52 protein-coding genes (1 of these 52 only partly in view) are annotated in these 55563 nt (G+C 68.6%); 27 read left to right on the top strand and 25 right to left on the bottom strand.

Going from position 1 to position 55563, the window contains the following annotated elements:
* Window positions 1-535: 535 nt before the first annotated feature.
* A complete protein-coding gene (locus ABIE04_RS08405; RefSeq protein ID WP_354548595.1) occupies window positions 536-1036 on the top strand; it encodes a nuclear transport factor 2 family protein in 501 nt (166 codons plus the stop codon).
* Here ABIE04_RS08405 and ABIE04_RS08400 read toward each other — a convergent pair whose 3' ends face one another.
* The 5 genes from ABIE04_RS08400 to ABIE04_RS08380 form a co-directional block, all read right to left on the bottom strand.
* On the bottom strand, window positions 1037-1525 hold the full coding sequence (locus tag ABIE04_RS08400) for a nuclear transport factor 2 family protein (RefSeq protein WP_354548593.1): 489 nt from the start codon (window positions 1523-1525) through the stop codon (window positions 1037-1039). It lies immediately after the preceding gene.
* 25 nt (window positions 1526-1550) lie between these two features.
* On the bottom strand, window positions 1551-2282 hold the full coding sequence (locus ABIE04_RS08395) for an SDR family oxidoreductase (protein WP_354548590.1): 732 nt from the start codon (window positions 2280-2282) through the stop codon (window positions 1551-1553).
* On the bottom strand, window positions 2279-3721 hold the full coding sequence (locus ABIE04_RS08390) for a TolC family protein (protein ID WP_354548587.1): 1443 nt from the start codon (window positions 3719-3721) through the stop codon (window positions 2279-2281). Before ABIE04_RS08390 ends, ABIE04_RS08395 begins: the two co-directional genes overlap by 4 nt.
* The gene (locus tag ABIE04_RS08385) at window positions 3721-6912 is read right to left on the bottom strand and encodes an efflux RND transporter permease subunit (protein ID WP_354548585.1); all 3192 of its coding nucleotides are present in this window, start codon (window positions 6910-6912) and stop codon (window positions 3721-3723) included. The genes ABIE04_RS08390 and ABIE04_RS08385 overlap by 1 nt, the downstream gene beginning before the upstream one ends.
* Before the next feature lie 177 nt (window positions 6913-7089).
* A complete protein-coding gene (locus ABIE04_RS08380) occupies window positions 7090-8337 on the bottom strand; it encodes an efflux RND transporter periplasmic adaptor subunit (protein WP_354548582.1) in 1248 nt (415 codons plus the stop codon).
* Window positions 8338-8480: 143 nt separating this feature from the next.
* On the opposite strand from ABIE04_RS08380, the gene ABIE04_RS08375 reads away from it, so the two are divergent.
* The gene (locus ABIE04_RS08375; protein WP_354548580.1) at window positions 8481-9464 is read left to right on the top strand and encodes a LysR family transcriptional regulator; all 984 of its coding nucleotides are present in this window, start codon (window positions 8481-8483) and stop codon (window positions 9462-9464) included.
* Here the strand turns inward: ABIE04_RS08375 and ABIE04_RS08370 are convergent, their stop codons facing one another.
* Entirely contained in the window at window positions 9465-10262 is a 798-nt protein-coding gene (locus tag ABIE04_RS08370) for an undecaprenyl-diphosphate phosphatase (RefSeq protein WP_354548578.1), read from the bottom strand.
* A gap of 382 nt (window positions 10263-10644) precedes the next feature.
* On the opposite strand from ABIE04_RS08370, the gene ABIE04_RS08365 reads away from it, so the two are divergent.
* The 4 genes from ABIE04_RS08365 (at window position 10645) to glnA (ending at window position 14683) form a co-directional block, all read left to right on the top strand.
* Window positions 10645-11367: a TorF family putative porin gene (locus tag ABIE04_RS08365; RefSeq protein WP_354548575.1), complete on the top strand. Its 723-nt coding sequence runs from the start codon at window positions 10645-10647 to the stop codon at window positions 11365-11367.
* Between the two features lie 25 nt (window positions 11368-11392).
* Window positions 11393-11731: a P-II family nitrogen regulator gene (locus ABIE04_RS08360; protein ID WP_214556217.1), complete on the top strand. Its 339-nt coding sequence runs from the start codon at window positions 11393-11395 to the stop codon at window positions 11729-11731.
* Window positions 11732-11752: 21 nt separating this feature from the next.
* Window positions 11753-13084: an ammonium transporter gene (locus ABIE04_RS08355; protein WP_354548573.1), complete on the top strand. Its 1332-nt coding sequence runs from the start codon at window positions 11753-11755 to the stop codon at window positions 13082-13084.
* Between the two features lie 189 nt (window positions 13085-13273).
* Window positions 13274-14683 carry a type I glutamate--ammonia ligase gene (gene glnA, locus ABIE04_RS08350; RefSeq protein WP_354548570.1) on the top strand — a complete coding sequence of 470 codons (1410 nt, stop codon included), beginning with the start codon at window positions 13274-13276 and terminating at the stop codon, window positions 14681-14683.
* Window positions 14684-14756: 73 nt separating this feature from the next.
* Here the strand turns inward: glnA and ABIE04_RS08345 are convergent, their stop codons facing one another.
* From ABIE04_RS08345 to ABIE04_RS08320, 6 genes are all read right to left on the bottom strand, one after another.
* The gene (locus ABIE04_RS08345; protein ID WP_354548568.1) at window positions 14757-16076 is read right to left on the bottom strand and encodes a carbohydrate porin; all 1320 of its coding nucleotides are present in this window, start codon (window positions 16074-16076) and stop codon (window positions 14757-14759) included.
* A gap of 3 nt (window positions 16077-16079) precedes the next feature.
* The gene (locus tag ABIE04_RS08340; protein ID WP_354548566.1) at window positions 16080-17471 is read right to left on the bottom strand and encodes a c-type cytochrome; all 1392 of its coding nucleotides are present in this window, start codon (window positions 17469-17471) and stop codon (window positions 16080-16082) included.
* On the bottom strand, window positions 17468-19111 hold the full coding sequence (locus tag ABIE04_RS08335; RefSeq protein ID WP_354548564.1) for a GMC family oxidoreductase: 1644 nt from the start codon (window positions 19109-19111) through the stop codon (window positions 17468-17470). The genes ABIE04_RS08340 and ABIE04_RS08335 overlap by 4 nt, the downstream gene beginning before the upstream one ends.
* A gap of 13 nt (window positions 19112-19124) precedes the next feature.
* The gene (locus ABIE04_RS08330; protein WP_354548562.1) at window positions 19125-19652 is read right to left on the bottom strand and encodes a sugar dehydrogenase complex small subunit; all 528 of its coding nucleotides are present in this window, start codon (window positions 19650-19652) and stop codon (window positions 19125-19127) included.
* 355 nt (window positions 19653-20007) lie between these two features.
* On the bottom strand, window positions 20008-21327 hold the full coding sequence (locus tag ABIE04_RS08325; protein WP_354548559.1) for a PQQ-dependent sugar dehydrogenase: 1320 nt from the start codon (window positions 21325-21327) through the stop codon (window positions 20008-20010).
* Window positions 21320-21763: a DUF2231 domain-containing protein gene (locus ABIE04_RS08320; RefSeq protein WP_354548557.1), complete on the bottom strand. Its 444-nt coding sequence runs from the start codon at window positions 21761-21763 to the stop codon at window positions 21320-21322. The genes ABIE04_RS08325 and ABIE04_RS08320 overlap by 8 nt, the downstream gene beginning before the upstream one ends.
* Before the next feature lie 145 nt (window positions 21764-21908).
* On the opposite strand from ABIE04_RS08320, the gene ABIE04_RS08315 reads away from it, so the two are divergent.
* Window positions 21909-24125: a TonB-dependent receptor gene (locus ABIE04_RS08315; protein WP_354548555.1), complete on the top strand. Its 2217-nt coding sequence runs from the start codon at window positions 21909-21911 to the stop codon at window positions 24123-24125.
* An 88-nt stretch (window positions 24126-24213) separates the two neighbouring features.
* On the opposite strand, the gene ABIE04_RS08310 is transcribed toward ABIE04_RS08315, so the two are convergent.
* Window positions 24214-24786, bottom strand: coding sequence for an NADPH-dependent FMN reductase (locus tag ABIE04_RS08310; RefSeq protein ID WP_354548553.1), 573 nt, complete (start codon window positions 24784-24786; stop codon window positions 24214-24216).
* Window positions 24787-24830: 44 nt separating this feature from the next.
* Complete coding sequence (locus tag ABIE04_RS08305; RefSeq protein WP_354548551.1) at window positions 24831-25442, bottom strand: NAD(P)-dependent oxidoreductase; 612 nt, start codon at window positions 25440-25442, stop codon at window positions 24831-24833.
* 140 nt (window positions 25443-25582) lie between these two features.
* Here ABIE04_RS08305 and ygiD point away from each other — a divergent pair, with 140 nt between their 5' ends.
* Window positions 25583-26362 carry a 4,5-DOPA dioxygenase extradiol gene (ygiD, locus tag ABIE04_RS08300; RefSeq protein ID WP_354548548.1) on the top strand — a complete coding sequence of 260 codons (780 nt, stop codon included), beginning with the start codon at window positions 25583-25585 and terminating at the stop codon, window positions 26360-26362.
* 13 nt (window positions 26363-26375) lie between these two features.
* Here the strand turns inward: ygiD and ABIE04_RS08295 are convergent, their stop codons facing one another.
* The 7 genes from ABIE04_RS08295 to ABIE04_RS08265 all read right to left on the bottom strand — a co-directional run bounded on the left by ABIE04_RS08295 (window position 26376) and on the right by ABIE04_RS08265 (window position 31684).
* Complete coding sequence (locus ABIE04_RS08295; protein WP_354548546.1) at window positions 26376-26924, bottom strand: DsbA family protein; 549 nt, start codon at window positions 26922-26924, stop codon at window positions 26376-26378.
* Window positions 26924-27436 carry a redoxin domain-containing protein gene (locus ABIE04_RS08290; RefSeq protein WP_354548544.1) on the bottom strand — a complete coding sequence of 171 codons (513 nt, stop codon included), beginning with the start codon at window positions 27434-27436 and terminating at the stop codon, window positions 26924-26926. The genes ABIE04_RS08295 and ABIE04_RS08290 overlap by 1 nt, the downstream gene beginning before the upstream one ends.
* A 34-nt stretch (window positions 27437-27470) precedes the next feature.
* Window positions 27471-27854, bottom strand: a complete 384-nt coding sequence (locus ABIE04_RS08285) for a TraR/DksA family transcriptional regulator (RefSeq protein WP_354548541.1) — start codon at window positions 27852-27854, stop codon at window positions 27471-27473.
* A 110-nt stretch (window positions 27855-27964) separates the two neighbouring features.
* Window positions 27965-29275, bottom strand: coding sequence for a S8 family serine peptidase (locus ABIE04_RS08280; protein ID WP_354548539.1), 1311 nt, complete (start codon window positions 29273-29275; stop codon window positions 27965-27967).
* Window positions 29272-29907, bottom strand: a complete 636-nt coding sequence (locus ABIE04_RS08275; RefSeq protein ID WP_354548536.1) for a zf-HC2 domain-containing protein — start codon at window positions 29905-29907, stop codon at window positions 29272-29274. The genes ABIE04_RS08280 and ABIE04_RS08275 overlap by 4 nt, the downstream gene beginning before the upstream one ends.
* Window positions 29904-30488: an RNA polymerase sigma factor gene (locus tag ABIE04_RS08270; protein WP_354548534.1), complete on the bottom strand. Its 585-nt coding sequence runs from the start codon at window positions 30486-30488 to the stop codon at window positions 29904-29906. Before ABIE04_RS08270 ends, ABIE04_RS08275 begins: the two co-directional genes overlap by 4 nt.
* Before the next feature lie 77 nt (window positions 30489-30565).
* Window positions 30566-31684 carry a hypothetical protein gene (locus ABIE04_RS08265; protein WP_354548532.1) on the bottom strand — a complete coding sequence of 373 codons (1119 nt, stop codon included), beginning with the start codon at window positions 31682-31684 and terminating at the stop codon, window positions 30566-30568.
* 212 nt (window positions 31685-31896) lie between these two features.
* Here ABIE04_RS08265 and ABIE04_RS08260 point away from each other — a divergent pair, with 212 nt between their 5' ends.
* The 16 genes from ABIE04_RS08260 (at window position 31897) to ABIE04_RS08185 (ending at window position 48421) form a co-directional block, all read left to right on the top strand.
* Window positions 31897-32334 (top strand): sugar 3,4-ketoisomerase, encoded by a 438-nt coding sequence (locus tag ABIE04_RS08260; RefSeq protein ID WP_354548530.1) that lies wholly within the window; start codon window positions 31897-31899, stop codon window positions 32332-32334.
* Window positions 32319-32984 (top strand): acetyltransferase, encoded by a 666-nt coding sequence (locus ABIE04_RS08255; protein ID WP_354548527.1) that lies wholly within the window; start codon window positions 32319-32321, stop codon window positions 32982-32984. Before ABIE04_RS08260 ends, ABIE04_RS08255 begins: the two co-directional genes overlap by 16 nt.
* A gap of 7 nt (window positions 32985-32991) precedes the next feature.
* Window positions 32992-33939 (top strand): hypothetical protein, encoded by a 948-nt coding sequence (locus ABIE04_RS08250; protein ID WP_354548525.1) that lies wholly within the window; start codon window positions 32992-32994, stop codon window positions 33937-33939.
* Window positions 33926-34858: a GNAT family N-acetyltransferase gene (locus tag ABIE04_RS08245; RefSeq protein ID WP_354549836.1), complete on the top strand. Its 933-nt coding sequence runs from the start codon at window positions 33926-33928 to the stop codon at window positions 34856-34858. Before ABIE04_RS08250 ends, ABIE04_RS08245 begins: the two co-directional genes overlap by 14 nt.
* A 44-nt stretch (window positions 34859-34902) precedes the next feature.
* On the top strand, window positions 34903-36015 hold the full coding sequence (locus tag ABIE04_RS08240; RefSeq protein WP_354549833.1) for a DegT/DnrJ/EryC1/StrS family aminotransferase: 1113 nt from the start codon (window positions 34903-34905) through the stop codon (window positions 36013-36015).
* The gene (locus ABIE04_RS08235; protein WP_354548523.1) at window positions 36012-37262 is read left to right on the top strand and encodes an O-antigen translocase; all 1251 of its coding nucleotides are present in this window, start codon (window positions 36012-36014) and stop codon (window positions 37260-37262) included. The genes ABIE04_RS08240 and ABIE04_RS08235 overlap by 4 nt, the downstream gene beginning before the upstream one ends.
* 2 nt (window positions 37263-37264) lie before the next feature.
* Window positions 37265-38209 carry a glycosyltransferase family 2 protein gene (locus tag ABIE04_RS08230; RefSeq protein WP_354548520.1) on the top strand — a complete coding sequence of 315 codons (945 nt, stop codon included), beginning with the start codon at window positions 37265-37267 and terminating at the stop codon, window positions 38207-38209.
* Window positions 38206-39384 carry a hypothetical protein gene (locus tag ABIE04_RS08225; protein ID WP_354548518.1) on the top strand — a complete coding sequence of 393 codons (1179 nt, stop codon included), beginning with the start codon at window positions 38206-38208 and terminating at the stop codon, window positions 39382-39384. Before ABIE04_RS08230 ends, ABIE04_RS08225 begins: the two co-directional genes overlap by 4 nt.
* Entirely contained in the window at window positions 39371-40213 is an 843-nt protein-coding gene (locus ABIE04_RS08220; protein WP_354548515.1) for a Wzz/FepE/Etk N-terminal domain-containing protein, read from the top strand. The genes ABIE04_RS08225 and ABIE04_RS08220 overlap by 14 nt, the downstream gene beginning before the upstream one ends.
* A gap of 190 nt (window positions 40214-40403) precedes the next feature.
* The gene (locus ABIE04_RS08215) at window positions 40404-41237 is read left to right on the top strand and encodes a class I SAM-dependent methyltransferase (protein ID WP_354549831.1); all 834 of its coding nucleotides are present in this window, start codon (window positions 40404-40406) and stop codon (window positions 41235-41237) included.
* Window positions 41238-41241: 4 nt separating this feature from the next.
* Complete coding sequence (locus tag ABIE04_RS08210) at window positions 41242-42474, top strand: amidohydrolase family protein (RefSeq protein WP_354548513.1); 1233 nt, start codon at window positions 41242-41244, stop codon at window positions 42472-42474.
* Complete coding sequence (locus ABIE04_RS08205) at window positions 42474-43172, top strand: class I SAM-dependent methyltransferase (protein ID WP_354548511.1); 699 nt, start codon at window positions 42474-42476, stop codon at window positions 43170-43172. Before ABIE04_RS08210 ends, ABIE04_RS08205 begins: the two co-directional genes overlap by 1 nt.
* A gap of 24 nt (window positions 43173-43196) precedes the next feature.
* Window positions 43197-44711 (top strand): B12-binding domain-containing radical SAM protein, encoded by a 1515-nt coding sequence (locus ABIE04_RS08200; protein WP_354548508.1) that lies wholly within the window; start codon window positions 43197-43199, stop codon window positions 44709-44711.
* A 4-nt stretch (window positions 44712-44715) separates the two neighbouring features.
* Window positions 44716-45840, top strand: a complete 1125-nt coding sequence (locus ABIE04_RS08195; RefSeq protein WP_354548505.1) for a glycosyltransferase family 4 protein — start codon at window positions 44716-44718, stop codon at window positions 45838-45840.
* Complete coding sequence (locus ABIE04_RS08190; RefSeq protein WP_354548503.1) at window positions 45837-46943, top strand: glycosyltransferase family 4 protein; 1107 nt, start codon at window positions 45837-45839, stop codon at window positions 46941-46943. Before ABIE04_RS08195 ends, ABIE04_RS08190 begins: the two co-directional genes overlap by 4 nt.
* 560 nt (window positions 46944-47503) lie before the next feature.
* Window positions 47504-48421 (top strand): NADP-dependent oxidoreductase, encoded by a 918-nt coding sequence (locus tag ABIE04_RS08185; protein WP_354548501.1) that lies wholly within the window; start codon window positions 47504-47506, stop codon window positions 48419-48421.
* 249 nt (window positions 48422-48670) lie between these two features.
* On the opposite strand, the gene ABIE04_RS08180 is transcribed toward ABIE04_RS08185, so the two are convergent.
* From ABIE04_RS08180 to ABIE04_RS08165, 4 genes are read right to left on the bottom strand one after another with little or no spacing between them, the layout of a single operon-like run.
* Entirely contained in the window at window positions 48671-49594 is a 924-nt protein-coding gene (locus ABIE04_RS08180; RefSeq protein ID WP_354548498.1) for a flavin reductase, read from the bottom strand.
* 1 nt (window position 49595) lies between these two features.
* Window positions 49596-50225: a class I SAM-dependent methyltransferase gene (locus ABIE04_RS08175; RefSeq protein ID WP_354548496.1), complete on the bottom strand. Its 630-nt coding sequence runs from the start codon at window positions 50223-50225 to the stop codon at window positions 49596-49598.
* 13 nt (window positions 50226-50238) lie between these two features.
* Window positions 50239-51483: a nucleotidyltransferase family protein gene (locus ABIE04_RS08170; RefSeq protein WP_354548494.1), complete on the bottom strand. Its 1245-nt coding sequence runs from the start codon at window positions 51481-51483 to the stop codon at window positions 50239-50241.
* Window positions 51484-51490: 7 nt separating this feature from the next.
* The gene (locus tag ABIE04_RS08165; RefSeq protein WP_436410360.1) at window positions 51491-53029 is read right to left on the bottom strand and encodes a B12-binding domain-containing radical SAM protein; all 1539 of its coding nucleotides are present in this window, start codon (window positions 53027-53029) and stop codon (window positions 51491-51493) included.
* A 197-nt stretch (window positions 53030-53226) separates the two neighbouring features.
* Here ABIE04_RS08165 and ABIE04_RS08160 point away from each other — a divergent pair, with 197 nt between their 5' ends.
* The 3 genes from ABIE04_RS08160 to ABIE04_RS08150 form a co-directional block, all read left to right on the top strand.
* Window positions 53227-54249: a serine kinase gene (locus ABIE04_RS08160; protein WP_354548489.1), complete on the top strand. Its 1023-nt coding sequence runs from the start codon at window positions 53227-53229 to the stop codon at window positions 54247-54249.
* Window positions 54250-54428: 179 nt separating this feature from the next.
* Window positions 54429-55040: a peroxiredoxin gene (locus ABIE04_RS08155; RefSeq protein ID WP_354548487.1), complete on the top strand. Its 612-nt coding sequence runs from the start codon at window positions 54429-54431 to the stop codon at window positions 55038-55040.
* Window positions 55041-55232: 192 nt separating this feature from the next.
* Window positions 55233-55563, top strand: partial view of an ABC transporter ATP-binding protein gene (locus ABIE04_RS08150; RefSeq protein ID WP_354548485.1) — the 5' portion only. The gene runs 1418 nt beyond the window's last position; the window shows 331 of its 1749 coding nt (coding positions 1-331); its start codon is at window positions 55233-55235; its stop codon lies off the right edge, out of view.

Below are 55563 nucleotides of genomic sequence, written 5' to 3'. Positions count from 1 at the left end.
GAGAGTTGGCGGCGGTGCCTGACGCCACAGTGTGCGGCGATAACGCCGTGTGCAACAGTGCTGGAGGCCATGCTTCGGCCATCGCGTGGCGCTCAGCGAGCCGGCCGCGGGAGCAGCCAGGGCGCGAGGGAAATGCGGTGGACGCGCCGGTCGGCGGCGCTGAAGTAAAGCGTGCGGTGATCCGGTCCCAGCCGCGCCTCGTTTCCGCTCACCAGCAGGGTGCAGAGTGCTGTCGATGCTTTCATTGCGTGTTTCCCGGGGCGGCGCTGGTGGTGGCGATCCAGCACAGACTCGCTTGTGCCGCCGACGGGAGTCGCCGAGCTTGTGATTACCGGAGTGGCGGCGGTGACGAACGGCCTGACGGTTGCGGCGAGCGGTCGTGGGGCGATGCGCGCGAGCGGGGCTGTGCCGCTGGACGGCGCAGTCCCGCCGCTTGTCCCGCCACGACGCGCGTCCGTCACCGAAGCGCTGCACCCCGGCGACGGGTGACGCACGCTGGAACGGCGGCAATCCCGCCGTTGACGAGGACAGCAGCATGCGCAAGCAAGGTCTCTTTCAGGTGGGCATGGCGTGCCTCGCCGTGCTGGTGCTGGGTGCCGAAATGACGATCGCGGCGACCGCCGCCGCCAGCGCGGCCGACGTCGACGAAACCGGCAGGAACGAGGCGGCGGTGATCGCGGTCGACCAGCACTGGCTGGAAGCGGAACTCGATGGCGACACCGCCTGGCTCGACGAGCTGCTGCTGCCCGAGTATCGCTCGGTCGGCGCCGACGGTGCGGTGCATCCGAAGGCCGCGATCGTGGCGCACGCGGCGAAGAACCGCGGCAACGATGCGGAACGGCGCAAGGTAGAGGCGTGGCTGAAGGCGCACCCATCGGGCCAGTCGGTGGTGATCCGCGGCGATACCGCGATCCTCTCGTTCTACGACCCGGCGAAGGGCGCGGCGAGCGACGTGCGCTCGTCCGACGTTTTCGTTTACGTGGGCGGCCGCTGGCACGCGCTGTACTCGCAGCACAGCGCGGCCACCAAGGGCTGATCAGCCTGGCTTGGGGAACAGCACGGCGGGATCGCCGCTGAACCACACCATGTCGATCTGCATGCGTTCGATCTGCCACTGTGCTGCCTGGCGCGACATTTCCGTGGTGTAGATGTGCTTGAGCAGCAAGTGGCGCGAGTGGTCATGGCGCGGCAGATGCTGTGCCTCGACCAGCGCGAACAAGGTGGCGTGCGCGCCGTCGAACGCGGTCACCCGCGGATTGGTCACGGTGTGGGTGGTGTCGAGCCCGTCGATCGCGGCGAAGATGGTGTCGGCGATCGCCTGGCGGCCCTCGAACACCGGGATGGCGGCGCCAAGGCGCCACGCCGGTCCGGTGAAATCGAGCGTGGCGTGTTCGGCGAAGGCCGACTCGAACAGCGCGCGATCGCGCAGGTCCTGGCCGGCGCCGAAGCGATACAGCGCATCGACGATGGCGAGTTGTTCGTCTGCACTGGCTGACGGGTGAAGTGGATGGTCGGGTGTGTTCACACGTGTTGCTCCGAGTCGGGCGCGATCACCAGGCGATGCGCTGGCCATCGCGGTAGAAGCCGCCGGTGACGTGCTCTGGCATGCAGGCGGCCCAGACAATGCCGGCGGCGCCGGCGGCTACCGGGCGGCCGCCGGGTCCGCCCATGTCGGTGGCGACCCAGCCGGGACAGACCGCGTTGACCAGGATGCCGCTGCCGTCCAGCTCGGCGGCCAGTGCGCGCGTGTAGCTGTTCAACGCCGCTTTGGATACCCGGTAGGCCGGACAGCCGGCGCCGCCGGTGGCGGTTGCGCCGCAGCCGCTGGAGACGTTGACGATGCGGCCGTAGCCATGCCGGCGCATCAGCGGCAGCATCGCACTGCACAGCCGCCAGGTGCCGAACAGGTGGGTGTCCATCGCGTCGCGCGCGGGGGCGAGGTCGGCGTTGGCCGGATTGGCGCGGGGGTCGTAGTGGCCGCCGGCGTTGTTGACCAGCACGTCGAGCCGGCCGTAGGTGATCTCGATCCAGCGCGCCAGCGTGTCGACCTGGTCCTGGCGGGTCACGTCCAGCTGCACCGCGATCACCTCGCCCGGCGCGCCGGCCAGCTGGCGCGCGGCGTGCAGCCCCTTGTCCAGGTCGCGTGCGCCGAGCAGCACGGTCATGCCGCGTTCGCTGAGCTGGCGCGCCACCTCGAAGCCGAGACCGCGGTTGGCGCCGCTGACCAGGGCCACGCGATAGACCGGCGTCGCCGCCGGCAGGCGCCGAGCCGGGTGGCTCATGGCGCGGTGCTGGTTGCGGCCACCGCGCTGCAGCGCTCGTCGCCGCAGGCCTGCCAGCCGCCGCCGAGCGATTTGTACAAGGCGACGGCGCGGGTGTTGATGGCCGCCTCGGCCTGGGCCAAGTCGTCCTCGGCGGCAAGCTGGGTGCGTTCGGCGTCGAGCAGTTCGAGGAAGCCGGTAGCGCCTTCCTGGTAGCGGATGCGCGCGAGGTCGGCGGCGCGTTTGCTCTGCGTGCCCTGCTCGATCAGGTGATCGACGCGGATGCGCTGCTGGTTGAAACCGGTGACGGCGTTGTCGATGTCCTCAATCGCTTCCAGCACGGTGCGCTGGTAGTTCGCCTGCGCCGCATCGCTGCGCGCCTCGCTGGCGTGCAGGTTCGCCCGCACGCGCTGCACGTTGAGCCCGGCCCAGCTGATGCTGGGCGCCAGCGACCACGCGCGCGTCGACGGGCTGCCGAAGTCGTTGCTGCGCCCGGACAGGAAACCGAGGAAGCCGCCCAGCGAGATGTGCGGGAAGAAGTCCGCCTTGGCCACGCCGATGCGCGCGGTGGCGGCGGCGTAGGCGCGTTCGGCCATCCGGACGTCCGGACGGCGCGCCAGCACGTCGCCGGCGTCGCCGATCGGCAGGCTCGCCGCGATCGGGGTGAAGCTTTTCGGCGACACGTCGATGTCCAGCTCGCCGGGGCGCTCGCCGAGCAGCACGGCGAGACGGTATTCGCTGGCGCTGGCCTGGGTCTGCAGCAGCGGCAGCTGCGCCTGCACCGCGGCGAGGCGCGCCTTCGCGCTGGCCACGTCCTGCTCCGCGCCGGAGCCGAGCTGCTGGCGTACCTCGGTGAGGTGCACGGTCTGCTGCTGGTTGTCGATGTCGCGGCGCGCGATGTCCAGCCGCAACTGGCTGCCGCGCAATTCGAAGTAGTTGCGCGCCACCTCGGCCAGCAGGCTGACCTGGGCGTCGTGCAGCGCCGCCTCGCTGGCGCCGAGATCGGCGCCGGCCGCTTCCACCGAACGGCGCACGCCGCCGAACAGGTCCAGCTCCCATGACGCGTCGAAGCCGGCCTGGTAGGTCGTCGTGGTGCTGCGCTGATCGCTGAAGCCGGGTTGCTGGCCGCGGCTGCGCGTGTAGTTCACGTCCGTGTCGATGGTCGGCAGCTGCGCGGACTTCGCGCCGCTGAGCAGCGCGCGTGCTTCATGCAGCCGCGCCACGGCGATGCGCAGGTCCAGGTTGTTCGCCGCGGCGCGCTGGATCAGCGCATCCAGCGTGGGGTCGTTGAACTGCTTCCACCACGCGGCCTGGAATTGCGCGTTGTTCTCCTGCGCGGCGTCGAGGCCTTGCAGTTGCGGCGCGGCGATTTTCTCGGCGTGATAGTTCGGGCCCACGCTGGCACAGCCGGCGAGGATCAGGGCCGCGCTGAGCGCGGCGATCTTGAGCAAGGTTTTCATCAGTGGTTCTCCAGCGCCGGCTGGGCGTGCGCGGCGGCGCGTTCGGCCGCGCGCGCCTCGCGGCGCTCGACCAGGGCGCGAATGACGACGTAGAACAGCGGCGTGTAGATCAGCCCGAAGATGGTTACGCCGAGCATGCCGGCGAACACCGCCACACCCATCGCGTGGCGCATCTCGGCGCCGGCGCCGTGTGAGGTGACCAGCGGCACCACGCCCATGATGAAGGCGAACGAGGTCATCAGGATCGGGCGCAGCCGCAGGTGGGCCGCTTCCAGCACCGCTTCGTGGCGGCTCATGCCTTCATGCTGGCGTTCGCGGGCGAATTCCACGATCAGGATCGCGTTCTTGCACGCCAGTCCGACCAGCACGATCAATCCGATCTGGGTGAAGATGTTGTTGTCGCCACCCGACAGCCACACGCCGGCGATCGCGGACAAGAGCACCATCGGCACGATCAGGATCACCGCCAGCGGCAGCGACCAGCTTTCGTACAGCGACGACAGCACCAGGAACACCAGCAGCACGCACAGCGGGAACACCAGGATCGCGGTATTGCCGGCGAGGATCTGCTGGTAGGTGAGCTCGGTCCACTCGAAGCTGACGCCGTTCGGCAGGTTGTCCTTCGCCAGCTTTTCCATCGCCGCCTGCGCCTGGCCCGAGCTGAAGCCCGGCGCCGGGCCGCCGTTGATCTCGGCGGTGGGATAGCCGTTGTAGTGCTGCACGCGATCCGGGCCGGCACCCTGTTTCACGGTGACGAACGAACCCAGCGGCACCATCTGGCCCTGCGCGTTGCGCGTCTTCAGCTGCATGATGTCTTCGGGCGTGTGGCGGAACGCGGGGTCGGCCGAGACGTTCACCTGGTAGGTGCGGCCGAAGCGGTTGAAGTCGTTCACGTAGAGCGAGCCCATGTAGGCCTGCATGGTCTGGTACACGTCGCCCAGGTTCACGCCGACGGTCTTGGCCTTCTCGCGGTCCACGTCGGCGTCCACCTGCGGCACGCTGATCTGGAAGCTGGAGAACAGCCCGGCGAGTGCCGGATCCTTGCGGCTGGCGGCGATCAGGTTCTGCGTCTGCTGGTACAGCTCGTCGAAGCCGCGGTCGCCGCGGTCCTCGATCTGCATGCGGAAGCCGCCGATCGTGCCCAGGCCCATCACCGGCGGCGGCGGGAACACCGCGATGTACGCGTCCTGGATCGAGGCGAACTTCTGGTTCAGCGCACCGGCGATCGCGCCGGCCGACAGATCCGCGCTGCGGCGTTCCTCGAACGGCTTCAGCGTGACGAACACGATGCCGGAGTTGGTCGAGTTGGTGAAGCCGTTGATCGACAGGCCGGGGAAGGCCACGGCATGTTCGACACCTGGCTGCTTCAAGGCGATCGCGCCCATGCGCTGGATCACGTCTTCGGAACGGTCGAGCGAGGCCGCATCGGGCAGCTGCGCGAACGCCACCAGGTACTGCTTGTCCTGGCCCGGCACGAAGCCGGTCGGCACGTGCGAGAAGCCGAACCAGGTCAGCGCGATCAGGCCGGCGTACACCACCAGCGCCAGCTTGCCCTTGCCGACGATGCGCCTGACGCCGCCCACGTAGCGCTCGGAACCGCGATGGAATACGCGGTTGAACGGGCGGAACAGCCAGCCGAACGCGCGGTCGATGCCGCGCGTGAGGCGGTCCTTCGGCGCGTCGTGGCCCTTCAGCAGCACGGCGGCCAGCGCCGGGCTCAGGGTCAGCGAGTTGAACGCGGAGATCACCGTGGAGATCGCGATGGTCAGCGCGAACTGGCGGTAGAACTGGCCGGTGAGGCCGCTGACGAAGGCGGTCGGAATGAACACCGCGCACAGCACCAGCGCGGTGGCCACGATCGGGCCGGTGACTTCGTGCATCGCCTTGCGCGTGGCTTCGCGCGGCGTCTGCCCGAGTTCGATATGCCGCTCGACGTTTTCCACCACCACGATCGCGTCATCGACCACGATGCCGATCGCCAGCACCAGGCCGAACAGGCTCAAGGCGTTGAGCGAGAAGCCGGCCAGGTACATCACGGCGAAAGTGCCGATCAGCGACACCGGCACCGCCACCAGCGGGATGATCGAAGCGCGCCAGGTCTGCAGGAACAGGATCACCACCAGCACCACCAGCAGGATCGCCTCCAGCAGCGTGTGCGCCACGGCCTCGATTGAGCCGCGCACGAAGACGGTCGGGTCGTACACGATCTGGTAGTCGACGCCCTGCGGGAACTCCTGCTTCAGCTGCGCCATGGTGGCGCGCACCTCGTCGGAGATCTGGATCGCGTTGGAGCCGGGCCGCGCGAAGATCGGCAGCGCCACCGCCGGCTTGTTGTCGAGCAGGCTGCGCAGCGCGTAGTTGTTCGAGCCCAGGTCGACCTTGGCCACGTCGCCCAGATGGGTGACGCCGCCGCGCGCGTCGGTGCGCACGATGATGTTGCGGAAATCGTCCTCGCTGACCAGCCGGCCGCGCGTGTTGATGTTGAGCTGGAACGCGGAGTTGCTGGGGCCGGGCGGCGCATTCAGCGCGCCGGCGGCGACCTGCACGTTCTGCTCGCGGATCGCGTTGATCACGTCGCCGGTGGTGAGCGAGCGCTGCGCCAGTTTCTGCGGGTCCAGCCACACGCGCATCGAGTATTCGCCGGCCCCGAAGATCTGCACGTCGCCCACGCCGTCGAGCCGCCCCAGCACGTCCTTCACGTGCAGCCGCGCGTAGTTCGACAGGTACAGCATGTCGTAGCGCTGGTCGGGCGAGGTGAGGTGCACCACCATGGTCAGGTCGGGCGAACTCTTCTGCGTGGTCACGCCGAGCCGCTGCACTTCCTCGGGCAGTTTCGGCAGCGCCTGCGCCACGCGGTTCTGCACGTCGACCTGGGCGGTGTTGAGGTCGGTGCCGAGCGCGAACGTCACGGTCAGCGTCATCGCGCCGTCGCTGGTCGCCTGCGAGGAGCTGTACAGCATGCCTTCCACGCCGTTGATCTGTTCCTCCAGCGGCGTGGCGACGGTTTCGGCGATCACCTTCGGGTTGGCGCCGGGATAGGCGGCGCGCACCACCACGGTGGGCGGCACCACTTCGGGGTATTCGCTGATCGGCAGCTTGAACACCGCGATGGAGCCGGTGATCACGAACAGCAGCGACAGCACGGCGGCCATGATCGGCCGGTCGACGAAAAATTGAGCGATGTTTTTCATGCAAAGAGTCCTCGACGAAGTCGTTTCACGGCTTCGGTCTTTCTTTTGCTCCTCCCCCTGCAGCGCAGGGGGAGGTGGGGAGGGGGTAACGCTCTTGCTCTCAGGCTTTGCAATTCGCTGGAGGGCTTCACCCCTCCCCAACCCTCCCCTGCTGCACGCAGGAGAGGGAGCCTGTGCTCAACCTTGCGGAGTCTTGGGGGGCGCCGTATTGATTTGCGCAGTGCGCGAATCGACGGCATCCGGAACATCGTCCCGCTCGACCAGCGCCTTGTCGGCGTTGCCGAGGCGGTAGCTCATCGCCACCTTTTGCGGATTCACCTCGACCCCGGGGCGCACGCGCTGCAGGCCGTTCACCACCACCACGTCGTTGGCGCCCAGGCCACTGTCGATCACGCGCAGGCCATGGAACAGCGCGCCGGTGTCGACCTTGCGGTACTGCACCTTGTGCTCCTTGTCGACCACGTAGACGAACTGGTTGCCGAGGTCGGTGCCGATCGCGCGGTCGTCCACCAGCACGCGCGGCCTGGCCTGGCCGCTCTGCAGCTGCACGCGGGCGTACAGGCCGGGCGTGTACAGGCCGTCGGCGTTGTCGAACACCGCGCGCAGGCGCATCGTGCCGGAGCCGGTGTGCAGCTGGTTGTCGACGAAGTCGAGGCGGCCTTCATGCGGGTAGCCTGCCTCGTCGGCCAGGCCCATCGCGGCCTCGATCCGTGCGTTGCGGCCGGCCTGCTTCGCGCTGGCGCGCAGGTGGTCGAGCTTGAGCCAGGTCTGCTCGTCCACGTCGAAGTAGACGTAGACCGGGTTCACCGAGACCACGCTGGTCAGCACGTCGCTGCTGGTGACCAGGTTGCCGGGGGTGACGCGGGCATTGCTGACGCGGCCGTCGATCGGCGAGCGCACCTGGGTGAAGTCCAGGTTCAGCCGTGCCGCGGCCAGTGCGGCGGTGGCGGCGCCCAGTTGGGCGCGCGCACTCTGCGCGCTGGTGGCCTGGCGATCGGCTTCCTGCTGCGCGATCGCATGCTGGGCCAGCAGCATCTCGGCGCGGCGCTGGTTGGTCTCGGCCAGGCTCAGTTCGGCCCGCGCCTGCGCCTGGTTCGCGGCGAGCCGGTCGACCTCGGCCTGGTACGGGCGGGCGTCGAGCTGGAACAGCACGTCGCCCTTGTGCACCAGCGCGCCTTCCTGGAAATGCACCGACTCCACGAAACCGCCGACCCGCGGCTGCACCTGCACCGTGTTCACCGCTTCCAGCCGGCCGGTGAACTCGGCGCTGTCGCTGACCTTGCGGGTCAGCGCCTGCGCCACCGTCACTTCCGGTGGCGGCCCGCCGGCAGGGCTTTGTGCATGGCTGTCGTTGCCGTGCAGGAGAACCCAGCTGCCCAGCACGCCGACAGCGATCAGGGGGACCAGCATCCATTGTTTTTTCATCTTGCGCTCCCAGAACCTTGTAGGCCGGGCACGGATGCCCGGCGAAGGGTCGAGAGAATAGGTGTACTTTCCGGTATAGAAAATCCGTTTCTTGCGCACTACACTCGTGCGCCACAGTCACGAATCGACGAGGAATTGAAACAATGGAAGACTTTTCCGCCATTTCGACCTTCGTCCGCGTGGTCGAGGCCAAGAGTTTCGCCGCCGCCGCCAGCCAACTGGGCATGACCCCGTCCGGGGTCAGCCGTGCCGTCTCGCGGCTGGAGGGCCAGCTCGGCGCGCGGCTGCTGTTCCGCTCCACCCGGTCGCTGCGCCTGACCGACGACGGGGCCGCGTTCCATGCGCGCTGCAAGGAGATCCTCGCCGACCTGAGCGAGGCGACCGAGGCACTGGGGCATGCGCGCAGCCATCCGGTGGGCAAGTTGCGGGTCGCCGCGCATTCGGCCATCGGCCGTTCCGCGCTGATCCCGAACCTGGCCGCGTTCGAGCAGCGCTATCCGGACATCCGCCTCGAACTGGCCATGTGCGACTACCACTTCGACCTCAACGAGGAAGGCTACGACTGCGCGATCCGCATGGGCGAACTGGCCGATTCCAACCTGATCGCGCGCAAGCTCGGCTACTTCAGCAACGTGCTGTGCGCCTCGCCCGAGTACCTGCGCAAGTACGGCGCGCCGCAGAACATCGAGGAACTTAAGCAGCACCGCTGCATCAACTACGTCTACCCCAGCAGCGGCAAGCCGTACCAGTGGCAGTTCGACACGCCGGGCGGGCGCATCGCGCTGGACATCGATGCGCACATGCTGATCAACGACGGCGAGTCGGTGATCCAGGCCGCGGTGGCCGGCCTGGGCATCATCCAGATCCCGCATTGCCTGGCCGCCAGCGCACTGGCCAAGGGCCAGCTGGAAATCGTCATGAGCGACACGATTTCCACCGGCTCGCCGGTATGGATCGTCTACCCGCAGAAGCGCCACCTGTCGGCGCGCGTGCAGGCGTTCATCGGCTGGATCAGCGAGCTGTTCGAGCGCACCAGCAAACCGCAATGCCAAATTGCCGCCGCCGCTGCCGCCGCCGGCAAGACCGCACGCGGCGAGAGGCTGGTCAGCGACGCCCAGGCGGCGTGATCAGCCGCCGGTGGGCACCAGCAACAGCAGCGCCATGCCGAACGCGATGCGGTAGATCGCGAACGGGGTGAAGGTGTGGCTGCGGATGTAGCCGAGCAGCCACTTCACCGCGGCGAACGCCATGATCGCCGAAACCACGAAGCCCACCACCAGGGCGGTCCAGTCCTCGTGCGCGGCGCCGCCGCCCTTCACCACCTTCAGCAACTCGTAGCCGGTGGCCGCGTACATCGTGGGGATGCCGACCAGGAAGGCGAACTCGGTGGCCGCCGCGCGGTTGCTGGTGCCGAACAGCATGGCCGCGAAGATCGTCGCGGCCGAACGCGAGGTGCCGGGGAAGATGCCCGCGATCATCTGCGCGATGCCGACCAGGATCGCTACGCGCCATGTCACTTCGCTGCGCTCCGGCTGGCGCGCCGCCAGCCGTTCGGCGGCGATCATCCACAGGCCGCCGATCACCAGCGCCCAGGCCACCGGCGTCACCGTCTCGGGCAGCTTGAAGCCCAGCTTCACCGCGACGAAGCCGAGCACGGCGGTGATCGCGAACGCCACGACCAGCTTCAGCAGGTAGTCACGGTTTACCGGCTCACGCCATTGTGTCAGTAGCTGCCAGATGCGCTTCCAGTAGATCAGCGTGACCGCCAGGATCGCGCCGGCCTGGATGCCGATGTTGAACAGGTCCGAGCGCGCGCCCAGCCCGAACTTCTCGGCGATCAGCAGGTGGCCGGTCGAGGAGATCGGCAGGAATTCGGTGATGCCTTCGATGATGCCTAGCAGGATGACGTTGAGCAGATCGATCACGGGCGGATCCGTTGCGGGATGGGGCGGGCCAGCGAACGGACTGCCGGCGTGAAGCGCCATAGCTTACGGGGTTTTGCCGCCGCGAGGGATGGCCGCGGGCCGAGCGGACGGTCGATCCGGCACGCACTGGAACAGTGCAAACGGTCCATGGCGGCGGGTGCTGCTGGTGCTAACGCAGCCGCGGCCGACGCGCTCCCGTTCGGCGGATGCCGCCGCATCAACGTTTTCCCACCGTGGCACGGGGCTTGCTGAGATGGCTTGAGCGCCATGCAACCGCATGGTTCGTGAATGGACGTCTGGACGTCTGTTTACTAACCGCTGCTTCTCCAGGGGAGACGAACTCATGAAGCGATGTTGGATATCCATGGTTGCCGCTGTCCCCATGGTCATGGCATCCGCCCTGGCGCCGGCACTGGCCGGCGAGGCCCCGGCCAGCAAGTGGGTCGGCAGCGCGGGCGTGGTCAACGACTACCTGTTCCGCGGCATGTCGCAGACCAATCGCAAGCCCGCCGTGCAGGCCGGTGTCGAGTTCGACCACGCCAGCGGCTGGTACCTCGGCGGCTGGGGCAGCAATGTCAGCTGGCTGTCCGATGCCTCGACCTCCGTCGCGCCGATCTCGAGCAGCGTGGAGCTCGACCTCTACGGCGGCTACCGCGGCAGCTTCGGCGGCGACTGGAGCTACGACATCGGCGTGTACCGCTACCAGTATCCGGGCAGTTATCCGGCGGGGTTCGTCTTGCCGAATACCACCGAGGCTTATGCCGCGCTGGCCTGGAAGAGCGTGTCGCTGAAGTACTCGTATGCGCTCACCGACCTGTTCGGCTATGCCGACAGCGAGCACAGCGGCTACGTCGACCTGTCGTGGAACCAGGAGTTCGCGCCGGGCTGGCTGCTCAACGCGCATGTCGGCCATCAGCAGGTGGAGAACGTCGCCGGCGCCTCGTACAGCGACTGGAAGCTGGGCGTGACCCGGAATTTCGGCAGCGGATGGTCGGCGGCACTGGGCTACTACGACACCAACGCGAACGCGTCGGTCTACACCAATGCGCGCGGCCACTACCTGGGCCGCGCCACGGCAGTGCTGAGCCTGGCCAGGTCGTTCTGAAGACATTCCATCGGTGGAGCCATCCATGAAAATGATCACCAGCATCATCCGTCCGTACAAGCTCGACGAGGTCCGCGATGCACTCGCGCGTGCCGGGGTGTCGGGCATCACGGTGACGGAGGTCCGCGGCTTCGGCCGCCAGAAGGGCCATACCGAGCTGTACCGCGGCGCCGAGTACGTCGTCGATTTCCTGCCCAAGCTCAAGGTCGAGGTGGTGGTGCCCGACGACCTGCTCGATGCCGTGCTGGAGGAAATCCAGCAGGCCGCCCGCACCGGCAACGTCGGCGACGGCAAGGTCTTCGTCACCGGCGTGGACCAGGTGATCCGCATCCGCACCGGCGAGCTCGACGCCGACGCCCTCTGACCGAACCACGCGAGGTATGCCATGAAAGATCTGAAGCTGTTCCGCGGCACCCGCACGTGGTTGCCCCTGCTGGTGCTGGGCCTAGCCGCGCCGCTGCTGCATGCCGAGGCCGCCGTGCCGGTGGTCGACAAGGGCGACGTGGCGTGGATGCTCACCTCGACCCTGCTGGTGTTGCTGATGACGGTGCCGGGGCTGGCGCTGTTCTACGGTGGCCTGGTGCGCTCGAAGAACGTGCTGTCGGTGCTGATGCAGGTGATGACGGTGTTCTCGCTGCTGCTGCTGCTGTGGGTGGCGTACGGCTACAGCCTCGCGTTCAGCGGCGGCGGCGCGCTGATAGGCAATTTCCACAAGCTGTTCCTGCACGGCGTGACGAAGGACACGCTGGCGGCCACGTTCAGCGCCGGCGTGTCGTTGCCGGAATACGTGTTCGTTTCCTTCCAGGCCACCTTCGCCGGGATCACCGGGGCGCTGATCGTGGGCGCGCTCGCCGAGCGGATGCGCTTCCGCGCGGTGTTGCTGTTCGCGGCGCTGTGGTTCACCTTCGCCTACCTGCCGATCGCGCACATGGTGTGGGCCGGGCCGGACGGATTCCTGTTTGCGCGAGGCGCGCTGGATTTTGCCGGCGGCACCGTGGTGCACATCAACGCCGGTGTCGCCGGCCTGGTCGGCGCCTACCTGGTCGGGCCGCGGCTGGGCTTCGGGCGCGAGCCGATGAAACCGCACAACGTCACTTTCACCATGGTCGGCGCGGGGCTGCTGTGGGTAGGCTGGTTCGGCTTCAACGCCGGTTCCAACCTGGAGGCAAACGCGGGTGCGGCGCTGGCCTTCATCAACACCTTGCTGGCCACCGCGGCCGCGGTGTTGGCCTGGCTGGCGGTGGAGGCGCTGTTGCGCGGGCATGCCTCGATGGTCGGTGGCGCCTCCGGCGCAGTGGCCGGCCTGGTCGGGATCACCCCGGCCTGCGGCACGGTGGGGCCGTTGGGCGCGATCGTGATCGGCGCGCTGGCCAGCCTCTGCTGCGTGTGGGGCGTGACCGGGCTGAAGAAGCTGCTGCGCGCGGACGATGCGCTCGACGTGTTCGGCGTGCACGGCATCGGCGGCATCGTGGGCGCGCTGCTGACCGGCGTGTTCACCGCGCCGGCGCTGGGCGGCACGGGCGCGGCGGGTTTCTCGATCGGCCACCAGCTCGGCGTGCAGGCGCTGGGCGTGGGCATCACCGTGCTCTGGAGCGGACTGGTTTCGGTGCTGGCCTACCTGGTGGTGAAAGCGGTGTTCGGGCTGCGCGTACCCTACGAGGCCGAGCGCGAGGGGCTGGACATTACCTCGCACGGCGAAAGCGCCTACGATGTGTGAGCAAGGCATCGCGTAGCGCGGCCGACGACCCACAATGGTGCAATACATCAACCGTATTGCACCATTGTGCTTCTTTCCGGTCCGTTCCGATGCCTCGGAAACATCCGTCAGCCGTTGCCGTGCAACGCATGCTCCCGCTGGCACGAGGCTTGCTCTGACCAGCTCACCATTCATCGCCGAGGTTGCTCCATGTCCGCCAACAAAGTGCTCGACCTGATCCAGGAACATGAGGTCGAGTTCGTCGACTTCCGTTTCGCCGACATGCTCGGCGTGCATCACCACGTCACCTTCCCGGCCCACGCGATCGACGAGTCGACGTTCGAGGACGGCAAGATGTTCGACGGCTCCTCGATCACCGGCTGGAAGGGCATCAACGAGTCGGACATGATCCTGCTGCCCGACCCGGACACCGCCCACCTCGACCCGTTCAGCTCGCACGTGCAGCTGATCCTGCATTGCGACGTGCTGGAACCGAGCACCATGCAGGCCTACGGCCGCGACCCGCGCTCGATCGCCAAACGCGGCGAGGCGTACCTGAAATCCACCGGCATCGCCGACACCGCGTTCTTCGGCCCGGAGCCTGAGTTTTTCATCTTCGACTCGGTGCGCTGGCAGAACGACCCGGGCCGCGTGTTCTACGAGATCGGTTCCGAGGAAGCGGCGTGGTCGTCGCGCTACAAGTACGAGGGCAGCAACAGCGGCCACCGTCCGGGCGTGAAGGGCGGCTACTTCCCGGTCAGCCCGGTCGACTCGCTGGGCGACCTGCGCGCCGACATGTGCAAGGTGCTGGAATCGCTGGGCCAGACCGTCGAGGTGCATCACCACGAAGTGGCGAACGCCGGCCAGTGCGAGATCGGCGTGAAGTTCAACACGCTGGTGAAGAAGGCCGATGAGCTGCTGACGATGAAGTACGTCATCAAGAACGTGGCGCACCAGAACGGCAAGACCGCCACCTTCATGCCGAAGCCGCTGGTCGGCGACAACGGCAGCGGCATGCACGTGCACCAGTCGCTGGCCAAGAACGGCGAGAACCTGTTCGCCGGTGATCTGTACGGTGGCCTGTCGCAGACCGCGCTGTGGTACATCGGCGGCATCTTCAAGCACGCCCGCGCGATCAACGCGTTCGCCAACTCCACCACCAACAGCTACAAGCGGCTGGTGCCGGGCTTCGAGGCGCCGGTGATGCTGGCGTATTCCGCGCGGAACCGTTCCGCGAGCTGCCGCATCCCGTACGTGGCCAGCCCCAAGGGCCGCCGTATCGAGGTGCGTTTCCCCGACCCGATGAACTCCGGCTACCTGGTGTTCACCGCGTTGATGATGGCCGGCCTGGACGGCATCCTCAACAAGATCGACCCGGGTGCGCCGGCCGACAAGGATCTGTACGACCTGCCGCCGGAAGAGGAGAAGAACATTCCGCAAGTCTGCTCCAGCCTCGACGCCGCACTGGAAGCGCTGGACAAGGATCGCGAGTTCCTGAAGGCCGGCGGCGTGTTCACCGACGACTTCATCGATGCCTACATCGAGGTGAAGATGAAGGAAGTCACAAAGTACCGCGCCAGCACGCATCCGCTGGAGTTCCAGATGTACTACTCGCTGTAAGCGAGCTCTCCATGCGGTGGGAGCAACGGGCGCCTCGGCGCCCGTTGTCGTTTCGGCAGCGGTGGAGTCGCGTTCAGAACGTTATCTGCGTATACAGGCCGATCACGAAGGCGTCGGGGATCTTGCCGGTGCCGTTGGGGCGGATGATGTACTGCAGGTTGGGGCGCACGGTGAGCCACGGTGCGATCCTCGCGCCGTAGTCCACTTCCAGCACGGTTTCGCTGGTCTGGATCGGCACGGCACCGGGCGTCACGCGGTCGCGGTCGCGCTGGTAGCGGGTCAGCCGCGGATTGATTCGCGCCGAGGCCGCCATGAACGAGATCACGTCGTTGTCGCGGCCGGGGAAGGTGCCCTGGTAGTGGCCGCCGATGACCCAGAAGTAGCGGAAGCGTGCGGTGGCTTCGTCGCCCACGCCGGCCATCGCGCCGAAGGTGAGCCCGCGGTTGGTGTCGGGGCCTTCGCGATAGACCATGCGGTCGGCGATGACGTAACCGCCGGAGCGGCCGTTGTGCTGCAGGAAGTCGGCGCCGGTGAGGCCGGCGGGCTGGCCGTTGACGTCGGTGTACACGTCCGGCGTGCCGGCGGTGTTGTAGTACGCGCCGAGCTTGAGATCGCCGGGCAGCTGTCCATTGCCGCGGCCGGTCGTCCAGCCCAGTTCGACCGGCACGAACACGCCGCGGTGCTTGAGGCTGAGGTTGAAGCCCTGGTCCTTGTTGCCAGCGTTGGGGTTGTCCAGGTAGGCGCCGACGGTGGCGTAGAAGTTCGGTGTGGCGTGCCACTTCACGTGGCCACCCCATTGCGCGGTGGGAAAGTTGTGCGCGCCGCTGTTGGTGGTCATCGCGTTGGCATGGCCGCAGATGATGCCGTTCTGGAAATTGCAGAACGCGGGCAGCCGCGCGAAGTCATCGCCCACCGGCGACCAACCCGACTGCAGGAAGATCCGGTGGTCGAGGAAATCCTGCTGCCAGTTCAGCTCGGCCAGGCGGAAGTTCTGCCCCGCGCCATAGAGCTCCTGCACCGAGAACTGGTTGCCCAGCGCGTCGTTGCTGAGGCTGCGGCCGTCGCGCTCGGTGACGGTGAACTGGATCTTCGCGTCGGGCACGCCCCACAGCTTGTCGAGGTCGAAGTCCGCGCCGAGGTCGAGTTGCTGGGTGTAGCGCGCGGTCTGGTAGTGGCCGCCGGAGACGTTGCCCGCGCTCTCGGTGGTCCAGTGCGCGCGCAGGGTGATGCCGTCGTCCTGCAGTTGCGTGCGCGTGCCGCCCCAGTCGCCGGTCATCGTGGGCTGGCTGAGCCAGCCGCCGACACTGGCCTGCTGCGCCACGGCGGGCAGTGTGCACAGTAACAGCGCACCACCGAGCGCCAGACGATGGGTCGTGCCGGAAGGGTTGCGCATGAGTCAGGCCTGGCCGGAGGAAGTCCGGCGCCGCCGGCGCCGGCGCCACAGAACGATGATGGCGAGGATCAGCACTACCACCACCACGACCATCGCCAGCCGCGCCAGCGCGACCAGGTGCGATGGCGCGCCGCCGCTGCGCAGGTTGGCGACCTGCGTCGCCGTGATCCGTGCGGCGGGGTTGCCGTAACGCAGCGTCAGGTAATTGCCCAGGTTGGCGACCTGGTGGTCGCTCAGCGCGTGCGCGAAGCCCGGCATGTGCACGCCGGTAGCGTCCGTCCAGCGGATGCCTTCGAGGATCACCATCACCAGGTTGCCGGTGTCGGTGCGGCCGGTGGCGGTGTTGTGGAACAGCGGCGGCAGGCCGCCGTCGAAGCTGCCTTCGCCGCTGACCTGGTGGCAGCTGGCGCAGTGCGCGTCGTACAACTGCGCGCCGCTCCACTGCTCCGCGTCGTCGGGCAGGGCGGTACCGCGCTGGTCGGCGATCCCGTCGAACGCGGCGCCCCAGCTGTCGACGGCGCGGGTGTCGGCCGGGTCGTGTTGCGCGGGCACCGTCTTCAGGTAAGTGGCGATCGCCTGCAGGTCGGCGGGTTCGAGATGCTGCAGGCTGTGCTCGACCGCCTCGGCCATCGGCCCGGCCGTCTGCGCCTTGCCGGTGGCGTGACCCAGCCGCAGGTAGTCGACGAGTTGTTGTTCGCTCCAGCCGCCGACGCCGCTGTTCGCGTCGGAGGTGATGTTCGGTGCCAGCCAGGTGCCGACGGCACCACCGGCCAGTTCGCGCGACGACTGTTCGGCCATCAGCAGGTTGCGTGGCGTGTGACAGGTGCTGCAATGGGCCAGCCCGCGCGCCAGGTAGGCGCCGCGATTCCATGCCGCGCCTTTGGCCGGGTCGGGCGTGAACGGCTTGCTGTCGAGGAACAGCAGGTTCCACGTCGCCATCGACAGGCGGATGTTGAACGGGAACGGCAGCCGGGTCGGCGTCGGCTTGCTGTCCACTGGCGCCACGCCGTGCATGAAGTACGCGTACAGCGCATGCACGTCGTCGTCGGTGACCTGCGCGTACGACGTATACGGCATCGCCGGATACAGCCGCTGGCCATCCGCGCGGATGCCCTGGCGCAAGGCATCGCTGAATTGCTTCTCGGTGTAGTGGCCAATGCCGGCGGTGGTCGACGGCGTGATGTTGGTGGCGATGATGTTGCCGATCGGCGTGGGTACCGTCAGGCCGCCAGCGTACGGTTTGCCGCCCGGTGCGGTATGGCAGGCCACGCAGTCGCCCGCGGTGGCCAGGTACCGGCCGCGTTGCAGCAGTGCGGCGTCGGTGCTGTCGGCGGCATGGACCGACGCCGTGACGATCAAGCCGAGCAGCAGGAGGCAGCGGGCCGATGCGTTCATGCGAGGCTCGCTTCGTGGCCGCTATGCATGGCGCCTGCGTGTGTGTTCTTCGCCGGCAGGATGTGCTCGGCGGTGCGCAGCGCCAACGCCACGCCGGTGAGCGTGGAGTTCATCGTGGCCGCGGTGGGCATCACGCCGGTGCCGCAGACGAACAGGTTCTCGTGGTCGTGCGTGCGGCCGAACCCATCGACGACCGAGGTCTTCGGATCGTTGCCCATGCTCATCGTGCCGGTGATGTGCTGGTTGTTGGCGAACTGGCCGTCTGCGCTGTAACGCAAGCCGGTACCGCCCATCAGTTCGGCGATGCGGGCGAAGTCGGCTTTCGACACTTCCGCGGCGCGGCGCGTGTAATCGTCGATCGCGTAGTGCGCCTCGGGTTTCGGAATGCCCATGGCGTCCTTTTCCGCGCTGAGCGTGATGCGGTTGTCGGGGTTGGGAAGCACCTCCAGCACGTTCTTCACGTTGACCTGGTGCGCGGCGCGCCAGCGCAGCTGCTTCTCGAATTCCGCGCCGTACACGCCCTCCTTGATCAGGTCGTTGGTGACGTTGAGCACCTGCGAGATGTTGGTGAAGTCCAGCCGGTACGGCGCGTGCTGCGAACGGAACGCGCCGTCGCGCAGGGTGTTGATCGAGCTGGGGCTCTGCGGGCCACGGCCCAGCCACAGTTCCTCGTCGGCGTAGAACGTGAGCGAGGTGCTGGGGTGGTCCATCAGGTGGCGGCCGACCATGCCGGAGCTGTTGGCCAGCCCGTTCGGGTACGTGTCGCTGGCCGACAGCAGCAACAGCTTCGGGCTCTCGATGCCATTCGCGGCGAGGATGAAGGTGGTGCCGGTGACACGGTGTTCGCTCTTGTCCGGCGCGTAGTAGCGCACCGCCGCGATGCGCCCCTTGGCGTCATGCTCGATGCGGTAGACCACCGCGTTGGGCATCACCTTCGCGCCGGCGGCCTCGGCCGCCTCCACCGCGTTGATCCCCAGGTACTGCGCGTTGACGGGGCAGATCGGCTGGCAGCTGTTGTTGCCCACGCAGGCCGGTCGTCCGTCGTAGCCGCGGCTGTTGCGCGCCACGGTGTTGGCGACCACCGGATACGCCGGAGCCAGTCGCTCGCGGAAGCGGCGCATCGACCACGGCTCGGCCACCGGCTCCATCGGGAACGGATGCTGGCGCGGCGAGCCGGTGTTGTCGGCACCGGCCACGCCGAGGAGTTCCTCTGCTTCCTGGTACCAGGGATCGAGTTCCTCGTAGCTGAGCGGCCAGTCTACGCCGACGCCATACAGGCTCTTGATGCGCACGTCGTTCGGCACCAGCCGCCACGCCTGCGCGGCCCAGTGCCAGGTAGTGCCACCGACTGCGCGGATGTACTCGGCCGGGTACGGATACGGCCCGGCCTGCTTCAGGTAGCCGTTGTCCTGCGGTACGTAGATCGGATGTGGCGCCCACGGCGAGGCCGGATACGGCGCCATCCAGTTGCCCTTGATCGGCGAATTGCGAAACGCGGCGACGACGCGGGCGCGTTCCAGCCGCGGCCCCGCCTCCAGGATCAGCACCGAGGCACCTTGCTGCGCCAGCCGGCGCGCCGCCAGCGCGCCGATGATGCCCGAGCCGATCACCACGACGTCAGCCGATAGCTGTCCGGACATCGGATTGCACTCCTCAGATGGGTTTGCGGGTCCAGCTTCCGTACGCGCCGTAGGCATAGGTGGGCGGCTTCAGCACGTCGGCCACGATCATTGCGTTGAGTGCGGTTTCGTAGGCGACGCAACGTGCGCCTTCGCCGCTGCCCACCACTCCGAGGCCCCAGGCCGTGACGATCGATCGTGGCAACGGCGCCAGCGGCGAGTGCTCGCCGTCCAGTACGCCCTGCAGTTGCAGCGGGTCGACGTGGCGTTCGTTGATCAGCATCAGCAGCGCCTGCACATCGGCCGGAAAGTTCGGATGGGCGGCGGCGAGGGCGTCGTAAAGGCGGGTCGCCTGCGCGGCGTCCAGCGTCTGCCGGCCGACCAGGATGGCGGAGAGCGCGGTGAATGCGCCGCGGTCGGCGTGCGGCGCGGGTTGCGCCAGTGCCCAGGGAATCAGCGAGGCGGTGTACGCGGTGAGCAGGCCCGCCAGCAGGCGGCGCCGCGAGGGATCGCCGGGATCGCCGCGGTTCGCGGCGACACGGTCGAGTTCGTCCAGTGCCATCACCCTTCCCCTTGTTTCTCGTGCGCCCGGTGGCCGGGACGACCGCCAAGGCGAGACGACGCTACTCCGCCCGCGGTGCAAGGGAACGTGAAGATTTGAAGGGACCGGGGGAGGGCGCACTTTGCTGCAAGAAATAACGAGGCAAGGCCCGTGGTGATGGCACGTGGCAAAGCTGCGGACGAGTCGATTCCCATCCTCCTGCCCGGGCCGACAGATGGATTGCGCACTGTCGGCAGCCGGATGATGATCACCGCCGGATGGACATGCGTGATCGCAGGTCATCCGACGGGATCAGCCGCGCGAGATCAGCGGTGTTGAACCGGTCGCCACCGGCTGGCTCAATGCGCCCCGCGGCTCAGGGTGAGGCAGCGGTGACCCGCCACACGGCGTCGCCGACATCGTCTGCGATCAGCAGCGCGCCGTCCTTGTCCTGCGCCAGTCCGACCGGTGCACCGTACAGTTCCGACTCGTCGTCCGAGTGGAAGCCGCTGACGACCGTCTGGGGCACGCCGACCGGCTTGCCGTCCACGAACGCGACGTGGACGACGGCGTAGCCGCTCAACGGCGAGCGGTCCCAGCTGCCGTGCTCGCCGACGAAGGCGCCATGCTGATACTGCTCCGGCAGCGCGTTGCTGTCGGAGAACAGCAGCCCGAGCGCGGCGACGTGCGAGCCCAGCGCATAGTCGGGCACGATCGCCTTCGCCACCAGGTCAGGCCGCTGCGGCATGACGCGGCTGTCCACATGGTGGCCAAAATAACTGTACGGCCAGCCGTAGAAACCGCCCGGCTGGACCGAAGTCATGTAGTCGGGTACCAGGTCCGCGCCGATCTCGTCGCGTTCGTTGACGATCGCCCAGAGCTTGCCCGTGTGCGGCTCGAACTGCAGCCCGGTCGGATTGCGCAGGCCCGAGGCATAGATCCGGCTGCCGGCGCTGGCCACGTCCACCTCGAGCACGGCGGCACGCCGGTATTCCTGGTCGAGGCCGTTCTCAACGATATTGCTGTTGGAGCCGACTCCGACATACAGCTTGCTGCCGTCCGGGCTGGTCACCAGCGCCTTGGTCCAGTGGTGGTTGATGGTGGCCGGCAGGTCGGTGAACTCCACGCCGGGTGCGGTGATCTGCGTTTCGCCGGTGGCGTACGGGAACTTCACGATCGCGTCGGTATTGGCCACGTAAAGCGTGTCGCCGACCAACTGCACGCCGAACGGCGAATGCAGGTGTTCGATGAAGACGTGCTTCTCCCATTCGCCGCCGGCATCGCCGCTCCGGCGCAGCAAGGTGATCCGGTTGCCGCCTTTCGCGCCCTTGCCCGAGAGGTTCTTGATCTTGCCGGCGATCAGCTGCTTCGGCGTGGTCACCGGCTCGGCGCCGGGGCCGTTGGATTCCACCACCAGGATGTCGCCGTTGGGGAGGGTGTAGAGCTGGCGTGGGTGCAGCAGGCCGCTGGCGATCTTCTCGATCTTGAGCCCGGCGGCCACCTTGGGCATCTGTCCCTGCTTCCACCCGGCATAGCGGGGCACCTGCATCGGCGGAACCAGAAAATTGCGCGCGGTAGGTAGCGGCGGAGCGTCGCCCGACTGCTGTGCCGGCTGGTACGACGCCTTGCCGCTGCAGCTGCCCAGGAGCAGCCCGACGGTCAGCATCAGCATGCTGCGAAGGATGAGCTTATTCATGGGAGAACTCCTTCGCGGCGGAGCTGTGCACAGCCATCATGATGTGGCCGATGGAAAGCAGGATGACCGTGCATGCCGAGAGCCACACGCCGGTCGGCACCACCGCGTACGCATCGCGGCTGTGCACGAAGGCGTTGAAGATCGCCGCGACGACGGCGAGCAGGTTGAGCCAGAAGTCGAGCTTGTCGGCGCGTCGGGCGAGGTGCCGGGAAGTGATCCAGACCTGGGCGAGGTTGACGAAGCGCGGGATGATCGCGATCAACAGGCCGAACACGATCAACCAGGCGGCGCCCTTGTTCCACAGCACGCCGGCGGTGCGGACATAGATGATGTCGAAGATCAGTGCGGCGACGAAGAAGCCGAACGGGAGGGGGTTGAGCAGGCCATAGACGGCGTTGGCCGTGACGGAACGACGTGGTGCGCGGGAATGGTTCACGGGCAGCTACCTCTGCAGGAGGGACGCGATGGATGGCCAGGAACGCTTTGCATCGGAGCAGACGGGGTGGGCAAGGTCAAGCGTGCCTGCGGATGACACATTCGTGACATGCCGTGGCCGCCGGAGCTTCATGACACACTGAGGCATGGGAAAGCGATGGACGGGCCTGGTGCTGCAAAGTTCGCGATGGCGCAAGGCGGGCCAGGTGGCCGGGTTTCGATCCAGCTGGCCGATCATCGTGGTGCTGCTCGGCCTGCTGTCTGTCCCGCAACGAGCGGCTGCCCAACAGCCGGCAACAGCCGATCCGGACGCGGTACGCGTGATCCTGCCGATGGTGCAGGTCAACGCGATCCGTCTGGACATTCCCCCGTTCGATCTTCCTGCCGCACTCAGCGTGGTGCAGGTCGCGCCCGCCGCGGCTGGCCAACCGGGCGTGAATCTTTCCGAATCGCTGGTCGGCGTGCCGGGCATCCTGGCGCGCGACCGGCAGAACTATGCGCAGGATGTGCAGATCTCGATACGCGGCTTCGGCTCGCGCGCGACCTTCGGCGTGCGCAGCATCCGCCTGTATGTCGACGGCATTCCGGCCACGCTGCCGGATGGACAGGGCCAGGTCTCGCACTTCAATTTCGACTCGGCCGAGCGGGTGGAGATACTGCGCGGTCCGTTCTCGGTGCTCTACGGCAATGCAGCCGGCGGCGTGGTGCAGCTGTGGAGCGCCGAGGGCACGCCGACGCCGCTGACCACCGTGGGCATGAATGCCGGCAGCCACGACACCTTCCGCTACAGCATCGACACGCGCGGCACGTGGGGGCCGGTCGACTACAACGTCGCCGGCTCGGCCTTTCTTTCCGGCGGCTATCGGCCGCACAGCCGGGTGCGCCGCGAATCGGACAACGCCAGGTTCGGCGTGGACCTGGGCGGCGGCAGGAAGCTCACCCTCGTGGCGAATCGCCTGAACCAGCCGACCTCCCAGGATGCGCTCGGGCTCACCCGCGCCCAGGTCGACGTCGATCCTCGACAGGTCGCCGCGGCCGCGCTGCAGTACGACACCCGCAAGAGCATCCTGCAGAACCAGCTGGGCGCCATCTACGAGCAGCCGCTGGGCGGCGACGACCGCTTGCGCGTGATGGGCTACTTCGGCCGGCGCGGCATCCTGCAGTACCAGTCGATTCCGGCAAGTGTCCAGCAAAGCCCGCTGTCGCCGGGTGGCGTGGTGGCGCTGGATACCGATTACGGCGGCCTCGACGCGCGCTGGACGCATGCCGGCCAGCTGGCCGGCCGCGCCTACGAGTTCGTGCTGGGCGTGAGTGCCGATGGGCAGCGGCAGCATCGCCGCGGCTACAACAACTTCATCGGCGACACGCTGGGCATCAGCGGTGCCCTGCGGCGCAACGAGGACGACAACGTCGACAGCCTCGACGAGTACGCGCAGTGGTACTGGCAGCTTGCCGAACGATGGTCGCTGCTGCTCGGCGTGCGGCACGACGAGGTGCGCTTCCGCGCGCGCGACCACTACGTCACGGCGTTCAATCCGGACGACAGCGGCGGCGTCGACTACACGGCCACCACGCCGGTGGCCGGGCTGGGTTTCCGGCCGAGTGAAAACCTGCGGCTGTACGCCAGCTACGGCAAGGGTTTCGAAACGCCGAGCTTCAACGAACTGGGCTACCGCAGCGATGGCTTGCCGGGCTTGGCCTTCGACCTGCGCCCGGCGCGCAGCCGCAACCTGGAGCTGGGCGCGAAGTGGCGGGTCACGCGCGAACTGTCCTTCGACGCGGCGGCGTTTCGTGCGGATACGCGCGACGAGCTGGCGGTCATGACCAGCGAAAGCGGCCGCTCCACCTACCAGAACGTCGGCCGCACGCGGCGCCAGGGCATCGAGTTGTCGCTGACCGGCCAGCTTGCCGACGGCTGGCAGGTCAGCGCCGCCTTCACCCGCCTGCAGGCGCGCTTCCGCCAAGCGTTCCTCGCCTGCCGGGCCAGGCCCTGCACGATGGTCGACATGCCGGTGGCCGCGGGCACCGGCATGCCGGGCGTGCCCGGGAACTATGGCTCGTTGCGGCTCCGGCACGGCGACGAGTTCGGCTGGCATGAAGGCCTGGACCTGACCGGCGTGGGCGCGGTCAGCGTCAACGACACCGGCACCGAGCGCGCGGCCGGCTACGGCGTGATCGGCGTGGATGTCGGCTACAACTTTGCGCTGGGCAAGGATACGCGGCTGCTGCTCAGCGCCCGCGTGGACAACCTCGGCGACCGCCGCTACGTCGGTTCGGTGATCGTCAACGACAGCAACGGGCGCTACTTCGAACCCGGCGCCGGCCGCAGCTTCATGCTGGGCGCGCGCCTGGTCTTCCGTTGATCCGGTCCGCAACGACCGGCCGCCCGATCACCCCTCGGCTGCGCTCAGGGCTTGCGGGCCGGATCAACGGCAGCACAAGCACCGGACGCTACGCTTCCCGCGGCAGCACGGCGAGCACGCGTTCGATGAAGACATGCAGTTCCTTCATGTAGTTGGTCAGGAACTCGGCGGTGGACTCGTTGGTGACCGTGCCGTCCTCGCTGATCAGGCCCGGATGGAACTGGATGTACGCCTCCAGCGTGTTCATCAGCGGCGAGTTGCAGAAGCACAGCACGCCGCGCAGTTGTTGCTGGGCGACCGCGGTACCGATCGAGCCGGGCGAGGTGCCGATCACCGCGGACGGCTTGCGCGAGAACGAGTTCTTGCCCCACGGACGGCTGGCCCAGTCGATCGCGTTCTTCAGCGCGCCGGGGATGGAGCGGTTGTACTCCGGGGTGACGAACAGCACCGCGTCGACCTCGGCGATCGCCTGCTTGAACGCGCGCGCCACCGGCGGGTAGTCGGCGTCGTAGTCGTAGCTGTACAGCGGCAGGTCGCGGATCGGGATCTCCGCCAGCTCCAGCCCCGGCGGCGCGAGTCGGGTGAGCGCCTTGGCCAGCAGGCGGTTGATGGAGCCCTTGGCGAGGCTGCCGACGAGATAGCCGACTTTGTAGGTCTTCATGCGAATGTCCTGATGGGTGAGGTGGGCCGCTGGTCGGCGGGTGGTCAGTAACCGACGGTGAAGCGTTGCCGCGAATGCTTCGGTGTCTCCAGTTCGTCGACGAGGGCGATCGCGAAGTCCTCCATCGAGATCCAGCTGCGGCCGCTCGCGTCGGTGAGCAACTGGTCGCCGCCGAGGCGGAATATTCCGGTGCGCTCGTCCGGGATGAATTCGACCGAAGGCGACAGGAAGGTCCAGTCGAGCTGCTGCTCCTTGCGCAACGCATCGAGGAAGCGTCGTCCCGCCTCCGCCTCCGGCTTGTACGCCGCAGGGAAACCCGGCGTGTCGATCAGCGCCTGGCCCGGCGCCACCTCCAGGCTGCCGGCGCCGCCGACCACCAGCAACCGGTGCACGGCGGCCTGCTTCAGCGCAGCGATCAGCGCCGCCACGTCGGACGTGGCGAATTTCGTGGCGCTGATCACCGCCTCGTGACCGGCCAGCAGCGGCGCCAGCTGCGCCGGCCGGGTGGCATCGCCGTTCTTCAGCCGCAACTGCGGCCGTGCGGCCACGCCACCGGTGTCGCGGGCAATGCCGGTGACCTCGTGCCCGCGCCGGAGCAGCTCCGCCAGCAGGTGCGAGCCGACCAGTCCGCTGACGCCGATCAATGCGATCTTCATGCCTGTCTCCCGGGCTGCGCCATGGAATGGACGTCCATCCGCCATCGCCGGCACTCACGCCACGCTAACGCCCCGAATGTCATCAGTGCGTAGATGCGGGCGCCCGCGAGGACCCGCCCGGCGAGGCTGCAGGTCATGCCATGAATGCACGTATGCCGACGATCTTCTTCGGGCACGGCAACCCGATGAACGCGCTGCACGACAACGACTGGAGCCGTGGCTGGGCGGCGCTCGGCCAGCGCCTGCCGCGGCCGCGCGCGGTGCTGTCGGTGTCGGCGCACTGGTACCTGCCCGGCACCGCGGTCACCTCGATGGCGGCGCCGCGCACGATCCACGATTTCGGCGGCTTCCCGCGCGAGTTGTTCGAGGTGCACTATCCCGCGCCCGGCGATCCCGCCCTGGTGCGCCGCGTGCGCGAACTGCTGCAGCCGCTGGACGTGCGCGCGGATCTTTCGTGGGGGTTGGACCATGGCACCTGGTCGGTGCTGCGCCACGTGTTTCCCGCCGCCGACGTGCCGGTGGTGCAGCTCTCCATCGACGAGTCGCAGCCGCCGGCGTTCCACTACGGGTTGGGCCGGCTGCTGCGGCCGTTGCGTGACGAGGGCATCCTGCTGATCGGCAGTGGTGACGTGGTGCACAACCTGCACAGCTATGCCTGGGGGCGGCATCCGGCGGAACCGTTTGACTGGGCGCTGCGTTTCGAGGCGCAGGCACGCGAACTGATGCTGCAGGGCGATCATGCGTCGCTGGTGGATTACGAAGCGATGGGCCGCGACGCGGAGCTGTCGGTGCCCACGCCCGAGCATTACCTGCCGCTGCTGTACGTGCTCGGCGCCAGCGCCGAAGGCGACGCGGTGACGTTCCCGGTCGAAGGCATGGACGGCGGCTCGATATCGATGCTGTCGGTGCGGTTCGGCTGAACGCGTGGCCCGGTCAGCCCTGCCGGGCGATCGCCCGGCCGATGCTGTGCACCAGCGAATCGAAATCGCCCTGGTACAGGTAGCCGTTGACGTAGAAGCTGGGCGTGCCGTTGACGCCGCTGCGCACGCCGCCCATGAAGTCGCGGCGGATGTGGGTGTCGACGTCGGGGTTGCGCAGCGTGGCGGCGATCGCGGCCTCGTCCAGGCCCAGCGCCCGCACGCCGGCTTCCAGGCCGGGAGCGCCGTGCGGCGCCCACGCCGCCTGGTTCTCGTACAGCCAGTCGTGCATGGCCCAGAACCGGCCCTCGACCGCCGCGGCCTCGGCCAGCTCGGCCGCCAGCTGGGCGTACGGATGAGCCTGGCTCAGCGGGAAGTGGCGGAACACGAACCGCAGGTTGCCGGCGTAGCGGTGCTGGATCTGCTTCGCCAGCGGGTAGGCGCTGGCGCAGGCGGGGCACTGGAAATCACCGTACTCCACCAGGGTCACCACGGCATGGGCGTTGCCCTGGACGTGGTCGAGGGCGGAGACCGGCACGGTCAGGATCGCATCCTCGTGCAGCATCAGGGAACCTCCTGCGCGACGTCCGCGGGCAGCGTCTTCTGGATATTGTTCGAGGGCAGCGCTTCGAGCGCGTTGACGATGCCCGCGGCCCCCGGGTTCACGCCCATCGGCGAGAGATAGCTCCAGCGGATCACGCCGTCGCCGTCGATCACGAACAGCGCGCGCCGAGCGACGCCGGCCTGCTCTTCGTACACGCCATACGCGCGGGCCACCTGGCCCTTGGGCTCGAAGTCGGACAGCAGCGGGAAGTGGTACTTGCGGTCGCGCGCCAGCGCGGCATGGCTCCACACGCCGTCGACCGAGATCGCCAGCAGCTGCGCGTTGAAGCGGGCGAACTCGTCCAGCAATTCGTTGTACAGCGCCAACTGGTCGCTGCACACCGGGCTCCAGTCGGCGGGATAGAACGCCAGGATCACGTTGCGGCCGCGGAACTCCTTCAGCGCCACGCTCTGGTCGGGGGTGGTGTGCAGGGTGAATTCCGGTGCGGCGGTGCCGGCGGCAAGCATGTTCATGGCAGATTCGTTTCGGGCGTTGTGGTGGGCGAGGTCAGCGTCGGGCTTCGCGGTCGCGCTCTTCCTGCACGGTGAGGAGCGCCTCGGGCATGGTCTCGAGCCGGGCTCTCGGGATCGGCTCGCCGCTCAGGTCGGACAGGCCGTAACTGCCCTCGGCGATCTTCTGCAAGGCGCGCTCGATGTTCGCCACGCGGTGATCGTCCGCATTGTGCAGGGCCTGGTCGACTTCCCGTTGCGCCAGGTCCTGCGCGTCGTCTTCTTCTTCCTCGGCCTCGTCGCCGTGCTCCAGCTGGAACGCCCGCTTGCGGGCCAGGTCGTCTTCCTCGCCGCCCAGCAACTGGTTGCGCAAGGCCAGCAGGCGCTGGCGCTGCCGCTCGATGAATTCCCGGCTCAGGCCGGCATGCTGTTCCGAGGACATGGGATGCTCCTGCCTGCAGCGTCTGTAGCGTCTGCGCACATTGGAATCAGCCGGGTGAATGCGCTGTAAAAACCGTCGGGCGGACAGCCGCCCGTTCACCCGCGGCCGGATCAGCGAATGGCTTTCGGCGTGTCGTGCAGTTCGGTCAGGGCGGCGGCGGCGTTCACCTGCAGGATGCCGCCCGAGGTCTTGCTGCTTCGTAGCAGAAGGTCATGGATCGTGCGTGCATCCAGCCCCGGCGCGAGGGACAGCAGCAGGGCGGCCATCCCGCTCACGTGCGGAGCCGCCATCGACGGCCCGGAAGTGAAGTCGTAACCACCCCCGGGCTGGGTGGTCAGGATGTCGTCGCCGGGGGCGCTGAGGACGCCGGACGGAGCCGCCGACGCGCCGCTGACGCGGACCAGGATGACTCCCGGGGTACTGTCGGGGAATCCGTCGACGTTCCCTTCCGGCGGAATGGCGGCGACCACGATGCGGCCCTGTTCCAGGATCTGCACCAGCAGCAGGTTGAGCAGCGGATCGGCGGGGCCGCCCAGGCTCAGGTTGATGACGCGGGCGTCGGTGTCGATGATCGTCGCCAGCGCCTTGGCCAGCGTGAAGGAGTTGCAGCGTGCGCCAGCGTTCGGCACGGGCGGATACCAGCAGGCCTTGTAGACGCTGAGCGTGGCCTTGGGCGCCACCCCCACGATGCCCTGGCGGTTGTCGCCATCCGCGGCGATGACGCCGGCGACTTCCGTGCCGTGGCTGTCGCGGTCGAACGCCGCCGCGTCGTCGTCGACCATGTTGTGCGCGTCGTGGATGCGCCCGCGAAGATCGGGATGCGTCATGTCGACGCCGGTGTCGACGATCGCGATGCGGACCCCGCTGCCTTGGCTGAAGTCGTGTGCCAGCGCGGCATCGGTTTCGACGAAACCGCGTTGCAGGCTGACGTAGGGATCGTTGTAGCGGTGTGCCGCGTCGGCGGACCGCTTGCCGTAAACGGCATAGTCGTGCAGCGGCTGCGCGAGGCGCACCCGGTCGTCCCTCGCGAGCGCCTTGAGCAAGGCCTCCCGGCTGGTGCCGGGCGGCGGCTGCAGCACGATGCAGTACAGGTCGAGGGCCTTGATCGGCCACCCGGCGAGTTCGCTGAACGCGTAGCTCTTTTTCAGCGCGGCCAGGATGGATGCCGCGTGCTGGCCGGCGCCGTAATACCTGGACGGGGCATAGCCCAGCAGGCTGGAGCCGGCGTGTATCGGGGGCGGCTCCAGCGGATTGGCGACGGCCAGGATGATGTCACGCTGGCTGTCCATCGCCGACGCGCTGGCGACCGACATGCGGCCGAGGCCGGCGTGGTTGTCTGGGGTGGTCACGGAAGGCGTGGACGCGCATGCGCCTAAGACGGCTGCGGCGACGACAAGAAGGAGGAGGCGGCCGTACTTCATGGCGTGACGGCGACAGGCTCCGCCAGCAGGATGCCACGCGTGGTGCGCAGCTGCTGCAACGCATGTTGCGCCGTCGAGGCGGAGCTCACCGGGGCGACCGTGTAGGCACCGACATCGTTGGGGCCGCTCACCACCTGCAGCCGCAGGGCATGCAGCAAGGCGTTCCAGTCGGCCAGCGTCATGCCCGCGTCGGGCACCACGCGGATCGCGCCCGGAGTCGCGGGCAAGGTCTCCTGGCTGAGCGTGCGATAGGAAGGATTGCCGCCCACCGACCACAGCTTCACGCCCAGCACGCCGATGCCGAGCGCCTGCACCAGCACGGCGGCGACCAGCGCCCGGCTCAGCCAGCTGGCCGGGCGCGAACGAGGGCGAGCCTCCGGGGCATCGGCCGTATCCAGGCGGGCCAACAGGCGTCCCAGCCCGACGTCGGCGTTGACCGGAACATCCGGTGGCAGCGACAGCGCGAGCCGCAGGCGGCTCTGCTGCGCGAACTCCGCGCGGCACGATTCGCATTGCGCCAGGTGGCCTTCCAGCCACGCGCCCTGTTCCTGCGTGGCGCTGCCCTGCAGGACCCACGGCATCATTTCCCAGGCGTGGACGCAGTCCTTGCCGGAATCCATGGGAAACGTCATGGTGCGTTCTCCGTGCGTTTGGGCGAGTCCCCCGCCAGCGTCGGCAGCACGTTGCGCAGCTTCACCCGCGCATGGAACAGGCGCGCCTTCACCGTGCCCACGGGGCACTGCATGATGACCGCCACGTCGTCCAGGGTGTGGCCCACGCCGTAGACCAGCTCGATGACGACCCGCTGGTCCACCGACAGGCGCTCCAGCCCCTTGCCTAGCCAGTCGCGCAACTCGCGGTCTTCGTCCAGGTCGTGGGCGGCGCTGCGTTCTTCGTGCCGGGGGTCGTCTTCGACGGGTTCGTCGCCGTGCTGCCGCAGCGCTTTCAGCCCGCAGCGGTAGGCGATGCCCATGAGCCAGGTGGAAACGCGCGAATCCCCGTGGAACGTGCCCGCCTTCTGCCAGGCGATCCAGAAGCAATCGTTGATGACTTCCTCGATGACGTCGGCGCGACGCGTCAGTCGGGTCAGGAAGCGGCACAGCCTGCCGTGATAGCTGCGGTACAGCACCCCCAACGCGACGCGATCACCCGCCGCCATGCGCTGGAGCAGCATGCGGTCGGTGACGTCGGAGTCGGTAGCGTCGTCGTTCATGGGCCTGGAGAAGGTAGGCAGGACTCGATTGGGTTGCGATGTAGGTACCGGATCGGCGCGAAAAGGTTGCCTCCGGATCAGAAGGACCATGAAACGGTGGCTACCCAGGGCGAGGCGCCCATGACGTCCCATTGCCACCGCGTTTCCGGGTCCGCCAGGATGCGGTCGAGCTCGATCCGCCAGGGTCCGCGGTTCCACAGCAATCCCACGTGACCGTAGCTGTGGAAGTCCTCGCTGCGACGGTGGCTGTAGGAACCCGTATGGCCGTCATGGCCGTATTCGTGGGGACCTGCGTGACCGTAGCCGTAGGCGTTGTAGGGCGCAATCGGGGACTGCGCAATGCCCGCTCCGGCGGAAAGGGAAACGTGACGTGCCAGCGGCCAGTGGACACTGATGTCCGCGGCGCCGCGCAGCCGGTGCCGGCTCTGGCTGCCGACGACGTGGATGGCCGACAGGCCGAGGGTCAGCACGTCGCGGTAGCTCCAGCTGAGCCCGGTTTCGGCGCGGTCGAAGGCCCTGGAACGGGCCGTGCCGGCGTAGTGGTAGTAGAGCAGGTTCGCCTGCATCTGCCAGTCGCCGGCAAGCGACCAGTGGCGGGAGACCTGCGCCAGGGCGGCCACGAGGCGGTCGGGCGAGCGCACTTCGGCGCTGCCGGACAGGCCAAGCGACCAGCCGGCCGGGGAAGTCCAGGAGGCGGCCCCCTGCAGGATGGGTGTGCTGGAGGTCATCGCCTGCCCGCGGTCCACCAGCTGCGAGCTGAGCGCCACGGTGCCGTTGAAGGGGGTCGACTGGGCATGCAGCGCCGGCGTCAGGCATGCGCCGATGATCAGTGCCGCGAAACCGGTGACTGCAAGGAAGACAGGACCACCCCGGGCGGGGCAACGCCGCGGACGCGTCGTTGTGCGGGGATCCTTCATGAACGGCTCGAACGCATGCGGTCCGCGCCCATGAGGCCAGCGGGCGGGGCGGTCCAACGCGACTTGCCGGAGGATCTTCGGGCACATCGGTTCATGACGGAATGGCCAGTGTCGGCGGCGGAAACCCGGAGCGATCCGCGCAGGCCGAAGCATGTCACGGATGGAGGGTGCCGAGCGCGAAACACGATCGCCCAGATACCCCGGAACCGGCAAGACCATCGTGCTTTTCCCTTTCCCGATGCCGTGACAATCGGCGCCCTCCGGTTCGGCCGATTTCATGCGCGCCCCTGGCCAGCTTCGTCATGCGGCGGACCCGTGCATGGATCGGGAGCCGTCTGAAGAACAGTGGGTGCCGACGGAGCCATGAAAGGTTGCCCCCGCGTCGCCGGCATCGGCCGCGACTCGCCGAGCCGGTACCGACGCAACCTTTCGTCCGCCAGGCGGCACCCAGATGAGTCGGTCGTCCCCGAAACCATCGCCGGGTCCGGAACATGGAAATCGAACGCATCCAGTTGCAGAAGCACGGCGACAGCCGCGGCATGCTGATCGCCTTGGAGCAGGATCGGAACGTGCCCTTCGTGATCCGGCGCGTGTACTACCTGTTCGCCACTCACGGCGGCGTGCATCGGGGCCGGCACGCGCATCGCCATCTCAACCAGCTCGCGGTGGCGGTGCGCGGCTCCGTCACCTTCCTGCTGGACGACGGCAGCGGGCCGGTGGAGGTCGTGCTCGACGACCCCTCGTACGGCCTGCAGCTCGGCAGCATGGTGTGGCGCGAGCTGTACGACTTCAGCGAGGACTGCGTGCTGATGGTGCTGGCCGACCACCTGTACGACCCGGACGACTACATCACCGATTACGACGCCTTCCTGAGCGAGGTCCATGGCGTCGTTTACCCGGAGGGCGTGGCGGCGTGCCAAAGCCTCTAGTCCTCATCGGTGCGGGCGAGTTCGCGCAGATCGCCTGCGAGTATTTCGAGCACGACGCCGGGCGCGACGTGGTCGCCTTCAGCGTCGAACGCGAGTATCTCGCGCAGCCGCTGCTGGCCGGCCGCCCGGTGGTGGCCTATGAGACGCTGGAAACGGACTACCCGCCGGCGGACGTCGACGTGTTCGTCGCCATACCGGCCAGCCTGCTCAACCGCCTGCGCACGCGCCTTTACCAGGATGCGAAGCGTCGCGGCTACCGCTTCGCCACGTACGTCAGCTCGCGCGCCTTCGTCTGGCGCAATGCCGAGCTGGGCGAGAACAGCTTCATCTTCGAGGGCAACGTCGTCCAGCCGTTCGTGCGCATCGGCAACAACTGCATCCTGTGGAGCGGCAATCACGTGGGGCACCGCACGGTCGTGCATGACAACGTGTTCGTCGCCTCGCACGCGGTCATCTCCGGCTACTGCGAGATCGGCGACAGCAGCTTCGTCGGCGTGAACAGCACCTTCAACGACCACGTGAAGGTCGCGCCCGACAACGTGATCGGCGCGGGCGCGCTGGTTACCCGCGACACCGAGCCGGGCCGGGTCTACGTCGGCTCGCCGGCCCGGGCGGTACCCGGCCGGTCGAGCTTCGACGTGAGGCTTTGAACGACGCATGTTCGAATGGACCAAGAAAGGCCTGGTGTTCGAAACCGCGCGGCAGGGCGTGGGCGGCTGGATGCTGCACTCGGCGCTCACCCCGACGCCGTACCGGATCGACGACGAGCTCATCCGCGTCTATGCGGGGTTTCGCGATGCCGACGGCGTCAGCCGGATCGGCTACGTCGACGTGCGGGCGGACGATCCCGCGACGATCGTGCGGGTCAGCGCCGAACCGGTGCTGGACGTCGGCCGGGCCGGCTGCTTCGATGACAACGGCATGATCCTGGGCGACCTCGTCGACGCGCCGGGCGGCCTGCACATGTTCTATGTCGGATTCCAGCGCGTGGCCCGGGCCAAGTTCCTGGCCTTCAGCGGCCTGGCCGTTTCCCATGACGGCGGGAACAGCTTCCAACGCACGCAGGAAACCCCCATCCTGGATCGCGCACCCGGCCGCAGCACCATCGGCGCGGTGCATTCGGCCATGTACGAGAACGGCCGCTGGCGCCTGTGGTATGCGGTGGGCGACGATTGGGAGAGCATCGGCGGCCAGCCGTTTCCGCGCTACCACATCCGCCATGCGGAGACGGACGACCTCGCCGCGATTCCGCGCGAGGATCGCGTCTGCCTGCGGCCGCAAGGCAGCGAGTACCGCATCGGCCGGCCGCGCGTGTACCGCTTCGGTGGCCGCTACGTCATGGTCTTCACGCGCGGCAACGTCACCGGCGAATACTTCCCTGGCGTCGCTGTGAGCGACGACGGCATCGCATGGGAACGCTGCGACGAGAGGCTGGGCATCGCGCTGTCGGCCAGCGGCTGGGACTCGCGCACGCTCTGCTATCCCGCGCTGATCCGCGGCCGCGACAAGCTGCTGATGTTCTACAACGGCAACGACATGGGCGTGGACGGCTTCGGCGTGGCCGAGGCCGACCATGGCGATGGTGGTGGCGATGTGCAGCGTTAGGCCCTACACCGCCGCCGACGTGAACGCCTGGGACGCGCTGGTCGGGCGTTCCCGCAACGGCAACCTGCTGCACCGGCGCGGCTACATGGATTACCACGCCGACCGTTTCGTCGACCAGTCGCTGATCGTCGAGCGGCACGGCGAACCCGTGGCGGTGTTCCCCGCGAACATTCGGGACAACGTGGTGACCAGCCACGGCGGCCTCACCTATGCCGGCCTGGTCACGACGCAGGCCTTGCGCGCCGAGTCGACGCTGGGCGTGTTCGAGCAGATCGCCAGCCACTACCGCGCGCTCGGCGTGGAGCGCGTGATCTACAAGGCGGTGCCGCACATTTTCCATACCTATCCGGCCGAGGAAGACCTGTATGCCTTGCACCGGTTGGGCGCACAGCTGAAGCGGCGCGACCTGTCCTCGGCCATCGCGCTGCGCGAGACGTTCCACTTCACGCAGGGGCGCCAGCGAGCGGTCAACAAGGCGCGCAAGGCTGGCATCGGCCTGCATACCAGCACCGACTCGGCCGATTTCCACGCGCTGCTGAGCGAGGTGCTGCGCAAGCACGACACCCGGCCGACGCACAGCCTGGCCGAGCTGCGCCTGCTGCAGTCGCGCTTCCCGCAGCACCTCGTACTGCACGAGGCGCGCCGCGACGGCGCCCTGCTGGCGGGCGTGCTGGTCTACGACCTGGGCAAGGTCGCGCACACCCAGTACATGGCGGTGTCGGAGGAAGGGCGGCACCTGGGTGCGCTCAGCCTGCTGCTGGCGGAACTGATCGGCGGCGTCTATGCGAACCGCGCGTATTTCAGCTTCGGCATCTCGACCGAGCAGGAGGGACGCGTGCTCAACGGCGGCCTGGTCACGCAGAAGGAGTACTTCGGCGCCCGCGCCGTGGTGCACGATTTCTACGAGTGGCTGCTGTGATGGAGGGCGGGCAAATGGATAGCGGCCTGGTGGAAACCGAACCGATGGACGTCCCGTTCCTCGACGTCGGGGCGATCAATGCGCGTCATGCCGACGAGTTGAAGGCAGCGGCCGCGCGGGTGATCGATTCGGGCTGGTACGTCATGGGCGAGGAACTGGCCGCCTTCGAGCGCGAGTTCGCCGCCTACTGCGGCGTGCGCCACGCCGTGGGCGTGGGCAGCGGGCTCGACGCGCTGTCGCTGATCCTGCGCGGCTACAAGCAGCTCGGCGCGCTCGGCGAGGGCGACGAGGTCCTCGTGCCCGGCAATACCTTCATCGCCAGTTTCCTCGCGATCAGCGAGAACCGGCTGGTGCCGGTGCCGGTGGAGCCCGATCCGCTGAGTTTCAACCTCGACCCGGCCTGTGTGGAGGCAGCGATCGGGCCGCGCACGCGCGCGATCATGGCGGTGCACCTGTACGGCCAGCTGGCCGACATGCCGGCGCTGGCGACACTGGCCAGGCGGCACGAGCTGCTGCTGATCGAGGACGCGGCGCAGGCGCACGGCGCGATGTGCGACGGCCGCAAGGCCGGCGCGTTCGGCGATGCGGCGGCCTTCAGCTTCTTCCCCACCAAGAACCTGGGCGCGCTGGGCGACGGCGGCGCGGTGGTGACCGGCGACGCCGTGCTGGCGCAGCGGGTCGCCGCGCTGCGCAACTATGGCTCCGAGGTGAAGTACCGCCACCTGTTCCAGGGCGTCAATTCGCGGCTCGACGAGATGCAGGCGGCGATGTTGCGGGTGAAGCTGCGCCATCTCGACGAGGATGTCGCCTGGCGCCGCCGCGTGGCGCGCCGCTATCGCGACGGCATCCGCCATCCGCAGATCCGGTTGCCGCAGGTGGCGCACGAGGAGCAGCACGCCTGGCACCTGTTCGTGGTGCGCTGCCCTCATCGCGACGCCTTGCAGCGGCATCTGCTGGCGCACGGCGTCCACAGCCAGGTGCACTACCCGGTGCCGCCGCACCGGCAGCCGGCGTACCCGGCCCTGTACGATCTCCGGCTGCCGCTGACCGAGCGCCTGCACGAGGAAGTGCTGAGCCTGCCGATGGGACCGACCCTGGGCACGGATGCGGTGGAGCACGTGATCGCCGCCTGCAACGCGTTTGCGTGTCCGGCATGAACATCGTGCGCGCCGGCTTCTATTCCGCCATCGCCACCGGGGCGCGGCTGCTGGCGGCGCTGGTGGTGATCAAGCTGGTGGCATGGTTTGCCGGGCCCGAGGGCGTGGGCAAGCTGGGCCAGTTCACCAGCCTGATGTCGTTGCTGGCCGTGCTGGCCGGCGGCGGCATCAGCGCCGGCATCGTGAAGTACGTCGCCGAATACCGCCACGATCCGCAACGGCTGGCGCGCCTGCTGGCCGCCGCGCTGTGGTACGCGCTGTGCGCCTCCGTCCTGATGGGTTGCCTGGCGCTGCTGTTCAGCCGGCAGCTGGCCGTGTGGCTGCTGGACGATGCCGCCTATGCGGGCCTGATCCGCGTGCTCGCGGTGGCCCAGCTCGGCATCGCGCTGGTCAACTACATCCTGGCGGTGATCAACGGCTTCATGGACGTGCGCCGGCTGGCGCTGATCCAGGTGCTGGGCTCGCTGCTCAGCATCGTGATGGTGATCTGGCTGGCACGCTGGCTGCATCTGTACGGCGCCCTGCTGGCGCTGATCGTGAGCCAGCTGCTGTGGCTCGTCGTCGGCCTGCCGGCGTGGTGGCGCAGCCCGTATTTCCAGCGCAGCATGCTGCGGCTGCGCTTCGACCGCGAGATGACCTTGCGCCTCGCGGCCTTTTCGGTGATGACGCTCACCGCCGCCCTGGTCTCGCCGCTGGTGAATATCGCGGTGCGCGACCATCTCGCGCTGCAGCTCGGCTGGGAACAGGTCGGCTACTGGCAGGCGGTGAGCAAGGTGTCGGATGCCTACCTGCTGTTCCTCACCGCGGCCATCAACATCTACTACCTGCCCAAGCTGGCGGCGATCCGGGAGCGCGCCGCGCTGGTGGCCGAGCTGCGCAACGCGTACCGCTACATCCTGCCCGTGGTCGTCGTGCTGGCGGCGGCGGTGTACGTGCTGCGGGAGTGGGTGACGCGCCTGCTGTTCAGCGCGGACTTCGCGCCTGCCAACGCGCTGTACGCGCCGCAGCTGGCGGGCGACGTCGTCAAGATCGCCTCCTTCATCCTTTCCTACGTGATGCTGGCCAAGGCGATGACGCGGCTGTTCGTGATCTCCGAGTGCGTGTTCGCGGCCAGCTACCTGGCGCTGGTCTACGTGTTCACCGCGCACTTCGGCCTGGTCGGCGCGATGTACGCCTTCGCCGCCAACTACCTCGCCTACCTCGCGTTCAACGTGCTGGTCGTGCGGCATTACCTGGGAGGGCTGTGACGATGGCGTCCGACGTATCCAAAGGCACGGCGCCGCCGCTGGTCTCGGTGCTCATCCCGGCGTTCAACCACGAGCGCTTCGTGCGGCGCTGCCTGGACAGCGTGCTGGAAGACCCGTACCCGGCCAAGGAGCTGATCATCATCGATGACGGCTCGACCGACCGCACCGGCGCGCGGATCGCCGACTGGGTGGCCACGCATTGCATGGACATTCCCATCGAGTACGTGCAGCGGGAGAACCGCGGCGTCGCGGCGACCCTCAACGAGCTGGCGGCGCGCGCGAACGGCGAATTCCTGCGGCCGGGCGCCAGCGACGACTATCTGCTGCCCGGCGGCCTCGAGGCCCAGGTCCGCTACCTGCAGGCGCACCCCGGCAAGGGCGCGGTGATCGGCGATTCGATCGTGGTCGACCGGGACGGCAAGAAGCTGCACGACAGCGGCATGTGCGACCTGCACGGCGCCGACAAGAAACTGTACCGCTCCGACGACGGCATCCGCCGCGCCGTCATCCGGCAGTGGGCCATCGGCGGGCCGGTCGCCCTGATCAGGAACAGCGCGCTCGACACCGTCGACCGCTGGAGCGAAGGGCTGCGCATCGAGGATTGGGATCTGTTCCTGCGCCTGGCCGCGCGCGATGCGCTCGGCTTCATCGACGTCAGCGTCTGCGCCTACCGCATGCACGACACGAACCTGAGCCGGACGCGGCACGCCGAAACCCGCGTCGGCAACCTCATCGAGTCGCGGCATATCGCGCTGCGCCGGGCGAGCCTGTTCGACGAGCCGTACCGGACCCTGCTTCGGGCACAGTCGCATTACATCGACGCCAAGATCTCGTTCCTGCAACGAAGACCGGGACCGCTGCTTCTGCATGTGGCCGCCTACCTGTCGCTGGTCGTGGCGTCGAAGACCCGGCTGCCGCCGGCGCCCCGCGGCGTGGAGGGCATATGAAACGGCTGCTGCGCCTCCCTTCCGCCTGGCTCGGCCTGCCGATCCTGTTCGCCTGCGGGCTGACCTGGCTCACCTACGATTTTTCCGCCGACTACCTGCAAGGCCTGCTGCTGCTGGCCGTGCTCGCGGCGGCGATCATCCTGTTCGACGTGCAGGCGGGGGTCCGGCTGCCGGAATTCGCGCGGTTCCGCGCGCGCCATTACGCCGGCACCCGCGAGGCGTTCCTTGCGCTGGCCCTGGCCGCGCTGATCGTGCTGTTCTGCCTGCTCGATCTCACGCTGTTCCCGATCCCGCTGTTCGACAAGCCGTCGGCGTATGCCGTGATGGACGGCGGCCGCGCGCACATCCGGCACGTTTCGGACATGTGCTGGGTGCTGCCGCCGATCGGGCTGCTGTGCACCAGGAGCCGGCGGCTGCGCATCGCGCTCATCGCCATCGGCTTCGTGTTCCCGGTGCTGGTGATCGACCGCAACCGGCTGTTCGCCACCTTCTTCTCGTTTGCGCTGGTGCTCGTGCTGCGCCGGGACGAGGCCAGGCCGCTGCCGTGGAAGACCCTGCTTGGCCTGGCACTCGCCGGCAGCAGCATCTTCTCGATCCTCGGCATCCTGCGCTCGGGGCCGCTGGAGCACATCACGCTGCCGTTCAGCGCGATGTACCACGCCGCGCCGCAGGGCATCAAATGGCTGCTCCTGTACGTCAGCGCGGGCCCCTACAACTTCAGCGCGATCCTGGCCAAGGACTATGCCAACGCCGACTTCCTGATCAACCAGCTGGTGCCGCTGCACGGTTCGGTGGTGACGGCCGGGACGGGCATCCCGCTGGATGCGCCGAACATCAACGTCGGCACGGAGTTCTTTCCCTTCCTGATGGCGTTCGGCCCGTTCGGCGCCGCGCTTTCGGTGTTCGCGCTGTACGCGATGCTGCTGTGGAGCGTGCAGCGGCTGCGCCCGGCGGTGCCGCTGTTTTCCCTGCTGATGTTCCTGCGCGTTTCCTATGTCTGCGTGATGTCGCCGTTCGCGCCGCAGGCCTTCACCTGGACGAATGCCGGCTTCATCGGCATCTGCCTGTTCCTGCCGGTCATGGCGGCATGGCTGCCGAACCGCAAGGCACCGGCCGCCGCGCCGGCCCCGACTTCACCCTCCCTCCAGCGAGTACCGAACCATGGAACGCGATGAAATCTATCTGATCGACCTGTGGCGGATCTTCACCCGCGAGTGGATGTGGTTCGTGCTCGTGCTGGTGCTGACCCTGGCCTGCACCTACGCCTTCGCGCATTTGGTGAAGCGCCAGTGGGAGGCGACCGCCTGGATCCAGATCGCGCAGGTCGGGCAGGTGCCGTCGGGCCAGGATCCGAAGGTCGAGCCGCTGCAGCGCGTCACCGAGCGGCTGCAACTGGTGCCGTTCCAGAACGAGGTCCTGCAAAGCGCCGGTTATGCGAAGACCTCGTCGGTGGCCCAGCTGTACCGCAAGAGCCTGAAGCTGGAGCCGATGCTCTACGCGGGCTCGCTGGTTAAGCTGACCGTGCGGGCCTACTCCCGGCAACAGGCCAGCGAACTCGCCGCGGCGACGGTCGCCCGGCTGCGTGCGATCCATCAGGGTCTGGAAGAGGCGCCGCTGAAGTCGGCACGCGCGCGCCTCGCCCAGATCGAGTCCGACCTGCAGACCGCCGAGGCCGACCGTGCCCGCTACCAGCAGGCGGCCGCGTTGGAAAGCAGGGACGGCGCGGGCGGCAAGGACATGGCGAACCCGATGCTGGCCAGCCTGCTGCTGGCCAACAAGAACGAAGAGATCCGCAGCTTGCAGCAGGCGCGGGGCGATCTCGCCGAGCGCCTCGGCCCTGCCTACACCTATGAGACGTCGCTGATGTGGCCGGTCTATGTCCCCGACAGGCAGGCGTTTCCGAATCCCGAGCTGACCTATGGCATCGGCCTGCTGCTGGGGATTTTCCTGGGCTCGTCCGCGGCCTTGGCCAGAAACGTCGCGCGGCGGTCTGCGCGGAGCTAGCCCGATTCGCCGGCCGGGCATTCAACCAAAGCGGCCGCTACGGGCACTCACGGTCAGGAACTGAAGATGCCGGCTGCGGTTGGCCCGGTGCGTCGTGGCGAATCGCGGGCGGCATGCCGCTGGAACAGAGATCGACATGAATGGGCAGCACGAACTTGAAACCGGGGATCTGGGGGGACTCGTCCCGGACATGCGCCGGCCGCAGCGCGGCGGCATGTCGCTGGACGAGGCGCAGCTGCTCGACACGCAGCGCGCCTTCGACAGCGTCGCCGCCGACTATGACGGCCCGCGCGGCAACAACGAGCTGATCCAGCGCATGCGGCTGGCCATGTGGGACACCGTGCAGGGCGAGTTCCCGACCGCCTCGCGCCTGCTCGATCTGGGCTGCGGCACCGGCATCGACGCGCTCGAATTCGCGCGGCGCGGCCACCAGGTCGTCGCCAGCGACTGGTCGCCGCAGATGGTCGAACGCACCCGGGCGCGCGCCGTCGCCGAGGACCTGCAATCCCGCGTCACGGCCATCCATCTCGGCATCCAGCAGCTCGACCGGCTCGACGATGCATTCGACGGCATCTATTCGAACTTCGGCCCGCTGAACTGCGCGCCGGATCTCGGCGCCGTCGCGGCCGAATGCGCGCGCCTGCTCCGTCCCGGCGGCCGCCTGGTTTTTTCGGTGATGGGCCGGATCTGTCCGTGGGAGCTGGGCCACTATGCGCTGCGCGGCCGCTTCAGGCGGGCCGGCGTGCGCGCCGCGCGCGGCGCGACCGCGGTGGGCATGAACCACCACACGATCTGGACCCGTTACTACCTGCCGCGTGAGTTCTACCGCGCCTTCGCCGAACACTTTTCGCTGGCGGGCTACCGCGCGCTGAGCCTGTTCATGCCGCCGCCCTACCTGGTGGACTACTACCGCCGCCACCGCCGCTGGTGCGAGCGCCTGGGCGGGCTCGACGACCGCTTCGGCGCCCTGCCGCTGCTGCGCGGCATGGGCGATCACTTCCTGATCGTGATGCGGCGGCGCTGAGCCCATGGACGTTCTCCAGGCCGCGTTGGATATCAGCCTGTGCCGCGCGATGTCGGTCACGTCCGCCGGTGCCTCGCGCGCGCCGCTGCCGATCCGCGCCGGGCGGATCGGCGCCTCGCTGGCCGCGCGGGCCTGGCGGATCGACCTGCGCGACCATCTGATCTTTCCCGGCCTGATCAACGCGCACGAGCACCTGCACGTCAACGCCGTGCCGCCGCTGCGCAGCGGTGCGCCGTTCCCCAACAGCTACGCCTGGATCGCGGCGTTCCAGGCGCATTTCGCGGAACCCGCCGTCGCCGCCGCACTGCAGGTGCCGAAGGCACTGCGGCTGCGCCATGGCGCGCTGAAGAACCTGCTCGCCGGCACCACCTGCGTGGCGCATCACGATCCCTGGCATGCGGCGCTCGACGCGACGGATTTCCCGGTCGCGCTGCTGCGCGATTACGGCTGGAGCTACGCACTGGGCTGGCCCGGTTATGGGCCGCCGGTGTCGTCGAGCTTTGCCGCCACGCCCGCCGATCGCCCTTGGCTGATCCACCTGGCCGAGGGTACCGACGCGACGGCGCAGGCCGAACTCGATCAGCTGGACCAACTGGGATGCCTGGCGGCGAACAGTGTGCTGGTCCACGGCGTGGGCCTGCGCGAGCGCGACGTCGACCGGGTGATCGCCAGCGGCGCGGCGGTGGTCTGGTGTCCGACCAGCAACCACGCCCTGCTCGGGCGCTCGCTGGATCCGCGGCGGCTGTGCACGGCCGGGCGGCTGGCGCTGGGCAGCGACTCGCGGCTCAGCGGTGCGCGCGACCTGCTCGATGAAATGCGCGGGGTCGCCGCGCGCGGCGAGCTCAGCCCGCGGCAGCTGCTGGGGCTGGCCACCACCGATGCCGCGCGCATCCTGCGCCTGCCCTCGCGCGGCAGCCTCGCGCCGGGCGCGCGGGCGGACCTGGTGATCGTCGAGGACCGCGGCGGCGACGCGGAAAGCAACCTGACCGGCATCCGGCGCAGCGACATCCGCGCCGTGGTGCGCGACGGCGTGCCGCGCATCGCCGATCCCGATTTCGCCGAGTGGTTCGCGGCCACCGGCGTGGACGCCGTGCCGGTGACGCTGGACGGCAAGCCGAAGCTGCTGGCCGGGCCGCTGGCCGAGCCCGCGCTGCTCGCGCTCGAACCCGGACTCGAACGGGTTGCCGGGCGCAACACACGCGCGCGCGACGCCACCATCGAAGCCAGGTGCTACTGATGTCCCGCCAGCCGCTGCTCGAACCGCGTGAGGCCTACGCACTGTGGGCGACCAGCTATCCGGCGCATGCGCACAATCCGGTGATGCGGGCCGAGGAACGCGCGATGCTCGGGCTGATGCCCGGCGCATTGCGCGGACAGGCGGTGCTCGACGTCGGCTGCGGCAGCGGGCGCTACATGCTGCATGCGCTGCGCCGCGGCGCGGCGCGCGTGACCGGCGTGGATCTTTCGCCGCACATGCTGGCGCGTGCCGGCACCGAACTGGCCGCGCTGCACGCCGACGCGCCGGTCGCGCTGGTGCAGGGCAGTCTGGCCGCGCTGCCGCTGCCGGATGCGCAGGCGGACCTGACCGTCTGCGGCCTGGTCGTCGGACATCTCGACGACCTGCGGCAGTCGCTGACCGAGCTGCGCCGGGTGACCCGGCCCGGCGGCACGCTGCTGTGCAGCGACGTGCATCCGATCGGGCATGCGCTCGGCTGGCGGCGCGATTTCAAGTCCGGCGGCCTGAGCTACGCCGTGCGGCATACCCCGCACCTGTATAGCCATTGGCACGCCGCCTGCGAAGGACTCGGGCTGCGCATCGAGCAGGTGCTGGAACCCATGCTCGATCCGGCCGACGTCCCCGCCGGCGCGCACTTCGACCGCATGGCACTGGAGGTTCCCGTCGCGCTGGTGTTCCAGCTGCGCCGGGCGCCTTGATTCCACTTGCTTGCAGGCCTCCCCATGACCCATCCACCGCACACCTTGTTGATCAACCCCACCATCACCTCGCGTACCAGCGCGCGGTTCCCGCTGGCGCTGCTGCACCTGGCGGCGGCGCTGGACCGCAGCGGCAGCAGCCGCATCATCGACGGCAATGTGGACCGCGACTTCGTCAACGACACCCTGCATGCGCTGGAGCAGGACCGCTTCGACGCCGTCGGCATCGGCGTGATGGGCGGCCCGCAGGTGGCCCCGGCGATCGCCGTGTCGCAGGCGATCCGCGCGCGCTTCCCGGCGCTGCCGATCATCTGGGGCGGCTACTTCCCCACCCTGCACACGGACGCCACGCTGGCCGCGCCCTACGTCGACTACGCGGTCCGCGCGCAGGGCGAGGACACCTTGTCGGAGCTGGTCGCCACGCTCAGCGGCCACGCCGGTCCCGCCCTGGAGCAGATCGCCGGGTTGTCCTGGAAAAACGCCGGCACGGTGGTGCACAACCCGGCTCGCCGCATCGTGCGCAACGACCCCGCGGGGTTGCTGCCCTACGACAAGCTCGGCGATCCGCGCCGCTACCTGGCGCGCACCTACCTCGGCCAGCGCACCGTCGCGCACCAGGCGGCAATCGGCTGCCGCTACCACTGCACCTTCTGCGGCGTGGCCGCGATGTTCGGCGGCGCGACCTTCCTGCCCGCCGCCGCGCGGCTGGAGCGCGAGCTGGGCTATCTCAAGCATGAGCTGGGCGCGGACTCGGTGCAGTACTTCGACCACAACTTCTTCGACCGCGAGGCGGACATGGTGCCGCTGCTCGAAGTGATGGCCCGGTTCGAACTGCCGTGGTGGTGCTTCGCCCGCGCGGACGCGTTGCTGAAGCTGTCGGAGTGTTCGTGGGAACTGGTGCGCAAGAGCCGGCTGCGCATGGCCTACATCGGCGCGGAATCGCCCAGCGACCAGATGCTGCATGACATCCGCAAGGGCACGCGCCCGGACCAGACCCTGGCGGTGGTCGAACAGTGCCGCCGCTACGGGGTGATCCCCGAGCTGTCGTTCATGGTCGCGCCGCCGGAGAACACCGAGGAAGAGACCGAGCGCACCTTCGAATTCATCCGCGAGCTGAAGCGGATCAACCCGCAGACGGAAATCGTCATCTACGTCTACACGCCGCTGCCGGAGCACAGCCGCCACGAGAAGGACCGCAGCAAGCGGCCGGGCGCGCCGCTGCTCGACCTCGACGGCGAGCCGGTGGTGTTCCCCACCACGCCGGACGAGTGGACCCAACCGCACTGGGTCAATTACGCCTGCCACGTCGATGCGCCCTGGCTCACCGACAAGCTGCGCCACCGTATCAACGACTTCGTCACCGTGCTGCGCTGCCGCTACCCCACGGTGCAGGACCTGCGCGCGCCGCCATGGGCCAAGCGCAACCTGAGCGCGATGGCCGGCTGGCGCTACCGTTTCCGCAAGTACGACCGGCCGTGGGAACTGAACCTGGCGAACCGGCTGGTGCGCCTGCGCATGCCGCAGGTATCGGGCCTCTAGGCCGATGCCGGCCGTGCACGTGGCGCAGATCAATTTCCTGCCGGTGCCGGCAGGCCTCGCCTCGGCCGACGTGTTCGAGCAATGGCCCACGCTGGCCGACGTGGCCGAAGCGGTGGCCAGCGCCGGCACCCGCGTGTCGGTGATCCAGCTGGCGACGCGCCCGGAGCGCGTGCTGCGCAACGGCATCGACTACCGCTTCGTCGCGGTGCCCGGCGCAGCGCGGACGCGCCGTCTCGTCGAGGTGCTGGGCGAGATCCGCCCCGACGTGCTCCACCTGCACAGCCTGGGCTTCGCCGCGGACGCGTTCGCCTTGGCGCGGCACCTGCCGCAGTTGCCGATCGTGATCCAGGACCACGCCGACCGGCCGCCGCGCCGGTGGCGGCGGCCATGGTGGCGGCGCTGGTACGGGGCTGCCGCGGGCATCGCCTTCACCGCCGCCGACATGGCGCAGCCGTTCACCCGTGCCGGCCTGTTCGCGCCGCGCACGCGGCTGTTCGCGATACCCGAATCCAGCAGCCGTTTCACGCCGGGCGAGTGTGACCGCGCGCGTGGCGAGACCGGCCTGCGCGGCGACCCCTGCGTGCTGTGGGTCGGCCATCTGAACGCCGGCAAGGACCCGCTGACGGTGCTCGACGGCGTGGCCCGCGCCGTGCAGCGCTTGCCCGGCCTGCAGCTGTGGTGCGTGTTCGGCAACGCGCCGCTGCTCGATGCGGTGCGCCAGCGCATCGAGCACGATCCGCGGCTGGCCGGGCGCGTGCACCTGCTCGGCAAGGTGGCGCACGCGCGGATCGAGACACTGATGCGGGCCGCGGACCTGTTCGTCGCCGGCAGCCATGCCGAGGGCTGCGGCTATGCGCTGCTGGAGGCATTGGCTTGCGGCGTGGCGCCGGTGGCCACCGACATACCCGCGTTCCGCGCGCTGACCGGCGACGGCCGCGTCGGTCGCCTGTGGCCCTGCGGCGACGCCGCGCAGCTGGCCGAGGCGCTGGTCGATGTTGCGGCGAACCGGCCCTCGCCGGCGCAAGTGCGCGCCCACTTCGACGCCACGCTGTCGTTTGCCGCGCTGGGCCGCCGCTGGGCCGATGCCTATGCGCAGGTGCTCGACGACCGGCAGTGGAGGGGGGGATGAAACTCGCGCTGGTGGTGCCGGGCGGCGTGGATCGCAGCGGCGAGTTCCGCGTGATCCCGGCTCTGCTGGCGCTGATCGGGCGGCTGGCGCGCGCGCACGACGTGCATGTCTTCGCGCTGCACCAGGAAGCGGCGGCGGGTCGCTGGGAACTCGCCGGCGCCACCGTGCACAACATCGGCGACGGCTGGACGCGCGTGCGCGCGATCGCGGCGATCCGCGCCGAGCATCGCCGCGCGCCGTTCGACCTGGTGCAGGCGATCTTCTCCGGTTCCTGCAGCCTGGTCGCCGTCGCCGCGGCGAAATGGCTGCGGCGGCCGAGCCTGGTGCATGTCGCCGGCGGCGAGCTGGTCGCGCTGCACGCGATCGGCTACGGTGGCCGGCGCAAATGGAAAGGGCGACTGCGCGAGGCGGTGGTGCTGCGCGGTGCCGATGTCGTCACCGCGGCGAGCGCGCCGATCATCGACGCGCTGGCCGCGCTCGGTCTCAAGGCCCGGCGCGTGCCGCTCGGCGTCGACCTGCGCGGGTGGTCGCCGCTGGCACCGCACGGGCGCGGCGCGGGGCCGGCGCGGCTGATCCACGTCGCCAGCCTCAACCGGGTGAAGGACCAGCCGACCCTGCTGCGCGCGCTGGCGGCGCTGGCCAAGGCAGGGCTGGCCTTCCGCATGGACATCGTCGGCGTGGACACGCTGCACGGCGAGATGGAGCAACTGGCCTGCCGGTTGGGACTGGAAGACCGCGTCCGCTTCCACGGCTTCAAGACGCAGCGCGAGTTGCGCCCGATGATGGAGTCGGCCGACCTGCTGGTGCTGTCGTCGCTGCACGAGGCCGGCCCGCTGGTGCTGCTCGAGGCGGCGGTGGCGGGCGTGCCCGCGGTCGGCACCGCGGTCGGGCACCTGGCGGAATGGACGCCATCGGCGGCGCTGGCCGTGCCGGTCGGCGACTGGGCCGCCCTGGCCGGCGCGATCAGCCGGGTGCTGGCGGACGAAGCGCTGCGCCTGCAGCTGGCCGCCGCCGCACAGTGCCGCGCCGTGCGCGAAGACGCGGACCACACCGCGCGCGCGTTTGAGGCGCTGTATCTGCGCCTGCTTGCCGCGCGCGGATGAAATGCGTCGCGGACTCGCCGGGACCTGTAGGTCGTGATCGGTGCGCCGCCGTGCTGATCGCTGAAGCTATCGGCCAGAAGTGGCTGCTCGTTGCCCTGACTCCGTAGTGACCGACTGGAGGTCCGTCATTAGCGATCTTCGGTGCCTTGCGCGTAATTCTGGCCGAGGACGCAAAGCGATTGGACGAAGCCGCACGTGCATGCGACCGAGTGGAGTTGTCTTGCGGTCGACGCCCCAAGAGACCGCCCATGTCAAATGTCTCCGCTTGCTTGCTCGATGACTTTCAGGCGTGCGCCATACGCGCAGCACTTCGCTTCGAGTGTCTGTCCTTTCGTTCGCGCATCACGGACATAACGCTCGCTCCTTGAGGCTCTTTTGCCGAGGGAGGCGCCCGTGTTGATGATGTGGTAACGCGCTTGGGAGCATCTTCTTCCGAGCGCGGCGGAAGGCTGCTCGGCCGGCCTCATGTGCACTGATTTGTTCTGTTTCCGAGATTGGCCGTCTGGCTTTCCGTCCCTGCACATTTCGCCAAAGAGGCCAATGACCGAGGGGCAATTCCAATGAAAGCGATCGTGGTGACGGACCAGGCTGCGGGATTGGCCGGGATGAAGCTGATGGATCGGCCCGAGCCGCAGGCAGCGATAAACGACGTCGTCGTCGAGGTTCATGCGTCGGGATTCGTCCCGACCGAACTGGAGTGGCCCTCGACCTGGACCGATCGCCGCGACCGTGACCGAACACCATCGATTCCTGGGCACGAGCTGGCCGGAGTGGTCACCGCCCTCGGCTATGGCACGACGGGTCTGTCGGTGGGACAGCGGGTGTTCGGCCTCGCGGACTGGTATCGCGACGGCACCCTGGCGGAGCATGTAGCCATGGAGGCACGCAACCTCGCGCCGCTGCCGGGCGACGTCGACTTCACGGTGGGCGCGAGCCTGCCCATCTCGGGCCTGACCGCGTGGCAGGGACTGTTCGAGCACGGCCGTCTTCGGGCAGGGCAGAGCGTCATCGCGCACGGCGCGGCCGGCGCCGTCGGTTCGATGGTGATACAACTCGCGCGTGAGGCGGGCGCCTACGTCATCGGTACCGGACGCGCTGCCGACCGCCAGAAGGCGCTCGACTTCGGCGCGCAGGAGTTCGTCGACCTCGAGAACGACGCCTTGGAAGATGTCGGCGGCGTCGACCTGGTGTTCGATCTCATCGGCGGCGACATCGGGAAGCGATCTGCACGCCTGGTTCGCGCCGGTGGAACGCTGGCATCCATCGTCGGGCCGTCCGAGGTGCGCCCCACCGATGGCCTCGCGGTCGACTTCGTTGTCGAATCCGATCGCGTCCAACTGAATGAGATCGTGCAGCGGGTGCGGGACGGACGGCTGCGGACGAACATCGGCAAAGTCTCAACCCTCGACAACGCCGTCGCGACCTTCAACACGACCGAGCGGAACCACGGGAAGACGATCATCCGCGTTCGTCCGTGAGGACTCGGGGACGGTGAGCGATTCAGGAAATCGAGAACCGCGTCAACGTTTAAGCCTGCTTAAAATCATGACCTGCACGGTGCCTGTTGCAGCAAAAACTCTTCGGCGCCGCATAACTCGGCGCCGTGCGGTCGACAGCCGCCCCCTTCTATGCCATCGACAACCTGCCCCAATCGTCCGCCCAAACGTCCGCTTTCGGCGGCGGATTCAACCGATCGACGCAACACATTGCCGATAACGTTCGGCGGGCTAGATTTCCGCAAACGGCATGCCTTGCCGGCAGCGCCAGGCTTGGTGGAAGCCGGCCGTGTGATGCAACTGGGTACCTTCCGCCAGCTTGTCGTCGGAAACGAGGCGGCCAAGGAACAGCGTATGCGAGCCGACCTCCTGGCTGTGCACGATAGCCAGCTCCCGGATGTGCAGCGCCGCGGCGACGGCGGGTATGCCGAACTCCCGCGACGGCCGAACCGGAAACGGAAGCTCGCTCCAGTCAGCGAGCGGCTGCTTGTGATGCGCGGCAAGCTTGTAGACAACCGCCTTCATCGTCGCGGGGATGCTGGACAGGGCCACTCGGCGCGCTTCGCGCATGGTCGGCACGGAGACGTTGGTGCTGCGCAGCGCGAGCGAGAAAAGCCCGCTGCGTTGCAGCGGGCCGATCAGGTCCATCGGGAAGATGTTGTGGTGACCCGATGCGTCGACGGAGACAAGGACGACCGGCCGCGGGCACAGGTAGGCGATCATCAGCTGCTGTGCCACCGCGGGTTCCATGTTCAAGTGGTTGGACGAGCGGCTTTTCCGCATGAGGCGGTTCTGCAGCCACGCGTTCCACGGGCGCCGCGGCCAGCCGAGGCAGCGGTGTTCGCCCGCGGCGACGTGGTAGAGCGTGAGCGAGGTGTTCTCGGTCGCGATCGACGCGGTCCGCGCCAGTCGCAAAACGCCGAGCAGCCTCCCTGTCGCGCTGTCGCGGTACTCGAGTACGGGACACTGTCCGGCATCAAGGCTGGTCGCGATCGCGAGCGGCTTGAGCGACGCCACGGTGTGGTCCGCCGTGACGTCTGCCGATTGGCCGTCCCAGCGCAAGGTGGCGATGACCGCCTGCTGCGGAGAAGCGACGGCCAGCGTCGACCATTGCGGCAGGGGACGCACGAACGGCCTTATCCAATCCTTCCACATGTCAGATCCGCCGAAACAACAGGAACATGTAGAGCTGGGCGGCCCATCCGAAACCGCGCGGAACGAGGCGCTCCAGCCGGAAATACGGTGCTGCTGATCGCGCCATGACGCGTGGCGCAAAACGATGGATGCGGCTTTCGCTTTCGATGGCGTAGTGGCCGCTGCGCACGAGATTCATGACGTTCGCCCGCCACCAGCCGTAACGTGCGTCACCGAGGTAATAAGGATTGAGCATGCTGGCCAGGACAAAACCGCCCTCACGGACCACGCGCGACAACTCTTCGAAAAGCGCGGCGTGATCCGCGAAATGGTTGAGCACCGCAAAGTTCGCCGTGACGGCTTGCACCTTGCACGCGAGCGGCGACGCCACCGTGACGATGGTCTTGCGGGCGATCTCGTCGCGGCAGTACTGCGCCAGGTAGTCGCCCATCGCCTGCGACGGTTCATGCACGAAGGTCGGGTGCCCGTTGGCGGCATAAGCCTTTGCATCGATACCGGTGCCGGCACCGAAGTCGAGCACGTCCGCTCCCGCGGGCAGCAGGTCCAGCGCCATCTTCTGAAACCTCTCGCGCACCGCCCGGTCCCGCGGCGAGGCCAGCATGAATTCGTGGTATTGCTCTCCGGTATGCACGTCGCTTCCGACCCTATCTCGAAATGACCAGGGTGAGCTTCTTGCTCTTCTTTGGAGCGAGGGGCTCCAGTGCCGCACGCACCACGTACAAGATGTCCATCCGCGGCACCGGCCGGGTGAGCCAGGTCAGGACGCGCCGGCGATGCGGCGAGGTGACCCAGTCTTGCCCCTGCAGCCAGAGCTGGGTGCGCGCCATGTCGGCACGCTCCTCGAGGGCTTCTTGCGGCGGGCTGACACGATTCCGGAGGTAGCGCCCGGCTTCATGGACGGAGCGCGACCACTCGATGCCGGCGAAGGCGTGCAGCCACAGTTCCGAACACGAAACCCGGGTCAGGCTTTGCCGGCGCGAGATCGTCCGCAGCAGCAGCGGGCAGTCGCGTTCGAGCCGGGCCAGCACGGCGGCGGGAATCGCCTCCGGGTAGTGGCGTGCGGCCAGCCGCAGCGGCGGCAGCGCCCACCATGGCGGCTCGGCGTCGCCGTCCCACAGCACGTTCCAGTCGCCCGCGGAGAGGCGCGCCGCCAGCAGTGCGATGTCGTGCAGGTGCAGCAGGCGCAGGCTGCGGCCGCACATGTTGCCGGCGGCGTGCAGCAGCAGGTGGCTCATCAGCGCGCCGTGCGACGGGTAGGGGTTCAGGCCCGGTTGCGGCTGCCGCGGATGGACCCGCGCGCTGATGTCCACCGGCGCCACCGGCAGCCGCTCGCGGATGCGGGTATGCAGCTCGATGTTGACCGGCGTGTCGCGGTGCTCGCCCAGCCCGGCGAATGGCTGGCCGGTGGCCGGCTTGAACACGCGGTGCTTCCACTGTGCGAACGATTCCACGTAGCCGAGCTGCAGCAGCAGTTCGATCGCCGCCGCGGCATCGTCCTCGCGCACCAGCAGGTCGATGTCGGCCATCGGCCGCTCGCCCGGCGCGTAGATCCCCAGCGCGTGCAGCGCGGCACCCTTCAGCGGCACCAGCGCCAGCCCGGCGGCGCGGGCGTCGGCGTCGATGCGCTGCAGCAGTGCGTCGATGCGCCGATGGCGCAACTCGACGTGCTCGCGCTGGCTTTCCAGGAAGCGCCGCCACGGCAGGTTTTCCCACGCGCAGCATCCGCACAGTAGCGGCGACACGCCGTGCGCGACGGCGACGGCCGTGGCCAGCCGCCATTCCAGTTCGTTCCACGCCGGCGTGGCGCCGCCCGGTCGCGCCAGCTCCGCGGCGAGTGCCTCGGTGGTGCGGCGCAAGCCGTGCCGGACGATCCTGAGTGGCGGCAGCATGGCGCGGTCAGTGCAGCTGCAGGGCGATGTGCCGCGTCGACGCGGCTGGCGGCGACGTGGCGTCCTTGTTGCGGTGCATGCCCTCGCGGGCGATCAGCGCGTCCCATTGCGCGTCGAGCGCGGTGTGGCGCTCCGCCCGTTCGGCGGGCTCGGCCTGCTGGATGGCGACCTGCTCGTGCAGCAGGTCGCGCACGCGGCGGTAGAAGTCCGAGTCGTAGGCGCCGCGGAACATCATGGCCAGGTCGCCGCTGTCCTGCCAGTGCGTCTTCGGGCCCAGCTGGGCCTTGACCTGCTCGTAGAACTTCGTGCCCGGCAGCGGGTAGGACACGCTCACCCCGATATCGTCCGGCGCGGCCTGCGCGATCAGCTCGCGGGTGGCCAGCAGGTCGTCCAGTTGCTCGCCCAGATAACCCAGCTGGATGAAGAAGCCCACGCGGATGCCGTGTTCGCCCAGGCGTGCGCGGGCGGTGACGAGGTCGGCGACCTTGGTGCCTTTGTTCATCGCATCCAGCACGCGCTGGCTGCCGCTTTCCGCGCCGATCCACGCCTCCGCGCAACCGGCCTCGCCGAGCGCGGCGGCCATGCGTTCGCTGATCAGGTCGGCGCGGGTCTGGATGGTGAACGGCACCGGCCCGTCGGCGGCGTGAAGGTGCGCGGCGAACTCCGCCACCCAGTCGACGCGAAAGCCGAAGATGTCGTCCGCCAGCCAGATGTGGTCCGGCTTGAACGTGCGTTTCAGGTAGCTCATCTCCGCGGCCACGTCCTCCGCGCTGCGCTGGTTGTAGTGGTTGCCCCAGATCGGCTTGGCGCACCAGTTGCAGCGGAACGGACAGCCGCGCGACGCCGCCATGTTGAGGCTGAAGTAGCCGTGCCGTTCGTGCCACATCGCGCGGTAGCGTTCGATGTCGACCAGGTCCCAGGCGGGGTGGCCGACCAGCCGCGGGTCCGGCGGCAGCGCGCCGAGCCGGGTCAGCTGCATCTGCCCGTCGACCAGGGTGGCGACGCCGCCGAGGCCGGCGGTCCAGCCGTCGTCGTCGGCCTTCGGGTTGCGCTGCAGCCGCGCGATCAGTTCGGCCAGGGCGGCGATGCCTTCGCCGACCAGCACGGCGTGCGCGCCGGCGGCGAGAAAGGCGTCCGGATGGTCGGAGGCATCGGAGCCGGCGACGATCACCCGGGCGCCGCCGGCACGAGCCGCGGCGATCATCTGGCAGGCCGCCTCGCGCATGCGGCCCAGGCACATCTTGGTCAGGAAGTTGAAGTTGTCCTCGTACAGCACCACCACGTCCGGCCGGGTGGTTTGCAGGGAGGCCTCGAAGTCCTCGACGCCGCCGGCAAGCATCGCGTCGAACAGGCTGACCGCGTGCCCCATCTGCCGCAGCAGCGCCGCGACCTGGATCGTGGCGAGCGGGGGATACGGCTTGCCGCGCTCCCACTGTTTCGGGTCGAACCGCAGGAAGTAGGAGTGGCCGACGTGAATCCTCAGCATCTCGCAGTAGCCTCGATCGTAGCCATGGGGGCAGGCCGCGCACCGGCGCACGGCCGGCACGTGGGCGCCGTCGCTCGACGCTGCCTGGACGTAAGTGCCCCGGCGCGGGCCTTCGGTTGCCTCGTGCGGCAAAAATATTCGGGCCGCGGGTACATGCCAGGGACAACCTTTGTCCGCCGAAGCCGCACACACCGGCCAGCGTGTCCGCATGGCGCGGCGCGATGCCATCAACGAGGCTGGACCCGCGATCGGCGACGATGACCCTGAACCCGCACCACGGCGCCCAAGCCGCCGCTTCCGACCCGTTTGGCGAACGCTCGCGCCGGCACGCTTCGCTGTGCCGGCAGATCATGGGCGGGTGTTTCCGTTTCGAAAGCGCCAGCGCGGCGCTGCTGGACCTGGTCGATGCCGCCTACGCCGGCCTGCCGCCGCACCGCCTGCCGCCGGCCGCGCCGGAGTTCCGCATCGAGCTGCGCCTGCTGCCGCGCCGCGCGTCGCCGCCTGCCGCCGAGCCGCCGCCGGTGCAGATGCAGTCCGGCGCCGGCCTGCTCTGCGGCGTGATGGACGCGTCGAACTACGTGGTGCTGGCGCCCGCACAGCGGCAGGCCCTGGTGGTGGCTTCCGCGGACATGCTCGAGCGCCCCTACCACCTGCGCTACGAGCTCATCGAATTCGCCGTGTTCACCCTGGCCACGCGCGGGCTGGGCCTGGTGCCGCTGCACGGCGCCTGCGTGGGCCGGCAGGGGCGCGGCATCCTGCTGCTGGGGGCCAGCGGTTCGGGCAAGTCGACCCTCGCCTTGCACAGTCTGCTGCAGGGCCTGGATTTTCTCGCCGAAGACGCGGTCTTCGTGCAGCCGGAAAGCCTGCTCGCCACCGGTGTCGCCAATTACGTGCACGTGCAGGCCGATGCGCTGCGCTTCGTCGACGACGGGGAGATCCGCCGCTGGATCGGCGAGGCGCCGCGCATCCGCCGCCGCAGCGGCGTCGAGAAATTCGAGGCCGATCTGCGCCAGGGCCACGGCCGCCTCGCGCCGGCACCCCTGGAACTGGCCGGCATGGTCTTCGTTTCCAGCCAGGCGGCCGACGATCCCGACGTGCTGCTGAGTGCCGTCCCTGGGGGCGAGATCGCTGCAAGGCTGTGCGCCGACCAACCCTACGCGTCAGGGCAGCCGGGCTGGCATCCCTTCCAGCAGCGGATGGAGCAGATCGGCGCCCACCAGCTGCGCCGCGGGCGCCATCCGCGGGACGCCGTCGACGCCTTGCGCCGGCTGCTCGGCTGAGGCCGCCGGCCGCGCTTGCCGCCGCCCTGCGCCGGAGAGGTAACGATGGGCATGTGTGCGGCGAAGAACTTGGGAGTAGGTTGCCGGGCGTACCTGGGCAGTTCGATGTTCAACGGGCAACGGACCGAAGCGCGGAGGTGTTCCGAGCCGGGTCGATGCCCTTCACGAGGGTCACGGAAATGAAAAAACGTCTTGTGGGAGCGGTTGCGGCGGGCGCGCTGGTGGCGCTGGCTTTGGCGATGCCGGCTCTTGCCGCGCTCAAAACGGGCGCCACGGCACCCGATTTCACCGCCGAGGCCAGCCTGGCCGGCAAGCATTTCACCTTTTCCCTCGGGGAGGCTCTGAAGAAGGGGCCGGTCGTGGTGTATTTCTACCCGTCGGCTTTCACCGGCGGCTGCGATCTCGAAGCGCACACCTTCGCGACCACGAAGGACAAGTTCGATGCGGCCGGCGCCACCATCATCGGCGTGTCGGCCGACAGCATCAAACGGCTCGACGCGTTTTCGTCGGATCCGAAATACTGCGCCGGGAAATTCCCGGTCGCCTCCGATGCCGACGGCAAGGTCGCGGGTTCCTATGACCTCCAGACCGTCGCGGCGAAGCCGGGCATGAAAGATGTGCGCGGCGTGGCGATCGACCATGCCTTCATCCCGCGCACGACCTTCGTGATCGCCGGCGACGGCAGGATCGTCGCCACGTTTTCCTCGGAGGCCGATCACCTCAGGCCCGACCAGCACGTGGAAAAATCGCTGGCCATCGTGCAGCGCCTGCAGGCAGGCAAGACCCCCTAGCAGGATGTGAAAACACGCTGGCGCGTGCGGACCACGGACGGCCCGCCGCGGCCGGTCTTGCCGCAACCTTTTCCTCTGCGGGCCGCACCTACCGGCGTGGGAATTCCGGCTTGGAGAGAGGTGTTGTCCTGAACCGCCACGCAGTACGTCGAAACCGCGGCCGCGTTGGCCGGTCGATAACGCGGACCCGTCATGAAGCCGGCTGAGTCGCCGCGGGCGCACGAGCGGCCCGGGGATCTGCTGCGTTCGCTGGCGCGCACGCTCAGCGGCGTCGAGCGGGTGGAAACCGTCGCGTACGTGGTGTTGTCGCTGGGCGCGGCTTTCGCCGGCAGCCTCGCGGCCCTGCTGCTGGTGCCGCTGGTGCAGCCGGGGCAAACGCTGCCGTTCGGCGGCGCGCTGCTCGACCCGCGCCGCAGCGTCGAGATGCAGGCCGCCATCTTCGCCGCCGCGACCGGCGCCTTCGCGCTGTTGCGCTGGCAGGCGGCGCGGATGGGCGCGCACCTGGTCGGCCGCTACGGCATGC

Origin of the sequence: Rhodanobacter soli, assembly GCF_040548735.1 — a bacterium.
Classification (GTDB): domain Bacteria; phylum Pseudomonadota; class Gammaproteobacteria; order Xanthomonadales; family Rhodanobacteraceae; genus Rhodanobacter; species Rhodanobacter soli_A.
This window is presented reverse-complemented; position numbering and strand designations above follow the sequence as displayed.

Bases quoted from the DNA above. Each gene is read 5' to 3' on its own strand.
- ABIE04_RS08305 (WP_354548551.1), bottom strand. From the start codon at position 25,442: ATGAAGATCGCATTGATCGGCGTCAGCGGACTGGTCGGCTCGCACCTG.
- ABIE04_RS08225 (WP_354548518.1), top strand. From the start codon at position 38,206: ATGAAACGGCTGCTGCGCCTCCCTTCCGCCTGGCTCGGCCTGCCGATC.
- ABIE04_RS08205 (WP_354548511.1), top strand. From the start codon at position 42,474: ATGTCCCGCCAGCCGCTGCTCGAACCGCGTGAGGCCTACGCACTGTGG.
- ABIE04_RS08275 (WP_354548536.1), bottom strand. From the start codon at position 29,907: ATGACGTTTCCCATGGATTCCGGCAAGGACTGCGTCCACGCCTGGGAA.
- ygiD (WP_354548548.1), top strand. From the start codon at position 25,583: ATGAATGCACGTATGCCGACGATCTTCTTCGGGCACGGCAACCCGATG.
- ABIE04_RS08335 (WP_354548564.1), bottom strand. From the start codon at position 19,111: ATGTCCGGACAGCTATCGGCTGACGTCGTGGTGATCGGCTCGGGCATC.
- ABIE04_RS08180 (WP_354548498.1), bottom strand. From the start codon at position 49,594: ATGTGGAAGGATTGGATAAGGCCGTTCGTGCGTCCCCTGCCGCAATGG.
- ABIE04_RS08270 (WP_354548534.1), bottom strand. From the start codon at position 30,488: ATGAACGACGACGCTACCGACTCCGACGTCACCGACCGCATGCTGCTC.
- ABIE04_RS08405 (WP_354548595.1), top strand. From the start codon at position 536: ATGCGCAAGCAAGGTCTCTTTCAGGTGGGCATGGCGTGCCTCGCCGTG.
- ABIE04_RS08220 (WP_354548515.1), top strand. From the start codon at position 39,371: ATGGAACGCGATGAAATCTATCTGATCGACCTGTGGCGGATCTTCACC.
- ABIE04_RS08295 (WP_354548546.1), bottom strand. From the start codon at position 26,924: ATGCTGCACGAGGATGCGATCCTGACCGTGCCGGTCTCCGCCCTCGAC.
- ABIE04_RS08265 (WP_354548532.1), bottom strand. From the start codon at position 31,684: ATGAAATCGGCCGAACCGGAGGGCGCCGATTGTCACGGCATCGGGAAA.
- ABIE04_RS08330 (WP_354548562.1), bottom strand. From the start codon at position 19,652: ATGGCACTGGACGAACTCGACCGTGTCGCCGCGAACCGCGGCGATCCC.
- ABIE04_RS08185 (WP_354548501.1), top strand. From the start codon at position 47,504: ATGAAAGCGATCGTGGTGACGGACCAGGCTGCGGGATTGGCCGGGATG.
- ABIE04_RS08250 (WP_354548525.1), top strand. From the start codon at position 32,992: ATGTTCGAATGGACCAAGAAAGGCCTGGTGTTCGAAACCGCGCGGCAG.
- ABIE04_RS08160 (WP_354548489.1), top strand. From the start codon at position 53,227: ATGACCCTGAACCCGCACCACGGCGCCCAAGCCGCCGCTTCCGACCCG.
- ABIE04_RS08395 (WP_354548590.1), bottom strand. From the start codon at position 2,282: ATGAGCCACCCGGCTCGGCGCCTGCCGGCGGCGACGCCGGTCTATCGC.
- ABIE04_RS08385 (WP_354548585.1), bottom strand. From the start codon at position 6,912: ATGAAAAACATCGCTCAATTTTTCGTCGACCGGCCGATCATGGCCGCC.
- ABIE04_RS08285 (WP_354548541.1), bottom strand. From the start codon at position 27,854: ATGTCCTCGGAACAGCATGCCGGCCTGAGCCGGGAATTCATCGAGCGG.
- ABIE04_RS08365 (WP_354548575.1), top strand. From the start codon at position 10,645: ATGGTCATGGCATCCGCCCTGGCGCCGGCACTGGCCGGCGAGGCCCCG.
- ABIE04_RS08155 (WP_354548487.1), top strand. From the start codon at position 54,429: ATGAAAAAACGTCTTGTGGGAGCGGTTGCGGCGGGCGCGCTGGTGGCG.
- ABIE04_RS08215 (WP_354549831.1), top strand. From the start codon at position 40,404: ATGCGCCGGCCGCAGCGCGGCGGCATGTCGCTGGACGAGGCGCAGCTG.
- ABIE04_RS08290 (WP_354548544.1), bottom strand. From the start codon at position 27,436: ATGAACATGCTTGCCGCCGGCACCGCCGCACCGGAATTCACCCTGCAC.
- ABIE04_RS08315 (WP_354548555.1), top strand. From the start codon at position 21,909: ATGGGAAAGCGATGGACGGGCCTGGTGCTGCAAAGTTCGCGATGGCGC.
- glnA (WP_354548570.1), top strand. From the start codon at position 13,274: ATGTCCGCCAACAAAGTGCTCGACCTGATCCAGGAACATGAGGTCGAG.
- ABIE04_RS08375 (WP_354548580.1), top strand. From the start codon at position 8,481: ATGGAAGACTTTTCCGCCATTTCGACCTTCGTCCGCGTGGTCGAGGCC.
- ABIE04_RS08280 (WP_354548539.1), bottom strand. From the start codon at position 29,275: ATGAAGTACGGCCGCCTCCTCCTTCTTGTCGTCGCCGCAGCCGTCTTA.
- ABIE04_RS08240 (WP_354549833.1), top strand. From the start codon at position 34,903: ATGGACGTCCCGTTCCTCGACGTCGGGGCGATCAATGCGCGTCATGCC.
- ABIE04_RS08230 (WP_354548520.1), top strand. From the start codon at position 37,265: ATGGCGTCCGACGTATCCAAAGGCACGGCGCCGCCGCTGGTCTCGGTG.
- ABIE04_RS08245 (WP_354549836.1), top strand. From the start codon at position 33,926: ATGTGCAGCGTTAGGCCCTACACCGCCGCCGACGTGAACGCCTGGGAC.
- ABIE04_RS08355 (WP_354548573.1), top strand. From the start codon at position 11,753: ATGAAAGATCTGAAGCTGTTCCGCGGCACCCGCACGTGGTTGCCCCTG.
- ABIE04_RS08210 (WP_354548513.1), top strand. From the start codon at position 41,242: ATGGACGTTCTCCAGGCCGCGTTGGATATCAGCCTGTGCCGCGCGATG.
- ABIE04_RS08380 (WP_354548582.1), bottom strand. From the start codon at position 8,337: ATGAAAAAACAATGGATGCTGGTCCCCCTGATCGCTGTCGGCGTGCTG.
- ABIE04_RS08200 (WP_354548508.1), top strand. From the start codon at position 43,197: ATGACCCATCCACCGCACACCTTGTTGATCAACCCCACCATCACCTCG.
- ABIE04_RS08310 (WP_354548553.1), bottom strand. From the start codon at position 24,786: ATGAAGACCTACAAAGTCGGCTATCTCGTCGGCAGCCTCGCCAAGGGC.
- ABIE04_RS08340 (WP_354548566.1), bottom strand. From the start codon at position 17,471: ATGAACGCATCGGCCCGCTGCCTCCTGCTGCTCGGCTTGATCGTCACG.
- ABIE04_RS08190 (WP_354548503.1), top strand. From the start codon at position 45,837: ATGAAACTCGCGCTGGTGGTGCCGGGCGGCGTGGATCGCAGCGGCGAG.
- ABIE04_RS08360 (WP_214556217.1), top strand. From the start codon at position 11,393: ATGAAAATGATCACCAGCATCATCCGTCCGTACAAGCTCGACGAGGTC.
- ABIE04_RS08195 (WP_354548505.1), top strand. From the start codon at position 44,716: ATGCCGGCCGTGCACGTGGCGCAGATCAATTTCCTGCCGGTGCCGGCA.
- ABIE04_RS08345 (WP_354548568.1), bottom strand. From the start codon at position 16,076: ATGCGCAACCCTTCCGGCACGACCCATCGTCTGGCGCTCGGTGGTGCG.
- ABIE04_RS08390 (WP_354548587.1), bottom strand. From the start codon at position 3,721: ATGAAAACCTTGCTCAAGATCGCCGCGCTCAGCGCGGCCCTGATCCTC.
- ABIE04_RS08325 (WP_354548559.1), bottom strand. From the start codon at position 21,327: ATGAATAAGCTCATCCTTCGCAGCATGCTGATGCTGACCGTCGGGCTG.
- ABIE04_RS08170 (WP_354548494.1), bottom strand. From the start codon at position 51,483: ATGCTGCCGCCACTCAGGATCGTCCGGCACGGCTTGCGCCGCACCACC.
- ABIE04_RS08235 (WP_354548523.1), top strand. From the start codon at position 36,012: ATGAACATCGTGCGCGCCGGCTTCTATTCCGCCATCGCCACCGGGGCG.
- ABIE04_RS08260 (WP_354548530.1), top strand. From the start codon at position 31,897: ATGGAAATCGAACGCATCCAGTTGCAGAAGCACGGCGACAGCCGCGGC.